Origin of the sequence: Bifidobacterium aquikefiri (genome assembly GCF_002259795.1) — a bacterium.
GTDB classification, from domain to species: Bacteria; Actinomycetota; Actinomycetes; order Actinomycetales; family Bifidobacteriaceae; genus Bombiscardovia; species Bombiscardovia aquikefiri.
This window is the reverse complement of the sequence record NZ_MWXA01000002.1, coordinates 1-57,671: the sequence shown is the minus strand read 5'-3', so window position 1 is coordinate 57,671 and position 57,671 is coordinate 1. Positions and strand designations below refer to the sequence as shown.

At 51.6% G+C, this 57,671-nt stretch carries 45 protein-coding genes, 1 tRNA gene and 1 pseudogene (1 of these 47 running past the window's edge); 32 read left to right on the top strand and 15 right to left on the bottom strand.

Annotated elements, in window-relative coordinates; all coding sequences use genetic code 11:
- The 4 genes in view from BAQU_RS01025 to BAQU_RS01010 are tightly spaced (at most 27 nt apart) and all read left to right on the top strand, a layout consistent with a single transcriptional unit that may run on beyond the window.
- Positions 1-191, top strand: the end of a protein-coding gene (locus tag BAQU_RS01025) for an ABC transporter permease (protein ID WP_094692218.1). Its footprint begins 790 nt before the window's first position; only the last 191 of its 981 coding nucleotides appear in the window; the start codon falls outside the window, past its left edge; the stop codon is at positions 189-191.
- A gap of 1 nt (position 192) precedes the next feature.
- A complete protein-coding gene (locus BAQU_RS01020; protein ID WP_094692217.1) occupies positions 193-1,233 on the top strand; it encodes an ABC transporter permease in 1,041 nt (346 codons plus the stop codon).
- Positions 1,223-2,284, top strand: coding sequence for an ABC transporter ATP-binding protein (locus BAQU_RS01015; protein ID WP_094692216.1), 1,062 nt, complete (start codon positions 1,223-1,225; stop codon positions 2,282-2,284). The genes BAQU_RS01020 and BAQU_RS01015 overlap by 11 nt, the downstream gene beginning before the upstream one ends.
- 27 nt (positions 2,285-2,311) lie before the next feature.
- On the top strand, positions 2,312-4,699 hold the full coding sequence (locus BAQU_RS01010) for a glycoside hydrolase family 3 N-terminal domain-containing protein (protein ID WP_094692215.1): 2,388 nt from the start codon (positions 2,312-2,314) through the stop codon (positions 4,697-4,699).
- Positions 4,700-4,835: 136 nt separating this feature from the next.
- Here BAQU_RS01010 and BAQU_RS01005 read toward each other — a convergent pair whose 3' ends face one another.
- The 5 genes from BAQU_RS01005 to BAQU_RS00985 all read right to left on the bottom strand — a co-directional run bounded on the left by BAQU_RS01005 (position 4,836) and on the right by BAQU_RS00985 (position 10,288).
- Positions 4,836-5,825: a glycoside hydrolase family 130 protein gene (locus BAQU_RS01005; RefSeq protein ID WP_094692214.1), complete on the bottom strand. Its 990-nt coding sequence runs from the start codon at positions 5,823-5,825 to the stop codon at positions 4,836-4,838.
- A gap of 76 nt (positions 5,826-5,901) precedes the next feature.
- Positions 5,902-6,819: a carbohydrate ABC transporter permease gene (locus BAQU_RS01000; RefSeq protein WP_211277067.1), complete on the bottom strand. Its 918-nt coding sequence runs from the start codon at positions 6,817-6,819 to the stop codon at positions 5,902-5,904.
- Positions 6,816-7,733, bottom strand: coding sequence for a carbohydrate ABC transporter permease (locus BAQU_RS00995; protein ID WP_094692213.1), 918 nt, complete (start codon positions 7,731-7,733; stop codon positions 6,816-6,818). The genes BAQU_RS01000 and BAQU_RS00995 overlap by 4 nt, the downstream gene beginning before the upstream one ends.
- A 90-nt stretch (positions 7,734-7,823) precedes the next feature.
- On the bottom strand, positions 7,824-9,158 hold the full coding sequence (locus BAQU_RS00990) for an ABC transporter substrate-binding protein (RefSeq protein ID WP_094692212.1): 1,335 nt from the start codon (positions 9,156-9,158) through the stop codon (positions 7,824-7,826).
- Between the two features lie 77 nt (positions 9,159-9,235).
- Positions 9,236-10,288: a LacI family DNA-binding transcriptional regulator gene (locus BAQU_RS00985; protein WP_094692211.1), complete on the bottom strand. Its 1,053-nt coding sequence runs from the start codon at positions 10,286-10,288 to the stop codon at positions 9,236-9,238.
- A 781-nt stretch (positions 10,289-11,069) separates the two neighbouring features.
- Between BAQU_RS00985 and BAQU_RS10250 the strand changes: the two genes are divergently transcribed.
- Positions 11,070-11,309 (top strand): hypothetical protein, encoded by a 240-nt coding sequence (locus BAQU_RS10250; RefSeq protein WP_211277066.1) that lies wholly within the window; start codon positions 11,070-11,072, stop codon positions 11,307-11,309.
- Between the two features lie 133 nt (positions 11,310-11,442).
- On the opposite strand, the gene BAQU_RS10390 is transcribed toward BAQU_RS10250, so the two are convergent.
- Positions 11,443-11,625, bottom strand: coding sequence for a hypothetical protein (locus tag BAQU_RS10390; protein ID WP_158215600.1), 183 nt, complete (start codon positions 11,623-11,625; stop codon positions 11,443-11,445).
- 351 nt (positions 11,626-11,976) lie between these two features.
- Here BAQU_RS10390 and BAQU_RS00970 point away from each other — a divergent pair, with 351 nt between their 5' ends.
- The 8 genes from BAQU_RS00970 to BAQU_RS00935 all read left to right on the top strand — a co-directional run bounded on the left by BAQU_RS00970 (position 11,977) and on the right by BAQU_RS00935 (position 23,745).
- Positions 11,977-13,821, top strand: a complete 1,845-nt coding sequence (locus tag BAQU_RS00970) for an ABC transporter ATP-binding protein (RefSeq protein ID WP_094692324.1) — start codon at positions 11,977-11,979, stop codon at positions 13,819-13,821.
- A gap of 16 nt (positions 13,822-13,837) precedes the next feature.
- Complete coding sequence (locus tag BAQU_RS00965; RefSeq protein ID WP_094692208.1) at positions 13,838-15,745, top strand: ABC transporter ATP-binding protein; 1,908 nt, start codon at positions 13,838-13,840, stop codon at positions 15,743-15,745.
- Between the two features lie 55 nt (positions 15,746-15,800).
- A complete protein-coding gene (locus tag BAQU_RS00960) occupies positions 15,801-17,081 on the top strand; it encodes an acyltransferase family protein (RefSeq protein WP_094692207.1) in 1,281 nt (426 codons plus the stop codon).
- A 70-nt stretch (positions 17,082-17,151) separates the two neighbouring features.
- Positions 17,152-17,841: an MgtC/SapB family protein gene (locus BAQU_RS00955; protein WP_094692206.1), complete on the top strand. Its 690-nt coding sequence runs from the start codon at positions 17,152-17,154 to the stop codon at positions 17,839-17,841.
- A gap of 83 nt (positions 17,842-17,924) precedes the next feature.
- Positions 17,925-19,571, top strand: a complete 1,647-nt coding sequence (locus tag BAQU_RS00950) for an ABC transporter substrate-binding protein (RefSeq protein ID WP_169713244.1) — start codon at positions 17,925-17,927, stop codon at positions 19,569-19,571.
- Positions 19,572-19,695: 124 nt separating this feature from the next.
- Complete coding sequence (locus BAQU_RS00945; protein ID WP_094692205.1) at positions 19,696-20,784, top strand: ABC transporter permease; 1,089 nt, start codon at positions 19,696-19,698, stop codon at positions 20,782-20,784.
- Positions 20,785-20,786: 2 nt separating this feature from the next.
- Positions 20,787-21,986 carry an ABC transporter permease gene (locus tag BAQU_RS00940; protein ID WP_094692204.1) on the top strand — a complete coding sequence of 400 codons (1,200 nt, stop codon included), beginning with the start codon at positions 20,787-20,789 and terminating at the stop codon, positions 21,984-21,986.
- Between the two features lie 16 nt (positions 21,987-22,002).
- A complete protein-coding gene (locus BAQU_RS00935) occupies positions 22,003-23,745 on the top strand; it encodes a dipeptide ABC transporter ATP-binding protein (RefSeq protein ID WP_094692322.1) in 1,743 nt (580 codons plus the stop codon).
- A gap of 62 nt (positions 23,746-23,807) precedes the next feature.
- Here the strand turns inward: BAQU_RS00935 and BAQU_RS00930 are convergent, their stop codons facing one another.
- Both BAQU_RS00930 and BAQU_RS00925 read right to left on the bottom strand, forming a co-directional pair.
- Entirely contained in the window at positions 23,808-24,542 is a 735-nt protein-coding gene (locus BAQU_RS00930) for a beta/alpha barrel domain-containing protein (RefSeq protein ID WP_415446451.1), read from the bottom strand.
- A 20-nt stretch (positions 24,543-24,562) separates the two neighbouring features.
- The gene (locus BAQU_RS00925; protein ID WP_158215598.1) at positions 24,563-25,303 is read right to left on the bottom strand and encodes a MarR family winged helix-turn-helix transcriptional regulator; all 741 of its coding nucleotides are present in this window, start codon (positions 25,301-25,303) and stop codon (positions 24,563-24,565) included.
- Positions 25,304-25,530: 227 nt separating this feature from the next.
- Here BAQU_RS00925 and BAQU_RS00920 point away from each other — a divergent pair.
- Both BAQU_RS00920 and BAQU_RS00915 read left to right on the top strand, forming a co-directional pair.
- Positions 25,531-25,602, top strand: a tRNA-Lys gene (locus tag BAQU_RS00920).
- A 42-nt stretch (positions 25,603-25,644) separates the two neighbouring features.
- Positions 25,645-26,127: a hypothetical protein gene (locus tag BAQU_RS00915; protein WP_094692202.1), complete on the top strand. Its 483-nt coding sequence runs from the start codon at positions 25,645-25,647 to the stop codon at positions 26,125-26,127.
- 20 nt (positions 26,128-26,147) lie between these two features.
- Here the strand turns inward: BAQU_RS00915 and BAQU_RS00910 are convergent.
- Positions 26,148-27,313 (bottom strand): annotated as a pseudogene (locus BAQU_RS00910) (IS3 family transposase).
- 142 nt (positions 27,314-27,455) lie between these two features.
- Here BAQU_RS00910 and BAQU_RS00905 point away from each other — a divergent pair.
- The 8 genes from BAQU_RS00905 (at position 27,456) to BAQU_RS00870 (ending at position 37,891) form a co-directional block, all read left to right on the top strand.
- A complete protein-coding gene (locus BAQU_RS00905; protein ID WP_094692201.1) occupies positions 27,456-27,815 on the top strand; it encodes a hypothetical protein in 360 nt (119 codons plus the stop codon).
- A 261-nt stretch (positions 27,816-28,076) separates the two neighbouring features.
- Positions 28,077-29,243 (top strand): SIR2 family protein, encoded by a 1,167-nt coding sequence (locus tag BAQU_RS00900; RefSeq protein ID WP_094692200.1) that lies wholly within the window; start codon positions 28,077-28,079, stop codon positions 29,241-29,243.
- A 135-nt stretch (positions 29,244-29,378) separates the two neighbouring features.
- Positions 29,379-30,992, top strand: coding sequence for an ATP-binding protein (locus tag BAQU_RS00895; protein WP_143241937.1), 1,614 nt, complete (start codon positions 29,379-29,381; stop codon positions 30,990-30,992).
- A 461-nt stretch (positions 30,993-31,453) separates the two neighbouring features.
- Positions 31,454-32,458 (top strand): ABC-three component system protein, encoded by a 1,005-nt coding sequence (locus tag BAQU_RS00890; protein WP_211277065.1) that lies wholly within the window; start codon positions 31,454-31,456, stop codon positions 32,456-32,458.
- Complete coding sequence (locus BAQU_RS00885) at positions 32,455-32,703, top strand: ABC-three component system middle component 6 (RefSeq protein WP_094692198.1); 249 nt, start codon at positions 32,455-32,457, stop codon at positions 32,701-32,703. Before BAQU_RS00890 ends, BAQU_RS00885 begins: the two co-directional genes overlap by 4 nt.
- Entirely contained in the window at positions 32,703-34,442 is a 1,740-nt protein-coding gene (locus BAQU_RS00880; protein WP_094692197.1) for an ABC-three component system protein, read from the top strand. Before BAQU_RS00885 ends, BAQU_RS00880 begins: the two co-directional genes overlap by 1 nt.
- 683 nt (positions 34,443-35,125) lie before the next feature.
- Positions 35,126-36,259, top strand: a complete 1,134-nt coding sequence (locus BAQU_RS00875) for a hypothetical protein (protein ID WP_094692196.1) — start codon at positions 35,126-35,128, stop codon at positions 36,257-36,259.
- 276 nt (positions 36,260-36,535) lie between these two features.
- A complete protein-coding gene (locus BAQU_RS00870; protein ID WP_143241936.1) occupies positions 36,536-37,891 on the top strand; it encodes a hypothetical protein in 1,356 nt (451 codons plus the stop codon).
- Here BAQU_RS00870 and BAQU_RS00865 read toward each other — a convergent pair.
- On the bottom strand, positions 37,883-38,737 hold the full coding sequence (locus BAQU_RS00865) for a hypothetical protein (protein ID WP_094692194.1): 855 nt from the start codon (positions 38,735-38,737) through the stop codon (positions 37,883-37,885). The two genes, BAQU_RS00870 and BAQU_RS00865, sit on opposite strands and share 9 nt — an antisense overlap.
- 154 nt (positions 38,738-38,891) lie before the next feature.
- Between BAQU_RS00865 and BAQU_RS00860 the strand changes: the two genes are divergently transcribed.
- From BAQU_RS00860 to BAQU_RS00850, 3 genes are all read left to right on the top strand, one after another.
- Entirely contained in the window at positions 38,892-39,761 is an 870-nt protein-coding gene (locus BAQU_RS00860; RefSeq protein ID WP_211277064.1) for a hypothetical protein, read from the top strand.
- Positions 39,762-40,298: 537 nt separating this feature from the next.
- Positions 40,299-41,933 carry a DUF262 domain-containing protein gene (locus tag BAQU_RS00855; protein WP_094692193.1) on the top strand — a complete coding sequence of 545 codons (1,635 nt, stop codon included), beginning with the start codon at positions 40,299-40,301 and terminating at the stop codon, positions 41,931-41,933.
- A gap of 1 nt (position 41,934) precedes the next feature.
- Complete coding sequence (locus BAQU_RS00850; RefSeq protein ID WP_094692192.1) at positions 41,935-42,834, top strand: PIN-like domain-containing protein; 900 nt, start codon at positions 41,935-41,937, stop codon at positions 42,832-42,834.
- A 403-nt stretch (positions 42,835-43,237) separates the two neighbouring features.
- Here the strand turns inward: BAQU_RS00850 and BAQU_RS10505 are convergent, their stop codons facing one another.
- Both BAQU_RS10505 and BAQU_RS00840 read right to left on the bottom strand, forming a co-directional pair.
- Positions 43,238-45,631: a hypothetical protein gene (locus tag BAQU_RS10505; RefSeq protein ID WP_211277063.1), complete on the bottom strand. Its 2,394-nt coding sequence runs from the start codon at positions 45,629-45,631 to the stop codon at positions 43,238-43,240.
- 325 nt (positions 45,632-45,956) lie between these two features.
- Positions 45,957-46,415 (bottom strand): helix-turn-helix domain-containing protein, encoded by a 459-nt coding sequence (locus tag BAQU_RS00840; RefSeq protein WP_158215597.1) that lies wholly within the window; start codon positions 46,413-46,415, stop codon positions 45,957-45,959.
- A gap of 239 nt (positions 46,416-46,654) precedes the next feature.
- Between BAQU_RS00840 and BAQU_RS00835 the strand changes: the two genes are divergently transcribed.
- Positions 46,655-46,840, top strand: a complete 186-nt coding sequence (locus BAQU_RS00835; RefSeq protein WP_211277062.1) for a helix-turn-helix domain-containing protein — start codon at positions 46,655-46,657, stop codon at positions 46,838-46,840.
- Between the two features lie 540 nt (positions 46,841-47,380).
- Here the strand turns inward: BAQU_RS00835 and BAQU_RS00825 are convergent.
- Entirely contained in the window at positions 47,381-47,959 is a 579-nt protein-coding gene (locus tag BAQU_RS00825) for a CDP-alcohol phosphatidyltransferase family protein (protein WP_158215596.1), read from the bottom strand.
- Between the two features lie 105 nt (positions 47,960-48,064).
- A complete protein-coding gene (locus tag BAQU_RS10385; protein ID WP_158215595.1) occupies positions 48,065-48,205 on the bottom strand; it encodes a hypothetical protein in 141 nt (46 codons plus the stop codon).
- A gap of 357 nt (positions 48,206-48,562) precedes the next feature.
- On the opposite strand from BAQU_RS10385, the gene BAQU_RS00820 reads away from it, so the two are divergent.
- From BAQU_RS00820 to BAQU_RS00800, 5 genes are all read left to right on the top strand, one after another.
- Positions 48,563-51,472 carry a glycoside hydrolase family 3 N-terminal domain-containing protein gene (locus BAQU_RS00820; RefSeq protein ID WP_094692187.1) on the top strand — a complete coding sequence of 970 codons (2,910 nt, stop codon included), beginning with the start codon at positions 48,563-48,565 and terminating at the stop codon, positions 51,470-51,472.
- Positions 51,473-51,624: 152 nt separating this feature from the next.
- Complete coding sequence (locus BAQU_RS00815; RefSeq protein ID WP_094692186.1) at positions 51,625-54,066, top strand: glycoside hydrolase family 3 C-terminal domain-containing protein; 2,442 nt, start codon at positions 51,625-51,627, stop codon at positions 54,064-54,066.
- The gene (locus BAQU_RS00810) at positions 54,059-54,640 is read left to right on the top strand and encodes a PTS cellobiose transporter subunit IIC (RefSeq protein ID WP_143241934.1); all 582 of its coding nucleotides are present in this window, start codon (positions 54,059-54,061) and stop codon (positions 54,638-54,640) included. Before BAQU_RS00815 ends, BAQU_RS00810 begins: the two co-directional genes overlap by 8 nt.
- A gap of 148 nt (positions 54,641-54,788) precedes the next feature.
- Positions 54,789-55,508, top strand: a complete 720-nt coding sequence (locus tag BAQU_RS00805; RefSeq protein WP_094692318.1) for a LytR/AlgR family response regulator transcription factor — start codon at positions 54,789-54,791, stop codon at positions 55,506-55,508.
- Entirely contained in the window at positions 55,505-56,827 is a 1,323-nt protein-coding gene (locus BAQU_RS00800; RefSeq protein ID WP_094692185.1) for a sensor histidine kinase, read from the top strand. Before BAQU_RS00805 ends, BAQU_RS00800 begins: the two co-directional genes overlap by 4 nt.
- Positions 56,828-57,100: 273 nt before the next feature.
- Here BAQU_RS00800 and BAQU_RS00795 read toward each other — a convergent pair.
- Positions 57,101-57,671, bottom strand: a 571-nt coding sequence (locus BAQU_RS00795) for an IS256 family transposase (RefSeq protein ID WP_211277061.1), incomplete at its 5' end; no start/stop codon positions are given.

The window sequence follows — 57,671 nt, the reverse complement described above, 5'->3', positions numbered from 1 at the left end:
GAACGCTGGTCATGGAGCAGGTCTTTTCATATCAGGGAATTGGATATCGATTGCTCCAAGCCACGAGTAACAACGATTACCCGCTCATGCAGGGCATCTTTCTGATCATCACATTTTCGGTGCTGATTGCCAACATTCTTGCTGACATTGTCTATGCACTACTCGATCCACGAACACGAAAGGAGGCGTGACATGGCTCAGGTGGCAGTACAAGCTACAGAAACGTTGAAACCGGCGGTGCGCAAGCATTTTGTGTTCCTGCGCAACACCAAGTCGATCGTTGGCCTCGCGATTTTCGGTTTCTTCCTCGTCGTTGGCCTGATTGGGCCTTGGATTGCGCCATATAGTCCCGACAAGGTTTCTACGGCGGCCTCGGAGCCTCCGAGTGCAATCCATTGGCTTGGAACCACGCAGACCGGGCAGGATATTTTCTCTCAGCTGCTGGTTGGAACGCGCGGTGTCATGGTCGTGAGCATCAGTACAGGCATCATCGCCACATTCATTGCGGCGGCCATTGGGGTGACCTCAGGGTTTCTCGGTGGTATGTGGGATGAGATGCTGTCGATGTTCACCAACATTTTTCTGGTGATTCCCGGTTTGCCCTTGATCATTATCATCATGGGCATGATGAAAGAGGCGGGAGTTGGCGCAATCGTGCTGATTATTTCGCTTACCGGATGGGCATGGGGCGCGCGCGTATTGCGATCACAGACCATGTCGCTCAGGTCGAGGGACTTCGTTGAAGCCTCGCGTGCAAACGGCGAGACTCGATTCCGAACGATTTTCTTTGAAATTCTCCCGAATCTCACTGCAATTCTTGCCTCGACCTTCATCGGAACGGTTACAGCCTCGATCATGTCTCTCGTGACCCTGTCGTATATCGGCGTGATTCCGCCATCCGACTGGAGTTGGGGAACCGTGCTCTATTGGGCACAGAATTCTGGAGCATTTACTCAGGGTCTGTGGTGGTGGTATGCACCGGCTGGATTATGTGTGGCGCTTGTCGGCATGTCGTTGGCGCTTATCAATTTTGGCATTGATGAGTTTGTAAATCCGCGCTTGCGCAACACGGGGATGAATGCGGCGGAGCTGAAGAAGCGCAAGATCTATCCGCGCATCGGGTTCACGCCCGTTGTGCAGAAGGCTGCTTCAAAGTCGCGACTGAAAACCGTGCATTCTTCAGTTTCCAATTCGCGGCTGGTGGCGAGTGAAAGGAACAACGATGGAAAATAAACCGAGCTTCGAAGCGGAACCGGCACTGACCATCAATAATCTCAGCGTTGATTATGGTTTCACCGACGATGCCGTTCATGCGCTTCGTAATGTGAATTTGACCCTGCACAAAGGTGAGGTGCTTGGTCTTGCGGGGGAATCGGGATGCGGAAAGTCAACGCTTGTCTATGCGGCCACCAGATTGCTGCCGCCACCTGGTCTCATCACCAGTGGTGAAGTGTGGGTGACCGGCGATGATGGCAAGCAATACAATCTTCTTGCGTTGAATGATAGGCAGCTTAGACGCGAGCGTTGGGTCGATACGGCCATCGTGTTCCAAGGTGCATTGAATTCCCTGAATCCGGTATACAAGGTTGGCTATCAGATCAAGGATGCCATCAAGGTACATCGGCCGAAATGGTCTGCAGCACGCAGAGAGGAACGCGCTGAGGAACTGATGGATATGGTTGGCATTGCACACGACCGTCTCAATGCTTACCCTCATCAGCTTTCCGGTGGTATGCGTCAGCGTGTGATGATTGCCATGGCGCTTGCCCTTGAGCCGAAGGTACTGATCATGGACGAGCCCACCACCGCACTCGATGTGGTGATGCAGCGCCAGATCGTTCAGCAAATTATGGAATTGCGCCAAAAGCTCGGCTTTGCAGTCATCTTCATCACGCACGATATCTCGCTCCTGATAGAGATAGCAGACAGAATTGCCATTATGTACGCTGGTGAAATCATTGAAGATGGCAAGGCCATGGAATTGTATCGCCAGGCACGCCACCCATACACAAAGGGACTTATCGGCTCCTTCCCACCGCTGCACGGTGCCCGTAAGGAGCTTGGCGGAATCCCCGGTTCTCCGCCGGATTTGGCTGATCTTCCGCAGGGATGCCCGTTCATGGCTCGCTGTGCATATGCCCGGCCGGAGTGTGCATCCTATGATGTGGCTCTTCAGCCAACTGGTCTGCCTCAGGATAGTGTTGGTCATACCGTTGCCTGCCAATTGTTCGTTGAGTTGCAGAAAGACGGAGTTCCCTTGCCGACTGGACTTGTCAATAGCTAAGCTGTGCATCTTTACAAAGGAAAAGGTATGAACAACAAAGGCAAAGCCTATCTCGACCCATCACTGCCCACAGATCGCAGAGTTGCCGACCTCTTGCATAGGCTCACACCTGAAGAGAAAATCGGGCAGCTGCTCCAAACCGATGCGCGACATGAGCTCGAGCATAATATTGTGCATCGTTTCGTCGGTTCCATATTGCATGCATCGCCCGAACAGCTGTATCAGGCTGCAGATTTCGTCGCGAAGACGCGCATGCGGATTCCTCTGCTCATTGGTGATGATCTGATTCATGGGTATTCGTTCTGGCCGGGAGCGACGATTTTTCCAACGCAGCTGGCTATGGCGGCAACCTGGAATCCAGAGCTGTTGGAGCGCATGGCGCGTGCCACTGCAGAGGAGGCCGCACCGACCGGTATCCATTGGACTTTCTCACCGGTGTTGTGCATTGCACGAGACTTGCGGTGGGGGCGAGTCGATGAGACCTTTGGCGAGGACCCATATCTGATCGGCGAGCTCGCTTCTGCGATGGTCAAGGGATATCAAGGTGGCGGCAGCGGCTCGGAGCATGGCAAGTCCTTGCGTGGTAACTCCTCGCTGCTTGCAACTGCAAAGCATTTCGCAGGGTATTCCCAGACGCAGGGCGGGCGTGATGCCTCGGAAGCCGATTTGACGCGTCGCAATCTCAAATCATGGTTTCTGCCACCCTTTGAACGTGTGGCACGAGAGGGATGTGCAACATTCATGCTCGGATATGAATCCATCGATGGTACGCCAATAACGGTGAATCGTTGGATTCTCAACGATGTTCTGCGCGGAGCATGGAAATATTCAGGGATGCTCGTCACCGATTGGGACAATGTCGGCAGATTAGTTTGGGAGCAACGGCTTCAACCCGATATCGCACATGCTGCTGCGGCGGCCATAAAGGCCGGCAACGATATGATAATGACTACTCCAAGCTTCTTCGAGGGAGCCATGCAGGCGCTTGAGCGCAAGATGATTTCCATTGAGGAGATTGATGCGGCCGCAAGTCGCGTGCTCGCCGTCAAATTCAATCTTGGACTGTTTGAAAATCCGAGATTGCCTCGGCGTGATGTGATCAAAACTTCAATCGGTACAGCTCAACATCAGGAGCTGAATCTTGAAATTGCAAGACGTTCCGTTGTGCTGCTCAACAACGATGGCACACTGCCGCTACACTGTGGTGACCATGTTGAATGTGCCGTCCATGCTGAAAAACATGATGACCGTGATTCATTTGGCGAAGCCGACACCACTGCTGTGAGAGCGGCCTCATCCAAACACCCCATCCAAAGCATTGCCGTCATCGGTCCTCTTGCAGATGATGCACAAACTCAGCTGGGCGATTGGGCAGGTGGCTCTGGCCAGGTGCCATGGCTCGTGGGTCAGCCGCGTGAGATGATCACGACGATTCTTGATGGTCTACGAGAGCAGACACCCGATGATGTCAAGGTGACATATGCCGAAGGTGCGGGCATTCTCTCCACTGTGCCAGAGCAAGTAGGGGAAGTGCTTCCGGATGGGCAGCCAGCCCCACCCATCGCTGTTCCCTGCAAGCCAGATCCCAAGATGATTGACGAAGCTCTGCACATCAGCGCCCAGGCTGATGTAAGCATCGTCGTTGTTGGAGATCGTATCGAACTGGTCGGCGAAGGTAGGTCAACGGCAACATTGAGACTGTTTGGAGCACAGAACGCACTTATCGATGCCATCGCTGATCAATCCAGGCATAACGGAAAGCCATTCATCATCGTGCTGCTTGCCTCAAAGCCACTGATTCTGCCCGAAAGCGCCCAACAGGCTGCAGCGCTCCTGTGGGTTGGCAATCCAGGCATGAAAGGAGGGCAGGCGATTGCCGAAGTCTTATTGGGTAAGATCGAACCGTCGGGTCGACTGCCGATATCCTTTGCCAAGGATGCCGGTCAGCTGCCGATCTTCTACAACCAGATACGCGGTCAGCATGGCACTCGCTATGCCGATCTTGACCAGAAACCGGAACATGCCTTCGGAGAGGGCTTGAGCTATACCACGGTTGTCTATGGTGACGCACGGATTGCAGCGCCGCAATCGAAAGCCTGCGATGTGAATGACACGCTGACCTTTGCCGTAACGGTGTCGAATACAGGCAACAGACCTTGCCTTGAGACGGTTCAGCTGTACATTCGCGATTTGGTCACTTCGGCAACCTGGGCAGATAAGGAGCTGAAAGCTTTCACACAGCTTCACCTTGAAGCAGGGGAGTCCAGACTCGTTGAAATTTCGCTTCCTGTTTCGGCCTGTTCGATAGTGAACACCTCTGGCCAGCGCGTTGTCGAACCCGGAGATTTTGAGGCATTAATCGGCCACTCCTCGAAGGATGATGATCTGACTGCCGTTCCATTCACTGTGATCTGAGTGAGGCTGCATATATACAACCTATATATATGCAGCCTCTGTGCCATGGCACAGTCTGGTCTTGGATGCCGGAAAGAGCATCAAGGGGGGCGTTTGCAACATTGTGTTGTCGCGAACGCCCCCCTCTCTGTGAAGATCAGATATTCAGAGTCTGCCCCCAGGTCGTCTTCGGATCGAATACCGCTGTGGCAAGTGTGGTGTCAGACTGGCCATAGTATGCAAACCACAGATCGTGGAAGTACACGAGACCCTCCACGAAGGTCACGTTGGGAATCAGGCCGTTGACTTCCTCGAAGGTTTGAGGATGAAGCCACGAGGTGGTCATTCGTGCAAGTACTTCACGAGGTTTGTCAGGATCGATCACAAACTGACCGCAACGGTAATCAACGTCATATGTGCCATCAGGGCGGGCCTGTCTCGTGGCTCCATTAGCCAGAAACAGCAGCAATCCGTTGGATGTCAGCACAGGGGGTGCACCAATCTCTACCAGATCTGCATCGAAAGAATATTCCATCGGTCTGTAGATTGGTTCTTTGTCTGAAGTCCCTGGAGTCCAGTGCAGCAGATCGTCGCTGGTTGCCCAGTAGACGCTTCCCTCACCGAAATACATCCACCATTTGTCTTCGATCTGGAACGGCAGTATGACACCTGCCTTGTTCCAATTGCCCCCGGTGGGCGAATCGGTGACCGCGAAGGTGTCAAAATTCTCGAACATGGGACCATGCTTGGTCCAGTGATGCAAATCGGTTGACGTTGCAAGACACAGCTGAGCCCTTGCGCGATCCCAGCCTGTATATGTCAGGTAGTACGTGCCATCAATAGCCGTGATTCTTGGATCTTCGCAGCCATATCGCTCATAATCCTCGGTTGGGGAGAGAATTGGAGATGATTCACGCTCGAAGGAATAACCGTCCTTGCTGTGCGCAATTCCAATATGTGAGACTATGTCGTCCGCATGTGCACGGTATAGCAGCACGACCTCGTTGTCTACGACCAGCGCCGCCGGATTATAGAGATTCGCAGATTCCCACGATCCCCCCAACGGTTTCAGGATTGGATTGTTCTTGTATGGAACAAAGGGTCCCAGTGGAAATGTTGCGTCTTTAAAAAAGCTGGTTCCAGCCATAATTATGTATGTCCTTTCAAAAATTCCCATCTACAAGAGCAGAAGGGCTGCTGCTTTGTAAACAGTTCTGAGTTCGTCAGCCCTTTACGGCTCCAAGAACGCCATTGACGAGATAGCGCTGAATGAAGAGGTATCCGAGCACAAGCGGTGCCGCAACGATAATCGTGGCTGCTGCAAGCAGTGGCCAATTATTCGAGTACGTCCCCTTGAAGGCGAACAGACCGGCCGAGATTGGGAATTTGTTCTGGTCCGAGAACAGTACCGTCGCCATGATGATTTCATTCCAGATCCACACTGCCTGAAGAATGAACACGGTCATCAAGGCTGGCTTGGAGAGCGGAACGATGAACTTGAACAGGTATGTCCAATATCCAGCGCCGTCGATTGCCGCTGCCTCGTCGAGATCCTTGGGAATGGACGAGACGAATCCGGTAAAGAGCAGCGGGCCGATGCCAACGCCGACAGCGACCATCAGAATGTATCCGATCTGGGTGTTGTACAGATGCAGCCGCAGCAGGAGCTGGAACTGTGTCATCAAGGCATTGGGGAGAAACAGGACGAGCGTGAACAACACGTTCCAGAATTTTGTGCCTTTGATATATCCGCGTGCTGCGGGGAATCCCATGAAGAGACTTATTGCAGTTCCCAGTCCGGCACCGCAGATGGTGTAGACCACGGTGTTGATGAAATACGATCCGAAGTTGCCCTTGGACCAGGCTTCGGCAAAGTTGCCCCATTCGAACGAGCTAACCAGTCCAACAGGATTGGTGATGAATTCGGAATTGCTTTTCAGGGCGGTATTGAGTAGATATAGCAGTGGGAAAATGAAGAGTACAAGAATGCACACCACAAAGCAGTACATCAGCCATGGTGTTTTCCCAACACGTTGGGATCGTGCCACCTTACTGCTGACCTTCTTCTCCGATCTACCGCCAGACTTCTCGGATCGCACTGATGTGAGCGTGTTTGTTTGAGTGTTGCTGGTAGTGGTCATTTCTGTTCCCTTCTACGCAAATAGGCCAAAGTTGCAAGCGTGATGACCCCGACCAATACAAACTGAACCATGGAAATTGCTGCGGCATAGCCCTGTGATTGTGACAGCGTGGTTCCTGAGCGGCCTCCAAATGCCTGCATGTAGACCTGCAGGGAAAGCACCTGCGTGCCTTTCTTGTCTGCACCGGTGAGCACATACGTGAGCTGATAGCTCTGCAGGGCGTTGACAATGCCAAGCAGGACGTTTGCCGTCACTGATGGTGAAAGCATGGGGAGTGTGACAAATCTGAACTGAGCCCAGGGGCCGGCACCGTCGATGCTGGACACTTCATACAACTCCTGCGGAATTGCCTGCAGACCCGAAAGGAATATGATCACCGAAGTCCCGCAGACCATCCATATCTGGACGAATATCACGAGGTAGAGCGCTATGTTCTGATCTCCGAAGAATGCGGAATTCTTGCCGAACAGCAGGAGCACTTGCTGGATGGGACCGCCGGATGTGTTGAACATCAATGACCAGACGAGAGCCGTGACGGTCACGCCCAGAACCGTGGGCATGAACACGACTGCTCGGTATATGTTCCTTCCTCTCAGACGTGGGTTGTTCAGCAGGATTGCAATGCCCAGTGCCAAGGTGATCTGGATGATCGTAGAAAGAGATGCGAAGATCAGGGTGTTCTTGAGGGCGTTGAGATTATCGGCGCGATGTCCAAGGCCGAAATATTGAATGTAGTTTTGTAGACCTATGAACTTCGTGGGCAGATAGGTAACCCCGCGCAAGTCAGTAAATGATACAAAGAACACGGCAATGGCAGGAACAAATGCGAAAACGATAAGAATGACGAGTGCAATTCCGAAGGTTATGCGTAATGGTGTTCTGGATGAAAACGGGAAAGTATTTTTTTCAGACATAATATCTCCAATTGGAAACGGTGCGGCAATGTGAACCATTGCCGCACCGCAGTAAAGCCGTATGGCTACGAGGTTTCGATCGGCAACCGTTTAGAAAGCTGCCGACCATGCAGATTCAGACGAAGCGGCGGCGCTCTTTGCTGTCTTTGTGCCAAGGGGCGACAATGCCGGGTAGTTGAACGGATATACGGCGTCTTCGCCAGCCTTGTTGTTAGCTACCCAGACCTGATCCCATGCAGGTTCATACTTCTGTGTGTACTGGGAGATGGACTTGAGGAATGACGAAGTGGCAACGTCTGGCTGTGAGGATGAGAATCCTGCGGTCTTGGCAAACTTCGTATACGTCGATTTCTCAGAGAAAAATTCCATCCACTTCAGTGCTGCATCCTTGTTCTTCGTGGCAGAGGCGATACCAAGCTGGAGTTCGATCTTTCCATCGAGCAGGGAGTTATCGCTGGCGTTGTCAGAGGCAGGGAATGGAATGTAGCCAAAATCGAATGCACCCTTGATTGCGGAATCGATGGTCGGTTCGTTCCACGTTCCATCTGGCATCATGGCGAAATCGCCCCGAGCAAAGGCAGCAGGCAGATCGTCATATCCAGCACCGGAGAAGTTCTGTTGGGCATTGTTGAAAATTGTCTGTGTCTTTTCGAGAATGCCTTCGGTCTTCGTGTCGGTCAGAGAGACTTTCTGAGTCCACAGGTTTTTTGCCAGCTTCTGTTTGTCTGCAAGTGTTGGATATTCCGAGGCGACGCTTCCGAGCATGACAAGGCCTGCAGGCCAGGTATCCTTGCCGCCGATTCCGAATGGTGTGATGCCCTTGCTCTTGAGTGTGCTCATAACAGATTGCAGCTCGGACCATGTGGTTGGAGCCTTGAGGCCGTTCTGCTCAAAGATTTTCTTGTTGTAATAGATGCCGGTGGAGTAGCTCAGGCCTGTGGGGACTGCATACTGCTTGCCGCCGATGGCCTGTGCCTTGAGCACGGAGGCTGAGTAATGCTTCATGAAAGATTCGTTGGTGAGATCGACGATTCCGCCCGATTGAGCCATAAGCGTGTCATCTGAGGTTGAATCCTTCGCATAGCTAGGAACCTCAACGAAGTTCTTGAGAACGAAGATATCCAGGGTTCCGGCTGACAGACGTGATGCTTTTGTCGCAGGATACGAGTCATTGGGAACGGAGGAGAACTTGACGGTTACATGTGGATATTTTGCTTCAAAAGCCTTGTTTACCTGCTTGAAAGCGGCATCGGAGGCATCTGCACTGGAAACCAGAATGTTGAGCGTGCCGGAGAGGTCTGAGCTCTTGGCGCTCGACGCTCCGGTAGAACCACAGGCGGCTGTCGTCCCCACGGCGGCAAGCATGGCCACTGCGGCTACGATGCCACGGCCAATCCTCCCATGAAAAATGCTAATAGGTTTCATCTCTAACTCCTTTGTTAAACCGAAACGTTTCGGCTTTATTAAGTATATATCAACAAGGGGAGTGAGTGATACAAAATTTAGAAATTATTCTCGGCACGCGGCGCTTTGCCTACAGAATTGCCATAAACGATGGTTGCAGGTGGAATGGTGCGATTCTGAGGCTGCCCACCATCAACGATCTGCATCAGCATTTCTGCGGCTTCGCGCGCCAGATGACGTGGATTTGTCTTAGCCGTTACCAAGGTTGGGCGAATGTATGTTGAGAGGGCAATGCCGTCGTATCCCGTCACGGAAACGTCCTGCGGAACGCGCATGCCGAGATCCTTGCATCCTTGAATGAATCCTACGGCCATCAGATCATTGCTGCATACCACCGCAGTGGGACGGTTCTTGTCGCGCATGAGTGCGAAAGCGGCCTTCTTGCCGCCTTCGTAGGTGAAGTCGCCGGTAAAAATCGGACCAATTGGTAGGCAATGCTGTTTGAGAGTCTCTTCCCACGCGTGCTCGCGTACGAAGGAATGCAGGAATTCACGGGGTCCACTGACATGCCCGATTCGTGTGTGTCCCTGTTCGATCAGCAGCTCTGTCAATTGTCTGAAAGGAACGGATGCATCCTGTCGCACATTCGGCAATTTCAGTGAATCTGCAGAATTGATGGCCACTGCAGGCAGATCAAGCTCCTTGATGAGCTCGGCACGTTCGTCGTTGATTCTCAATTCGTTGAGAAATACACCATCAACCCGCCCATCCAGCGAAAGCTTTCGATACCGTTCCAGGGTTTCCTCTTCATTCTTGCTGATCTGTAGCACCAACGCATAGTCTCGGTGCGAGATGACCTCTTCAATGCCGGTGATGAAGCTCCCAAAGAACGGATCTGATTCGAGCACGTCGATGTCTCGTTGAATGACCAGGCCGACTGAGAAGGTACGTTTCGAAGAAAGACTGCGCCCACGCAGCGACGGTGCATAGCCCAACTCCTCGGCTTTGGCTGCAATCCGCTTTCTCGTTTCGTTGGAAACACCGGGTCGATTGTTGAGCGCGGCTGAAGCTGAACTCAGTGCGACACCTGCGGCCTTGGCAACGTCGACTATCGTCACACGCTTCTTGCGTTCGTTGGTTCTATCAGGCATTTTCCGTACTCATTTCGACATTGAAAGATATTACACAGTATTTCATATTTGGGAGAGAATGTAATGTGCCAGCAGATTTTTCACCGCGTTTTCTTCTTGCGATGTATGGTCTGGACCAGACTTGGTACGGAATGTACTGGCCGCATCTTCGGGAAGTGTGCTTGGTGTGGGGCGAAGGGGCTGTGATGCATGCAGGGAAGTGAAGCATGGGCCGCAGCGGCTCCGTCGTATGAACGACAACACCATTGTCATCCCGAGCGAGCGGAGCGAGTCGGTGGTATGAACGACAACACCATCGTCATCCCGAGCGAGCGCAGCGAGTCGAGGGATCTTGGCTGTTGATGCTCGCAAGGATGAGATCTCTCGACTCGCTGCGCTCGCTCGAGATGACAAGAGAGGCGGATTCGCTCGGGGTGACAAGGCAGGTCAGGGTGACTAGGGCTGTGGATTCGCTCGGGATGATCGGGATGACAAGGGAGGTGGGGATGGCGGGCATCGACATTGGGTCGTTCCTGCTCTCGTGGCTGTGTTGCGATGCATGATGATGCCGCAATGCGGACACAGGGTAGCGTTCATGCACCCTAAGTCAAACAGGATTATCAACCAGCACAAACCCCAGTTGGGAGAACGTCTCACTGCATGTTTCACACACACGTTCATGCCGTGCCGTTATACCAGCGTAAAAAATTATAAAACAGGAGCAACACCCACTCCCACAAGGGCTAGGAAACGATTTCCCCCACACTTTTGTGCCTATAGCCGCGTTCTGTTTGCACTCTTTTTGGTGATTGCGTTGGTCGGAGTCGCAGTCATAGGCAAGAGCGCAGTCGATTATCACAGGACTCCCAAGGATATGCATGGCAATGCAGTCGCATTGGAAGGCGATGAGATGACCACGCCTCAGGAGAAGAATCGCGTGCACGCAATTTCCGGCACGGGGCTGGCTTTGTCGGTTCCTGCGGTGTCGATGAAGGTACCCGTGGGGGAGCTTTCTCTTAATCATTCAGACAAGCACGACTGATGAGATCAATTGGCACTACAAAACCATCAGTGCTTGCATTGCTGCCGCAACATTAATGACTGCTTCTGTTGTGACCTTTGGGGCAGCGCAATCTGCAAGTGCTGAATCAACAGACAAATACTGGAATACCCCTTCAAGACCTTGCTGACAGCAGCTCTACACAGCAGCGATGGATCAGCGAGCCGACTTCACGCATCGCCCTGAGTGGCGAGGTGATGTCAATGCCCGGAACATGCACGCAATACGGCAAGGTAATCAAGTAGCGGTAACGCGTTTCTCTCAGCGCTGAGTCACGCTGTGAGATGGCCCATTCCATAAATGAATGCTACGGCCTCCCGCTTGATGCGGGAGGCCGCTTTTCGTATATGAAAGGCCGCATATCACATGTTCGTCCTGCGCGTCGGCGCAGAGCCATGAATCCTTATTCTGAAAACGCCGGATATCCAAGTTGCAACTCGCGTGCAGAAGTATAGAATTAATTGGCATTGATGTCAGGGAGTTTTGCATAGGGGGAGCGGAGCAAGCATATCAGCGATGTGGCTTGCCCTGCCATATGAAGAAGCTTCCATATATGGCTCAATCACCTTGCTGGTCATTGAATCGCGGCCAACTGCAAGCCAAACAAGAGAACAATCACAGAACAAGGGTTTCGAGGGCAATCTTCCTCATGTACGTCAACACCAATACCAATACGACGGCGAACAACTATCGCTGGATCATGCCATACTGCCGACCCGACCTGCCCCGTGTGGCAGGGGCGGCAGTCCTGTTCATCGTCGACAAGATCATGGTCATGATGGTTCCCATCATCGCCGGAATGATCGTCGACCAAGTCATCGTCAACCACCATGAGGACCGTCTGGTCAGGCTATGTCTGTCCATGGTTGGCGTGACTGCAATTCGCGTATGTGCCCGTTACGGATACCAGATGCTTATGGAACGGTTCGGGCAGAATTCAATTTTCAGGCTTGTCAGCGACGAATACGAGAAACTGCATGGCTTGGATTTTCCATATTTCAACCACACCCGTACCGGCGACATCATGAGCCGCATGACCTCGGACACCGATGCAATACGTCATTTCCTCTCGTGGGTGCTCTACAACGCTACGGATTGCATCTTCCTCTTTGTCGGTTCCCTGATCATGATGTTTACCATCGATTGGCGTCTGGCGCTCGCGCTGGCATGTATCACGCCATTCCTCTATTACTTCACACGAGGACTCTCCAAGCATGCACATCCGCTGTTCTTCGATATCAGGAACTCACTGGCGCGCATGAATTCGATGGTCGAGGAGAACATTGAAGGCAATCGTGTGGTCAAGGCATTCGTGCGAGAGCCATACGAGACCAAAGTATTCGATACGCACAATGACGACTACATGCAACGCAACATGAAGCTGGCCTACAACAGCCGAAAATACATGCCATGGATGGACGGCTCGTCCTTCATTCTGCAGCTGATCACCTTGGTCTTCGGGGGTTGGCTCATCATCAAGGGTACGATGACCCTTGGCGATCTGGTCGTATTCAACAGCTATCTATGGATGATCGACGGACCGGTTCGTCAATCGGGATGGCTGGTGAATGACATTGAACGATTCAACGCCTCATGCATAAAGATCCGTTCATTGCTCACATCCGAATCCAATATCATCGAACGTGTGGATGCAGACGCTTCCGTGAATCGAGCCTTGCAGATTCGCAAACAGGTGGGCGAATCGGCATCACTCACACCCGGACGAATCAGTGGAGAGATTCGTTTCGAACACGTCAGCTTTGCCTTTGCCGACGACCCCCAGACACCGATTCTCAAGGATCTGGACTTCTTCGTCCCTGTTGGTTCCAAGCTTGGCATTCTGGGCGAGACCGGTGCCGGCAAATCCACGCTGGTCAATCTGATCGCCAGATTCTACGACCCAACGGCGGGCAGAGTGCTGCTCGACGGCATTGATGCGCGCGACTGGCCAATAGCACAGCTGCGCTCGCAGGTCAGCATCGTTGCGCAAGACACCTTCCTGTTCTCTGACACCATAGGCAGCAACATCTCATTCGGCATGGATGCCCGAGACGAGCAGCATGTGCGCAAGATGGCTTCTATTGCTGGTGCAGACAGCTTCATCCGCAATATGCCGGAAGGCTACAACACGATTGTTGGTGAGCGTGGAGTCGGACTATCCGGCGGTCAGAAGCAGCGTCTGAGCCTGGCGCGTGCACTTGCTGATGATCCGTCGATTCTGATTCTTGACGATACGACGTCCGCTGTTGATATGGAGACGGAAGCGTTGATTCAAGAGCATCTGCGCGAGCTCGACAGCAAGAAGACCATCGTGACAATCGCTCACAGAATATCTTCCATCAAGGATTGCGACCTGATTCTGGTGCTCGAACATGGGCAGATCGTCGAACGGGGCAATCACGAGCAGCTTGTCGCAGCGCATGGCAGATATTGGGAAATCTATAGCAAACAATTGGGCCTGCAGTCAGGCCAGTCCGCAGGGTACGAGGACTAGGGGAAACGAAAGAACGATGGCGAAGCACAACGATAAGCTCGATCAAGAACGCATTGAGCATCAGGAACAGCGCATCAATCAGGAGCGCAATGACAAGGAATCTCAGGGCGCTCAGCAAAGAAATACCTTCCGCGAAGACGAAGAGCTTGAAGAGCAGATCAACATTCACGACATTGCAAGAGTCGGAGCATATTTAAAGCCATATCTGGGCAAGGTCATGAAGATTCTGATCGTCGTGATCGTCATGAGCTGCATCGACGTTGCAATTCCGTATCTGACGAAAATCGTGATTGACTCGGTGATTCCCTCCAAGAGCATTCGCAATCTGCTCATACTGGGTGCAGCATTTCTCGTGGCGGTAATCGCCTATGAACTCTGCCTGAGATACCGCACGGTGTCGATTACCCTTGTCGGTCAGCTCTTGCTCAAGGATATGCGCCGACAACTGTTCACGCATATACAGACACTGCCGTTCTCTTACTTCGATTCGCGCCCGCACGGCAAGATTCTGATCCGTGTGGTGAACTATGTCAATACACTTTCGGACACCTTGAGCTCTGGTCTGATCAGCGTTATTTCTGATGTATTCACCTTCATCATTACGCTGATCGTGATGTTTGCCATCGACTGGAAGCTGGCGCTATGGTCCCTGCTGCTCTTCCCAGCACTTATGGTGTGGGTCAGAATACTGCAGCATTTCCAGCGCAGGGCCTATCAGGTGCTATCGAACAAGCAGAGCAATCTCAATGCCTACGTGCATGAGTCGATTGCCGGCGTCAAGACCACACAGACCTTTGCGCAGGAGCGTTCGCAGTTCAGAACCTTCCAGGAACAGCAGAGCGACGTTCGAGCATCCTGGATGAAGGCGGTTCACATCCAGTTCCTGATGTGGCCCGGTGTACAGGTGATTTCATCGATGACCATTGCTCTTATCTATTATTTGGGAATCATGCATGTTGCTGGTGTGAGCGTCACCACCGGTGTCTTGATCGCCTTCGTGGGGTATGCAAACAATTTCTGGAACCCAGTCATCAATATTGGCAACTTCTACAATCAGCTCATCACCTGTTCCGCATATCTTGAACGTATCTTCGAAACCCTCGATGTGAAATCCGAGATTCACAACAGTGCGCATGCCGTTGAGCTGCCACAGATCAGAGGACAGGTCGACTTCAACGATGTTGTCTTCCGCTACGAACCCGGAGGACGCAACATCTTGAACCTGGTTGATTTTCATGTCAAACCGGGCAAGACCGTCGCACTCGTTGGTCCGACCGGAGCCGGAAAGACGACCATCGTCAACTTGCTCTCGCGATTCTATGATGTGGCAGAGGGATCGGTAAAGGTTGACGGATATGACGTTCGCGACGTGACTTTGGATTCCTTGCGCCGGCAGATGGGCGTTATGCTTCAAGACACCTTTATCTTTACCGGTACCATCAAGGACAACATACGCTATGGTCGGCTTGATGCCACCGACGAAGAGATCATTGCAGCATCCAAGGCTGTGCATGCTGACGAATTCATCAAGGGCCTGCCGCATGGATACGACACCTACATTGAGGAGCGTGGATCAACGCTATCGAGTGGTCAGCGCCAGCTTGTTGCCTTCGCCAGGGTTTTGCTTGCAGATCCGCGCATCTTGATTCTTGACGAGGCCACCAGCAGCATCGATACGCAGACCGAGGAGGCACTGCAAGCAGGGCTGGCGCATCTGTTGAAGGGAAGGACCTCGTTCATCATCGCCCACAGACTCTCTACCATCGAGAGCGCGGACGAGATTTTCTACATCGATTACGGTCGTATCGTCGAGCATGGCACGCATCAGGAGCTTCTGGCCATGAAAAAGGCGTATTACAGGCTGTACGAATCACAATATGCAATGATCAAAACAGCGAACGGCATAGGAAATTCACAGCAGTGATACCGAATTCCCAGAAAACATACATCTCTATGTGATTGATATAGTCAAGACAGAGATGAATGCTGCGGACATGACGAAAACGAGGAATTCAATGCGCTCAGGAAAAGTAAGGAATGAGCGCATTGAATTCCTCCGCGTATGCGCGATCTTTGGCATTTCAATATTCCACGTGCTCCTCGTCTGGTTTCAGCAAGCATCGGGGTTAAGTGCCGTGCATCCGCAGATGACAGTCTCCCACGCAGAGGTACTTGCCGTGTCCTTTCCATCCATGTGGTTGATGAGCATTATCAGCTTGCTCGGGGCATGGGGCAATCACGTCTTCTATATGATTTCTGGGTTCTTCCTGATCGCTTCCCTCGCTGGGAAATCAAGAAGCAGAGGCTTCTGGCGATCACAATGTTCTGCCACACTCAGACGGTGCATCATCATTGTGCTAACGCTGGCCTTCTATGTGTGCATAGCGTTACTGATGAACGCATATGTGATGCCGCTGCCAGGAGTCGGCAGTTCAACATGGCTCGGCATCGATCTCGAATTCATATGGCTCTACCTCATATTCGTGGCACTGGCCCCTGCAATCGCTTGGGTGATCGAACGCATTGGAAGCTTGAGAGCCGAGATGACCGTGGTCGCGATGCTCGTCGTTGTCTATCTGCTCAACGGATATATCGCATTCTTTGCACAGGGCAGTCTGGACGGCAGAGGTTTGGGCGATTGGCGCAAGCAGATGAGTGCAGTCACCTATCTCTTCTCGTTCGTCTTCGCCGGGCTCATAGGCAAACGACTGAGAGAGGCGGATGCGGCAAACAAGGCATCCAAACTCTACAAGGCGTTGGCATATCTCAAATCTCCGAGCATATTGAAAATGCTCATGGCACTCGCGTGTGCCTGTGTCATTGCGTTGACGGGCATACTTGCATTCACAGGGCACAATGACATTCTGTACGATCTCTCGTTCAAATCCACATCGATCATCTCATTCGTGCTTGCACTGCTTGCATTGATCCTGTGCGCGACAATCCCCCAGGCCAAGACGAATGACGACGGCAGGCGGCATGCTCGAAGGTTCATCGCTTCCATCAACATGCTTGCGCCAGGGATTCTTGGATTCTATATTGCCCAATCACTGATGCACGCGCTCTGGTATAGGGCAAGCTACTATGTCATGCATGCGTTGCTCGCACAGGCCATTCAGTATGGTGGGGTTGCCAGGGTTGGGTTGCTTGCAGCATTCTTCGCCTTTGGAATCATCTTTGCCGTCGCTATTGCAGCCTTCGTGTGTCTGTTCGATTGCTTCACGCGTCAACCTGCATTACGGTTGTGGAAACTGGCGTGATGGGATCAGCGTCATGGATGCAGTGTGCTGTATTACAGAGTACGTAGGTACACCATGAGGGGAGCGATGCATGACTTTTGTAATTCCACAACTTTCCCAGTATGTTTCTCTTGCTCTCACCCTGATTCTCTGTGGTTGCATCGGTCTTGAGCGGGAATATCACGGCAAGAATGCCGGCATCCGTACGAATATTCTCGTCGGTCTCGGCAGCTGGCTCTTCTCGCTGAGTTCGGTGCTTGGAGCCAACGCGATTCATGTGACATCGCAGAGCTGGGATGGATCGAGGATTGCAGCCCAGATCGTTTCTGGAATCGGGTTCATCGGTGCAGGGGTTATCTTCTATAACAAGAGCAGGGTCAAAGGCCTGACGACGGCTGCTGGCATTTGGGTTTCTGCAGCCATTGGCATGGGAGCCGCATTCAATCTGCAGATTCTGGTGCTGCTGGTCACCTTCTGCTATTTTCTGACCGTTCTGGTCATTGCTCCAAGCGCGTACAGGTTGCTGCGTCGTTTCCACATCTGTGTGTTGCACATCACCTATGAGAATGGAAAGGGTTCCTTGAGAAACGCGCTTCTGAAACTCAGCGAGGCAGGTTTCGAAACACAGGTGCTGTCATCGCATCAAGTGAGTGGAGACTCCTGGGCTGGTGCAAGCGTTGATGTAAGGGTCGATGGAAACCTGCCATCGAATGTGTTCGATTCCATCGTGCAGATTGAAGGAATACGGGATATCACGCTCGATGAAGAGGCCGAATCGTAGTCTGCTTGTTACACAAAGTGGAAACCTCACAGCAACAAATGCTTCCTATTGTTTCCAATATCCAAATTATTTGGTTCATCTATATGGGGGAGAGACACTTGTCATTCAAGAAACGCCTAATTGCAGTGGTCACGTGTGTGACTGCAGTTGCATCTTTGGCTGCATGCGGAGGGGTCAAGTCAGATTCAAGCGCGAGCGGAAGTTCCGCAATAACAATCGGTACCACGGATCAGATCGTCAGTCTGGATCCGGCGGGTTCATACGACAATGGCTCATATGCCGTGCAGATTCAGGTATTCCCATTCCTGTACGCACAGAACTACAATTCATCATCCGTCAGTCCTGACATCGCAGCCGATGCAGGCACCTGGAGCAGCGACGGCAGCGAATTCACCGTCAAACTCAAGACTGGTCTGAAGTTTGCCAACGGCGACACCCTGAATTCAAAGGATGTCAAGTTCTCCTTCGACCGTGTCAAGAAGATCAACGATCCGAACGGTCCTTCATCCTTGCTGGCCAACATCGAATCCATCTCCACTCCCGATGACAATACGGTGGTGTTCAAGGATTCGGTTGCCAACGACGTGACCTTGAAGCAGGTGCTCTCAAGTCCTGCAGGTCCTATCGTTGATGATCAGGTCTTCTCGGCTGACAAGCTCACACCTGCCAATACGATTGTCAAGGATAATGCTTTCGCTGGTCCTTACAAGCTCACGTCATTCAAGCTGAACGAGGCCCTCTCCTATGCAAAGAACACGAGCTACAAGGGTCTGACGCCAGCCAAGAACTCGAACGTCGATGTTCAATACTTCGCCAATACATCGAACCTCAAGCTTGCGGTCCAAGAGGGGCAGGTAGATATCGCATATCGTTCGCTGACACCAACCGACATCTCCAGCCTCTCAAAGAACAGCAAGGTCAAGGTTGTCAAGGGGCCTGGTGGTGAGGAACGCTTCCTTACCTTCAACTTCAAGACCCAGCCATTCGGCTCGTCTCAGAAGGATGCCAGCACGGCAAAGGCAACGGCCGTTCGTCATGCAGTTGCCGACCTGATCGATCGCGATGACCTTGCGACATCGGTATACAAGAGCACCTACACCCCTCTGTATTCCTACATCCCTGAAGGTTTGACCGGTCATGAGGACACCTTGAAGACTGCCTATGGCGACGGCAAGGGTGCACCTGATGTCGATAAGGCAAAGAAGACTTTGCAGGATGCCGGCGTTACCACGCCAGTTACTCTGAACATCCAGTACAACTCGGATCATTACGGTGCATCATCAGCTGATGAATATGCGGCAATCAAGACTCAGCTTGAGAAGGACAACGTATTCAAGGTGAATCTGCAGCAGACGGAATGGACCCAGTACAACAAGGAGCGTGTGGTCACCGATTCTTCCGATGGCGCATATCCTGCATACCAGCTCGGATGGTTCCCTGATTATTCCGATCCAGACAATTATCTGTCTCCATTCTTCAGAGATGGCAACTTCATCAACAATGGTTATTCGAATAGTACGGTGAATGCATTGATCGTAAAGCAGGCAGGTGAGCAGAACACTTCAGAGCGAGAGAAGCTGCTGAAGCAGATCCAAACCTTGGAAACTGAGGATTTGTCCACGATTCCTCTGCTTCAGGGTTCCCAGGTTGCAGTTACAGGCAAGAATGTGAAGGGCGTGGTGCTTGATGCATCGTTCCGCTTCCGCTATGCATCGGTAACCAAATCCTGACATCGATGATCCGGCCATGCGAATGGTGAACCCGGCAGAATATCATTGGGTCCACCATTCGCATGGCCGGTATATTCGTATTTGTGATTAAGGAGTTTATGTGTCTGAAGGCAGCATTCAGGGAATGCCGATAGATGGCGATTCCCAGCCAAAAAGTCCGGTCAAGACAAAAGCAAAGAAAAATAGAATTTCCAGCGGGTTCTTCCGCTTCGTGGTCACACGCTTCCTGCTCATCATTCCCACGGTTTTCATTCTTGTCACCGTCGTATTCTTCGTCATGCGGGCCACAGGAGATCCAATCTCAGCAGCACTTGGAGGCCGCCTGGCACCTGAGGAATTGCAGCGACGCATTCATGCGGCAGGCTATGATCGACCACTTATCGTGCAATATCTCTCATATCTCTCTGATCTCCTGCATGGCAATCTTGGAACGACACTGACCGATAACCAGCCTGTAAGCTCGATTCTTACCCAATATGGTGCAGCAACGCTTGAGCTATCCATCCTCTCGCTGATCGTTGCCCTGGTCATTGGCATACCGCTTGGTCGCCTAGCTGCAAGATACCGTGATCGCGCTCAGGATGCGGCTGTTCGTGTGTTTGCAATTCTGTGCTATGCCACACCGGTATTCTTCCTCGGACTTGTGCTGAAACTCATTTTCTCCGTCTGGCTCGGAATCCTTCCAAGCTCTGGCAGATCTTCGTTGAGTTCCACCATCCAATTCGATCGGCTCGTCTCGCCTACGGGGCTGTACATCATTGATGCGTTCCAGCTTGGCAACATGCAGGTGCTGGGCGACGTGCTGCTGCATGCGATTCTGCCTGCACTCTCACTTGGTTTGCTGACTGCAGGCGTATTCATTCGACTGGTTCGAACCAATGTGATATCCACCTATACTTCAGGTTATGTCGATGCGGCTCGTTCACGAGGTGTCTCCGAACGTCGCCTTCTTTCCAAGCATGCATGGAAGCCGGCGCTCATCCCCATCATCACGGTCATGGGCATGCAGATAGCCCTCATGCTCGCAGGTGCCGTGCTTACAGAAACCACATTTGAGTGGAAGGGGCTTGGCTTCATGCTTGCCCAGTACTTGAAGGCGCGTGACTTCGTTGCGGTGCAGGGCATCGTGATTCTGATAGCAATAATTGTCTCCGTGGTCAACTTCATCGTTGATATCGTGAGTGCCATGATCGACCCGAGAGTGAGGTACTGAAGATGGCATCAGATCCTCAAATAGTTACCGTGCCAGGTGACACAAGACTCCAGAATCTTAGAGCCAAGCCAACTTCGCGGCTTGCCAAGCTGCCCATCATCCGCGAGCTGCGCATAGCTGTGGGCTGGCAACGAGGCATGCTGATCACCGGTCTGACGATCACCGCAGTGTTTATCCTTCTTGCACTCTTTGCTCCAATCATTGCTCCCTACGGCTTTGCTCAGAGTACCGATGCCAGCGGCCATGCCTTCCCGACACAGGCAGCTCCGAGCTCCTCTCATATCTGGGGAACAACGGTTGGTGGCTTCGACGTGTTCAGCCGTACCATTTGGGGTGCGAGAACAGCAATCATCGCCATCATCGTCGCCGTTATTCTCTCGCTGTTCATTGGTGTGCTGCTGGGACTCGTCTCTGGGTATTTCGGTGGCTGGATAGATCGTGTGATGGTAGTCATTGCCGATGCAATCTACTCATTCCCATCATTGCTGCTCGCCATTCTGATGGCAATCATGATCTCCGGCGGCCAGTCCAGTCTGGCAGGAGGCATACTCGCTTCCGGCATTTCCATTACGGTTGTGTACATTCCCCAATACTTCCGCACAATTCGTGCAGAGGTGATTCGCATCAAGGAAGCGGCATATGTTGAATCGGCAAAGGTTGTCGGTGCATCAACATGGCGCATCATGACCAAACATCTGCTGAAGAACTCGACACGAACGCTACCTGTCATTCTTACACTGAACTCGTCGGAAGCCATCCTGACGCTTGCGGGACTTGGATTCCTCGGTTTCGGCATTGAGCCCACGTCCGCTGCAGAATGGGGGTATGACTTGAACCGTGCCGTTGCCGATGTCACGGCAGGAATCTGGTGGACATCCATATTCCCCGGAGTGGCGATAGTGCTCATTGTGCTCGGCATCACCCTCGTCGGAGAGTCATTGAACGATCTGGCCGATCCCCGTCTGCGTGCCCGCAAATCAGCCGGTGAAGTCATTGGATCGATTGAAGATACCTCTGTTGATCCGAGTGAAAAGGCCGGACCTTCCAATGAGGCGACCGAAGAGGTCTTTGCCCTGCATCGCAGCATTCCAATACCAGATGAGTCAGATGCGACTGAAGCTCGCGGGGTAAACGAATCTGCCGGAGCGGTCGGGAGCGATAAACCGGGAGTGGACAATACAGCGGAGGCCGAAAATGAGTGAAACCAACGCACACGAGATGAATCAGAATTCAGATGACGGCAGACATCCGTTGTTGAATAGCACCGGCAAGAATCTGGCGCAAATCAAGAACCTGAGCGTTTCATTCATGACGGATGCCGGCTCGATCAGGGCAATCGACAACATCAGCTTCTCCATTCCGAAGAAAACGGTGGTCGGCGTGGTTGGCGAATCCGGTTCCGGAAAATCTGTCACCGCACGCTCCATCATCAAGCTGCTTCCTGAAACGGCAACGACTGCTGGTGCGATCTATCTGGCGCGCAGGGATGGTAGCGAGGAATTCGACGTGCTTTCGCTGAAACCCGAAGATTTGCAGCATGTGCGCGGTGAAGAGGCTGCAATGGTGTTTCAAGAGCCCAACTCCGTCCTCAACCCGGTATACACGATCGGGTGGCAGATTGAAGAGGGTTTGCGCGCTCACGGAATGAGTGGGCGGCAAGAGCTCCGCGCCAAGACCATCGACATCCTTGAAAAGGTTGGCATTCCCTATGCCAAGACACGTGTTGATTATTACCCGCATCAGTTCTCCGGTGGTCAGAAGCAGCGCATTGTCATAGCCATGGCGCTGGTATTGAATCCTGGTCTGATTCTTGCTGACGAACCGACCACTGCGCTCGATGTGACAGTACAGGCAGAAATCCTTGACCTCTTGCGGCTCGCGCGAGACGAATTCGATGCCAGCGTGCTGATCATCACTCACAACATGGGCGTGATTGCGGATATTGCAGATCAGGTCGTGGTGATGTATCGCGGTCATGTGGTTGAGCAGGGCGATGTCGAACAGATTTTTTACCGTCCGCAAGAGGACTACACGAAGCGACTTTTGGCTGCGGTTCCCCGGATTGGGCAGAAACTGGTGGTGCGTGATGATGACGGCATCGCCATCGAGCGTAAGGCAGACTGGCACAAGCAGCCAATCGCCGTCGAAGCCAAGGGTCTCACCATCACCTATCCAGGGCACCTTCTGCAGCCGGATTTCGTGGCAGTCAAGGATGTGGACTTCACGATTCACCGCTCAGAGGTGCTGGGGCTCGTAGGTGAATCCGGTTCGGGAAAATCAACGACCGGTCGTGCCATAGCGGGTTTGCAGAGGATTTCCGGCGGTTCGCTCAAGGTTCTTGGATCTGAGATGAACGGTTTCAAGGAACGTGAATTCAAGCCGAAACGTGCCGATATTGGATTTGTGTTCCAGGATCCCGGCAGTTCATTCAATCCACTGATGACTATTGCCGAGAACGTTGCAGAGCCGTTGCTGGTTCATAAGAAGTATTCATCGGTGGCCGATGCAAGTGATTATGTTGGAGACCTTTTGGAGATGGTGCAGCTCCCCAGAACCTATATGAACCGTTTCCCGCATGAGCTCTCCGGCGGACAGCGTCAGCGTGCTTCGCTGGCGCGGGCCTTGGCGTTGAAACCTTCGTTGATTATTGCCGACGAACCCACTTCCGCGTTGGATGTATCGGTTCAGGCGAAGGTCTTGCAACTCTTCAAGCGATTGCAGGTCGAGATTGGGTTTGCATGCCTGTTCATCACCCACGATTTGGCTGTTGTCGATATGTTGGCAGACCGGATCATGGTGATGCACAAGGGCAGTATCGTCGAGCATGGCGAAGCCAGCCAGATCATGCAGAATCCCCAGAATCCCTATACGCGCAAGCTGCTGGCATCCTTGCCCGTTCCTGATCCACGCGAGCAGAGGGAACACCGCGGCCAGTTGCGCGAGCTTCTGAAACAGGAGTAAGACTCTGCTCGAGACTGGATGCTCATGAGCAGGGCATGATGGATGGCTGAATAATTCGAAGATTATTCAGCCATTTCTCCTCGATAGCGCGCCATCATCTGCGATTGAAGCTGTTGAGCGCTTGGCGGAGTCCAGGTAAGTGCATCGGCACCGGCTTGCAGTGTATTGAAAATGTTGTCTTCCGTGCTTCCGCATGATGCGAGAATCGGAATCTCAGGGTGATGGGCACGAATGTTCGTCACTACGGCTGTGGTATTCGCTCCTGCTGCAACGTTGATTATCGCGGCTCCTGCAAGAATCTTCTCTTCCGTGACTTCGTCGTCGGCCGTGACCGTTGCGATGACTGGTATGTCAACGGAATTCATTGCTGCCTCAATGGTTTCCGCAGGTGCAGGCGAATTAATGACCACGCCTGCCGCACCTTGCATCTCTGCGACCATGGCAAGTTCAACGACACGCGTTCCAGTGGTCGTTCCACCTCCAACGCCTACGAAGAGTGGTTGCTGTGCGACGATGAGCAGGGCTTGCGTAATCACCGGCTCCCCGGTGAATGGGTAGACGGCCAGAATGGCATCGGCATTGGTGTTTCGGATCACTGCTGCATCCGTCGTGTAAGCGAAGGTGCGGATGGTGTGGCCTTTGATCGTGATGCCACCAGCCTGAGCAGTTGATTCGGGGACTCGCGCAACCGGGGACGTAAGACGCCCTTCGACAGTTGCTGTGCCTGTTGAGGTACGGCTTACCGATGGTGTTGCACTGTGCTGCTCAATCGCTATGGATTCACTCGATGAGAACATGTGCATCGTTGGTTTTGCGCTCATTCTTCCCCTTCTTGGAAGTTCGCCTCGCGAAATTCACGCATCGCTTCCTTCATCATCCTACGACGCTCCACGAATTCATCTTCAGGATATTTTTCCTCGATGTTGTCGATGATTCGCTGCAAATATCCGCTAAATTGTACCAATTCCTCTGAATTCAGGCAGTCGAAGGCATCGGCCGCATGCTGCATGGTTTCATGCAATTGGTGCGCCGCCTTGACACCTTTCTCAGTGATTTCCACCATCGCGACCCGCTTGTCTCCATCTGAGGGCTTTCGTGAAATATAGCCTTTCGCCTCGAGTTTTCCGAGTAACTGGCCTAAGGCCTGGCGACTGAGACCCAGGATTGTCGCGAGATCCCTTTGACTGACGGTGGACTGCAGGGTAAGGGTGAGCAGCACTCGTCCCTGTCCTCGCAAGGCGTAATCACCTCCGCCGAATGCATCCATGGGATTGGTCGCGCCAAACATGCCCATGCGCTCGCGTCCGTGTTCTGCCATGCGTGCCTGACGAAGAGCCATGCGACGTTCAGCCATATGTCGATATGTTCGTTCGTGAAGGTTATTGTCATCGATTCGAGAGACCTGCGTACGAATGCGAATCATCATCATGCTCAGTTCGCGCAGTTGATTGAGGATTTTCGGCTTGACTTCTGATTTCTCGCCGTTCTTTTGATTGGTGGAGCTTCCTGGGCTGGAGGTATTCCCGTTATCGGTATGAGATTCGGGATGATAATTCATCTTGGTTCCTTTGTTCGTCGGGTTTGGTTGAATCTGAGTGGTTTTTGGGGGTTTTGACTGCGACATAGATACAATTGTCAAGTACCTGACAGTTAAAACAATATAACTTCCTGTGAGTTTGTCAAGTACTTTACAGTATTGAATAATCGTTGTGAATCCAAGCATATTGACATGCTTCTCAAACGAGTGGCGACTTTTCTCATTACGTTGTATGATGATTAGCTGTTGCCCCTCTAGCTCAATGGCAGAGCAGCGTCCTTTTAAGTCGTGGGTTCTCGGTTCGAGTCCGAGGGGGGGCACCGTCTGTAGGGATATGTCGACAAGACATATGGAGAGCCCCTATGACAATGAATGATCTATCAATTCGCGATGAGCCCGAACGGGCCATCGTTTCCGACGCTTCCCACTTGCGATCCATGCAGGCAGACGATGCTCTCTGCGGGCGACATTTGTGGCTTGCAGCATTGACCACCTCAACCGATCCTGAGACCGGCGAACTGCTTGGTCTGACAATACGGGACGCGACCACCTGGCAGCCTCTGATGGTTGATGCCATATTCCGGCCGGCTTGCCTGACCAATTCCTTGCGCCCCGACGGTACCCTGCGATACTCCTGGGATCCTGTAACAAGCGGTGGCATCACGCCGGACATCGCCTCATGCCGTCTTCCCTTCTCGGTCTATGCCGACCGAGTCCAGGAACTGCTCAACGCCGCGCAGTCGGTGATCGGGCCGCATATAGACCGAGATATCCGTTTCCTAGAACGACAGGGAATAACAGTCAACTCGTCAAAGATCATTCGGGTTTGCTGCAATGTTGGTTGACTGTTTTCCTTGTGTTGTTGTCATGTTGTTGGCTGGTTGCCGTTGGCGAAGATTGTTTGGTATTCCACTGGGGTGAGCTTGCCCAGGGAGCGTTGTCGTCGGCGACGGTTGTACGTGCCCTCGATCCAACGGATGATAGCGAGCCTTAAGCGTGGTAATGTCCGGCCAGTGGGAACGCTGGTTGAGGACGTTCTTCTGCAGCAGGGAGAAGAATGATTCCATCGCCGCGTTGTCCGCGCACGTGTATGCCTGGCCCATCGAGCGATGGATTCCTGTAGCTCGACAGGCTTCAATGTACTGGCGTGAGCCGAACTGTGAACCCCTGTCCGAATGCATGATCACGTCCCGGGGCTTGCCGCGCCGCTGCCAGGCATCCTCGAGCGCGTCGACAGCCAGCGAGGCACGCATCCTGGAGTTCACGGGCCATCCTACGATCCGGTTGCTCCACACGTCCTTGACCGCGCACAGATACAGCTTGCCCTGGCTCGTCCAGTGCTCGTCTGATGTCGGTCAGCCACACGACGTTGGCAGCATTGGCATGGAACTGGCGGCGCACGAGGTCATCCGACGCGGGCTGGCTGGCAGGCTTGCCCGTGCGGTAGCGACGCTGGATCGTGGAGCATATCCGATACTTCGAACAGATGCGCCACACGCGACGCTCCGACACGCACACGTCCCGGGCATGCAGTTCGTCACTGATCAATCGATACCCAATACTCACGGGTCATCCGCGTGAATCACACGAATCATCGCGAGCAGCTCCTCTTCCTCGCGCTCCAGCATGGATACGGGATTGGCCCGCCTGAAATACGCCTGCTTCGAGAAGCCCAGCACCCGCCCAGCCAGCACGACCGGTATGGCAGGTCTCCCAGCTTCGGGACGCTCTGCCAGCCGTCTGACGAGCGGGTAGATCATTTTGGGCGGTCGAGGTTCGCTTTCGACAGGTACGCCGCCGCCTTGCGGGAGGATCTCGTTCTTCATCTCCAACTCGCGGATGCGTTTCAACGCCCGACGTTCCTCAGGCGTGCCCGACAGGCCACGCTCGGCAAGCTCGGCATCCTGCACCCACTTGCTCAACGCCGACTTCGAGATGCCCAGATCCTGCCTGACCTGCCGCCCACGTCATGCCGTTCCTGACCAACGCCTCCGCATCAGCCTTGAACTCGTCACTATACGTCGTTGCCATCATTGGCTCCTTCCCGGTCAGACCATCATATCCAACCAGACCCAAAGTCAACCAACATTGCAGCAAACCCGGTCGCACCCGCAAACCACCACGCCTGATCGCCGGACTCATCCCCACTGCCAGCGGGCCAATGAGCCCCGACATGCGCCAGGCACTCACCGAATGTCAAAACCTGATCGAACGACGCGCCGCCACACTGCTCGACAAGGCCATCACAGCACGTGAACCGTGGACGGCACGGCTCGGCCCCAAACCCGACGAACCCAGAAAGCAGGCCGCATGGCTCAAAGCCGCGCGCACCATCGCCGCCTACCGCGACCGCTACCAGATTAGCGACAACTATCCGCTCGGGCCAAAGTTTAGAGACACCAACGTCAGGCAGAAGATCGACTCCGCCCGAGGCAGAGCAGCCCTCACACAAACGCTTCGCCTAGGCAACCTACAGTCCCCGACCGAAGCGACCCGCCCGACCGTCGTTGTACATCAGGAGCGTGGATTCTAGCGAAAAGCAGAGTTGAAGCCTGCCTTCCAAGACACGCAAGGACGTACCCGTTACACAGTGTCATCGACCGCGTCGGTGCGACAGGCCGCGTTGCCCTGAGCCAAGCAACGTTCTCACAAGAGTACTGTGTGCTATGAGCAGGGAAAAATGACAGATTGATAACCAACAATCCCATTGAATTAAGCCTTTAATGTGTTAATAGGTAGATGATCTCCTAATTTGCGCAGTGAAGACCGCCAATCGTAGAGGAGATAGAAGACCGTGAGTAAATTAGCACTTTTGGGTGGTTACACCAAAGGATGGCAGGAAATCGAAAATGACACTCCTGCGGATGAGAATGAACGTTCCATTCAAGAAGCAGTGCTTTCTGCCCTTAGTGGTGAGCTGACAGCTATCTGCAACTCTGAAACTTTGGTGGTGCTTGCGGGCTCCGGAACCTCACTCGGAATCAAAGACAGTTCCGGAAAGTGTCCCGCGCCGAGCATGGGGGGTCTCTGGGAAGAGGTCAAGAATCTACCTTCTTTCAATAAAGTGAGGGGACAACTCAGTTCAACTCCGATCAGTAATCAGAACCTAGAGCATGTCCTTTCTGACGCACAATCCAGACATTCCCTTGAGCCGAGCAACTCTGATTTAGAGGCATTCATTTCAGAGGCAGAAAGTATTGTCTGGAATAAGTGCAATTTCATCAACGAGACATCCGACCTGGTGACTCACGAACTCTTTTTGAGAAAAGTGGCTCGACGTTCGACAAGGCTGCAACGAACCCAAATATATACAACGAATTATGATCTGGCATTTGAAACGGCTGCACAGCGGTCTCGGTTCAATGCAATCGACGGGTTTGGCTATGGAGGACAGACTTTCAATGGGGCCTCCTTCGATTTGGATTACGTTAGACGACGCCCGCACGAACCGCTCACTTTAGAGCCGAACGTATTTCACTTGCTAAAACTCCATGGATCTGTGGACTGGAATTCAGTAGGGACTGAAATACACAAGCTTTACGATTCTTCAAAACCTGCAAATCCTGCTCTAATTTACCCATCGGCGACAAAATATCAGTTGTCCTACCAGCAGCCCTACCTAGAGTTTATGTCTCGTTTCCAAATCGCTCTACGTCAACCCGATGTCGGACTCATCGTTGTGGGTTTCGGTTTCAACGATGATCACCTCACCGCTCCCATAGAAGCTGCTCTCAGAAGCAATATCGGGCTACGGGCAGTGTTCGTATCTCCGGGAATTCGTGGTACAAAACGTTCAACTACATTCAGCTGGATACAACAGCTCATTGAAAGGGGCGACCGGCGTCTCACACTTTTAGAAACCACATTTGACCGTCTGGTAGAGGTCCTCCCAGATGTTCCTTCGCGAGAAGAACGCGATGCATATGCCGAACGTCTAGCCGATGGGGGCGCGAAGTTCTAATGGATACCCATCCCTTTAGCCCAGAACGACACATCGGCCACATCTATCAGATCGAGGGTTCCTTTGCTGACATTACGTTCTCCGCAGCGAACAAACTCCCGCGCGCTCTATGGAGAGTATCTCGGTCGAGGAGAGGTGGGCGAGTTTGTGGTCATCGACGTTGAAGGAATCGCCATATTTGGACGTATACTTCGAGTCGGCACCCCAGCCAATCGAGCGGAAGAACTACTCTCGGAGTCAGGTCCAAAAGTTCCCGTCGAGGGACGAATTCAATTGCTTTCCACCCTTGAACTCAGCGGGAAAGCCACACGGGGTATTGCCAAATATCCAAAAGTTGGCGACGCTGTATTCGCTGCAAGCTCTGAGGCCATATTGGCTGTGATTGGAACGAGCCCAAGCGCGGGGGCTCCCACACTCCGCCTGGGTTCCCTTTCAGTTGACGAATCAGTACCGGTTGACGTCCCTCTGTCTCGTCTGTTTGGACGCCATGTCGCCGTAGTAGGCGCAACTGGATCAGGCAAAAGCTGGACACTGGGCCATTTAGCTGAAAGTGTAGCCGTGCTCAGAGGCAAGATGATCCTCATTGATGCCACTGGCGAGTTCCGGACACTTGGAGACCGAGCCCGGCATTTGGCGTTCGGGTCAACAGCTGGTGAACCAGCAGGAGTTCAGTGTGTCGGAATACCTCACTACATGATGCGCGAATCAGATCGAAATGCTTTCCTGAATCCATCGGCCGGCTCTCAACTTCCGAAATTACGTGAAGCAGTGCGCACTCTGAGACTTGTCCAAGCGGTCGCAGATGACACCTCCCCTGATCCCGCGCATCGCGTGTTTGCTAGTGCACAGGGGGCTGCTTTGTCCAAGACGGGCAACTCTGTCCAGGCGTTCCAGACCGCAATGCAGAAGTACATTGGAAATGTCGAAGATCCCCACTATCCCTTCAACTTCAGGGCGTTGGCAGATCAAGTCCAATGCGAGTGCATCTGGCCGACAGGTCCAGGCCAGAAAACCGGTGTATTCGGAGGGCCAAACAATAATGAGTTGAGCTACGTTTCATCGCTAGTAAGTCGTATCAACGATCTATTACAAATTCCCGAAATCATGAATGTCATTGACCCACCAAATGGTGTTTTAAACGCCATAGACGAGATGGAATCATGGTTGACGGATACAAGCAGTCATCTACTAAGAATTTCGCTCAGAAACCTGACTTTCGCCAATCATCTAAGAGAGATTATTGTCAACATTTTGGGCCAGACTCTCCTCGGCTGGGCACGTCTAGACAGGTTTCAGAAGTCCCCATTGGTTGTAGCAGTGGATGAAGCGCACCAGTTCTTTGACGTCACGGTAGGCGATGAATTCGCGAGTACCCATTTGAACGCATTCGACGGTATAGCCAAAGAGGGACGAAAATATGGACTCACGGTTTGCGTGGCTACGCAGCGTCCCGGTGACCTCCCCTCCGGGGTACTAAGCCAAGTTGGAATGACGATTGTACATAGACTCGCGGATGGTCGAGATCGGCAGCGGATCGAACAGGCTGCAGCGGAAATCGACCAATCGGCTACGAAGCTTTTGCCGGGACTCGTTCCCGGCGAAGCAATCCTCGTAGGCGTGGACTTCCCTGTTCCTGTCAGCGTCCACATACAGAAACCAGTATCACCCCCGGCATCAGACGGGCCGGACTACGGTGCGTGGAAAGCTCCATCAACGACACCAAGTAGCGGGGTGAGAAAGGCAACATGATTGTTTTTGTCTAGCGGACCAGCAATGACTGGTGTAACTCAGAGACTGATCAGTGGCTTATGTCTGCGAGTTATTGAGTTGGTAATGTCTTGAGCCACGGTTGTGCGAAATCCAGTCGATATAGTAGTGGCGTTTGCCCGATGAGGGGCGGTAGATTCCGTCTGGGAACTCCACGCCTTTCTTCAGATGCGGCTCAGATGAGTTACAGAGCTAAGGTCGTCTTAGCCCCAGCGTGGCCCTTTCGGACCCACATGTCGGGTTTATTAGCCAGACATGTACACGCATCAGTTTCCTAAATTACGAGATTGCATAAACTAATGGCGGGTTACGGCGAATTCCAATTCCACATCGAGACGTCTGCTGTCATCAGAGTAACCAACACTGTGAAGGTGTGATGAGTGCCAACAGGAGCCGATTGCGAGTTAAAAAGATTGTTAGCGGGATGAACGAGTTCTGCGAGTATGAACCCGGCAACTGAACTCATGCTGTATAATTACCGCAGTCGTATGGAACCAGTGAAGGGGGCTCAGGTGGACTTTTATGAGCGCCTTTCGATGCGAGGAGTACTCTGGGCGTGCCTGCATGATCTCCATGGCAATGCTTTCCAGGATTTTTTTCAGGATATGATGACACTCTGCGTACCGGGCTTCGTGGATGTCCGGACGCACGGAAATCTCGGGGATCGTGCTAGTGACGGGCTTGATTTGCATGACGCTCGACTCTATGCGTGCTACGCACCGGAGACCGTCGATCCCGTGGCGACTATCCGCAAGTTCCGTTCAGACCTTGCTGGCGCGGTAAAGAAGCGATCAGGCCAATTCACGACGTTCGTTTTCGTCCACAATGATGTGCGGGGCCTACACCCAGAACTCTCTGTAGAACTTGCGAAGGCACGGTCTGCATACCCCAGCATCTCTTTCGAAGTTATGGGATTCCGTCATTTCCGTGACATGCTCGGCCAGCAGAACAGTCAGGACGTCGAAGCAGTACTGAAGACTCAGCTTCCCATGCAGCACACCATCGCTGTCGGGTTGCAAGAAATGGAGGAGCTCCTCGCCGATTTGGCGACGAAGCGCATATCCGATGCTGCACAAGTACCAATCGAGACTGTGTCTGCCCATAAACTGCTCTATAGTGACCTGACACGTGACACCCAAGCCGAGCTACGCAATGGTATGCGATACTCTGCAATGATCTCCGACTATTACCAACGTCGTATCGACATCACAGAGCGGGACGAAGTTGCGGCCCGGTTCCATACGGAGTACCTCGATGCGGTCGGCAACGGCCTCGATCCAGAAGATGTACTGCTGCGGATGAGAGAATTCCTAGCAGGTAATCGCGCCTCTACAGCGCCGCGGTATCGCGCGCAGACCGCGGTCCTCGCGTATTTTTTCGAAAGCTGTGACATCTTCGAAAACGCGCCTATTGGATGGGTGCCTGAAACCAAGGAGACGGTGTTGTGATTACTCCCACCAAGGGGATCTCACCACAGCGAGCGCTCTTAACTATTGGCGCGCAGATATCGATGATTCTGACCGAACCGATGACCGTCAGCCAGGCGTGGGGTTCACTCAAGGCGTGGAGGTTCCAACACTCCAATGATGAGGTGCTCCCTTACTCCTGGTTCGTCCTCGCTCTGGACCTGTTGTATGCACTAGACACCATCCACTATTACGATGGCCTGCTCTATCGAAAGCGAGGGAACTGATGTTCCGTCAGGTCCGATCAAGCGACGAACGTTTCAAGACACTCACGTTCAAACCTGGCCGCAATATCCTCATCGCAGACAAGACCCCTCAATCCAGCGCAACCGCCAGCCGCAATGGGGCCGGCAAATCGTCACTCATTGAGATTCTACATTTCGTTCTCGGCATGCGCCGGCTAACCAATTCGGTCTTGCAGAACGCGGCGCTTAAGGCCGACACCTTCTCACTACAATTGGATTGGCCGAAGGTGCCGGACGTCCTTAGTGTCAGTCGCTCGTTGAACAAGCGAAGCCGGATCAATCTTGATCCCGATATAACAGAAAATGGAACACTAGTGCCAGTAGCCGGAAGTGTGACCGTCCCCAAGTGGACCGCCGCCATCGGCCAAAGCTTATTCGGGTTCCCAGACGAGCACGTGGGGATCAATGCGAGATCGCTGCTTTCGCTTTACATCCGCCGGGTAAGCCAGCATGGGATGGATGACCCGGTCAAGACCTTTCCTAATCAGTCGATGGCTGACGCGACAACGAACGTTGCGTATCTCCTCGGTCTGGACTGGCATCTTGCGGCTGGCTACCAAGAACTTGCCAGCCGGGAGTCATTACGTCAGAAACTGAAGAAGGCGGCGAAAGACCCGGTGTTCGGTCTAGTCGTCGGCACCGTCTCGGAGTTACGCGGCCAAGTGGCCGCTGCCACTGTCCGTGTACGGGAACTCGAAGAACAGGTTGCGGCATTTCGCGTTGTCCCCGAGTACGAAGCCTTGCAAGCTCGGGCGGATGAAATCGACGCCCAAATCCGACGGACCCGCGCTGAGGATGCTGCTGATCGTCGTAATTTACAAGATCTCAATGATGCATTACGCGACGAACACGAACCCGCCGCCGACTACCTCCGACGGGTCTACCAAGAGCTTGGCGTTGAACTTCCCGAGGCAGTCCTGCAACAGTACGATGACGTCCAGTCATTCCACCAGTCAGTTCTCGCCAATCGTCGCTCCTACTTGGAAGAAGAGATCAGCGCCACCTCAGATCGTCTTGACGCTCGCCAAGCCGATCGCGAACACCTTGGGGAGGAACAGGCAACGCTTCTTCGCAGACTCCGTGACGGTGGGGCGCTCGATGCCTTCACCGCGCTGCAAGAACAACTGTCTTTAGCCCACTCTCGACTTCAAACTCTGACCACCCGATTTGAAACTGCCAAGCAACTTGAAGCCACTCAGGCAGAAATCAAGTTCGAGCGTAGCCGAATCCAACAAGAAGTCAATCGCGACCTAGTTGAAAGAGAGCAGCGCATCGCAGAGATAAACATTCTCTTTCAACGATTCGCCACCTCCCTCTACGGGCCCGGCAGAGATGCATATATAGACATCTCTGCCCTTGATAGCAGCCTGCGTATCTCGCCTCATATCGGGGGCAAGAACAGCCAAGGAATCAGCAAGATGATTACCTTCTGTTTTGATCTCACCTATGCTGTCCTGGCCCATCGGAACGGCCGTGGGCCGGACTTCCTCGTTCACGATAGTCATCTCTTAGACGGTGTTGATGAGCGCCAGATCGCCGAAGCCCTCAAACTCGCCTCGATCGTGTGCGCAGAAGAGGGTCTACAATATCTCGTTACGCTGAACAGCGATGATCTAGCGAAAATCGAACACTATGATGCCAGCCTGTCGCAAGATATCATCGAACCACGTCTAACCGATGCCTTCTCCGATGGTGGACTGTTCGGTTTCCATTTTGAATAACACTGATTGCGTCATCTGCTGCCAGGAGAAGGAAATAGAGAGATGGATCGCAGCGACCTTCGCGGGAGGGAGACTGCACAGCGACGGGGTGAAAAGATATCGAGAGGCCTCCAACTAGGTGTGTCTTTCAATTCGTACTATCAGTTCTGTCGAGACCGGTGTCCCTATGGGCGCAGTCCCGCGCTGTAGCCGATGGTCCCCGCGCACGCCCACTGGTAGCTGTTCCCTAGTGTTTATCATCATTTTGATTGGGGCGCGCAACTTGACACGGTGGTACACACCCTAGGCGATTCGCGACGGCACGGATCCCGAGGCTTGGGCGGCCTCCTGCGCACCAGCTCAGGCGGCCGTACCGTTTCGTGGGAGTATCAGCTCTACGCGGTATCTCCGTCACAGTGACCCGGTGGATGCCATGTCGTGCGGAAATTTCCTTCATCGGGTCACTCTTCCTATAGTCGAAGACCACCTCGGCTCAATTCGGGAAGCTCAATCGGATTTGAGACTGAGACGAATTCTTAGACAAAGGTCCACGACGCCCGACCGAACCGTAGGCCTGCGGCGAGCCTGTGAGCGGCTGTTTCTGCGCAAAGCTCGGTAAGGCACAAGGCTTCCAGCGCTTTAGCATGGTTTGAGAAGCTTCTACGGAGGTCCAAGCGCGTGTGGCCGGAACATAGAATGTGAGTATGTCGCAGCAAAAGGTTGATTCGTCTGTTAAAAAGAGTCTTGAGCGCAAGCGTTTTCAACAGGCACTGGATGTTCTCCGCAGTGAGAGTAAGTACGGGCGCATGATGGCGGACCAAGTCTTCGGTGAGGTTGTCGAGGCCGAGGAGAGCCCCGATTTCATCATGAAGACGCCTTCCCGATCCGACACCATCATTGGTGTCGAGCATCTCCATACTGACCCGAGCGGACGTGAGTACAGCAACCAGGGCAGGCGCAGTAAACCGCCGACCCATCAGTCCGAGCTTAAAAGGGTCAAGAGAGCCCAGGATGCGCTCCAGGAGGATGGCAGGCAGATCGACTGGGATGATCACGAGCAGATCTCCGGAATCGCGGAAAGGCTCAACAAAATCATCTCGAATGATGCGCGAATCCTTTCTGAATCGGATGTACCCCGCCAAATAGAGGATCTCAACTTTTCTCTCCAACATCATCTGAGGAAAACGGAATCGTATCGAAACAATGTTCTGGATTGTGGCAGTCGCATGTCACCACGGCATGAGTATGGGGGTCTCGTCTTTTACGTCGATATGCAATGCGACTATTCCTATTTCACCATCAACCAGCCAGGCCGGGCGCCTCGCGAATGTCGTCAGGGCGAGCTGCCTTTATTCCCCGAAATCATTCAGTTGATACGTGAAGCGGCCAAGAATGATGTGAGATGGATGCTCATCAGTACGTCGACGATGATCACCGACGAAATGACCGGCTCTTTTCTATTCGACACCTCGGATATAGAAACGAGTATACGTCAGCAGGGATTGAACCCATGCCTGCGCTTCATCTGTCAGATGCACAAACCATTCGATAACGAGCGACCATTCGTGTACAAGGGAGAAGTGAACGACGACAATGGGATTGATCTCATCCTCAATAGGAAGCAGCGTGCTGGCACAAGACGACAGCTACAACGACTTGTCAAAGTGGAGGTATGCAAGGCCATCGACGCAATGGAGCACGACCAGGCATTCATTGCCTCGCCGGCCGTGCAGCTCATGATTAACGAGTATGGAGCCTATCTACTGAAGTGCAAACAACCAGGAGTATCTCTCAAACCTGGTGTCATGGACAGACTGCTCGGACTCATAAGGCACTGAGTGCAGTAACCGTAACCAGAGATCGATGAAGCCTCTTTCCAAAGCAGAGAAATCTTGGAAAGTCCGGGAAGAGCACGAATAAGAACTCAACCTGAGCCACCTAGAACGACACCACGGACGATAAAATATATTGAAAACATGAGCTCTGAACATGAGGATGGGTAGGATTCCATCCTTCCTAGGTTAAAGGGAAAATGGAACAGATTTAGTTCGCATAACTATTGGTGTTAGCAATAGCGTGGATAGGAGCAAGGTCCTATTCGATTGGAGATCATTGTGCCCAAACAAAACCTGTTGAATAAGAAGCAGCTGGCTGTTTTGCGTTGGGTCGGTGAAGGGCGGCCGAAAGGCGTGTATGAGAATGGGTTCGATCATCGGGTGACGGCGCGCGCATTGGAACGACGTGGGTTGCTATCCGTACAGGGGCATGGCAGATCCTGGCGTGCAAGCCTTACAGATGAAGGACGCTACTACTTGGGGCATGGATCATATCCGCCATCTGAAGATCCTGATACTACCGAAGTGAAACTCGCTACTACATCCCCTCCTGCCTCCGAGCCAACGTACAAGCCCGTTGATGATCTTCTTGATCGTCTTGAGTCTGAGGGCGGCGTGCTTCGTTTCGACGCACCGAGTGATGCTGAGCGAATCGGTTATGTTCGTGCTGTCAGACAGCTGCGTTTTTCAGGAGGTTTGGGGTCTCAACGCCGATTGAAAGTGACCGGGACCAGGCGGGGACCGTTGACCATTGAACTCATCCAATTCTCAACGCAGGCAGAGATGCCGCCCCAGATTCCCATGTCTGCTGAAGCTGATCGCAATCGACCCGAGATACAAGCGCTCATTGAGCATGCTTCGCTTCTCGCGGTCGACGAGGCAACTCGTCCGCGAGCATGGGCACTCGTACAGGGCATTAGTGAAGAATGTGTTCGGCGTGGATGGACGCTGAGTGTGGACAAGGACCCGAGCTTTCTTATCACGGTCGGCGAGGATAGCTATCGGTGTGTGCTCAGCGAAGAGCGGGTGAAACGCGACGTCTACACGGACAAGGATCTGACCGAACGCAAATACGAGTGGCAGCGGGTCAGCCCGACGCGCATGGAGGTGTGGTCTGGTCGCCTTAAATTGGAACTCGATCCTGGTTATAACTCGCGCTGGTGGGCGGATCGCCAACGATGGACTCTCGTCTCGAAGCTGCCGGAATTCTTCGACATCATCGAAGAATGGAGCCACGCCGCACAAGATAGACGAGAGAAACTTGAAGCCTATCATGCCAAGCAGGTGAAGGAATGGGAGGAAGCCATTCCTAAGGCACGCGAAGCTTATTTACTCAAGCTCAATGCTGATCGTGCGAGGCAACAAGCTGAGCAATGGGACAGGGCGGCGCAGCTGCGCTCCTATAGTCAAGCGATTCGGCATCAGGCTGAGGAATTCGATGAGCAGGCTCAAAGACACGTGCTGGAGTGGGCGACATGGATTGACGAGCATGCAGATCGTATCGATCCGCTCAACGACAAATCCCAACTGACCATGAGCGAATCCAGCACATTAGGAGCCAAAGAACTGGATCCGTACATGCCTCATGGATGGAGTGTCGAAAACCCTCCCGAACCAAGCACCTGGCTACCGTGATTTGCGAGCTTGCATGATTGGAACACCGAACCGACGTTGAATATCATCAGCCTGTGTTGTGAGTTTCGCGGTACGTAGGACACGGATCGCATGGGTCACTAACTCATCCAGCCGCACTACCTCTTGCCGTAACGCTTTGAGCTCGTCCTGACGTGCGACAGCCTCGACGCCACACCATTGGCGCAACAAGTCACGGCATCGTTTACCATAAGGCTCTTCGAAGTCGCTGGATGCGACTTCTTCCGGTGTCACGAAAATATCTTCGTCTTTGTGAAAGTAACTCTTATACCATCGCCCATGTGTTGATTCCAGTTGGACTTCTGATTCCTGCTTTTCGACCTCGTGCAGTATCTTGTCAGAGTAGAGAGTGCAGACAGTTCTGACTATCAACTCAGTGGTCGCCCATGGCACAATCCACCCATCTTCGTCATCAAACGATTCAGGAGCATCCCTCAGCAAGGACTCATCAATTTGCAGATATCCAGCGAGACCAGCAATATCCTTTATAACAGTTACTCCTGTATAGCGATACGCGGGACTGGCCAACTCATCGTCAATTAGCGTTCTGAAGACTTCGTCGATCGCAAATTCTACTGGCCCGTCTTCCAAACCGGGATGAGTATCGACTCTATCCCAGCGAGCCTCTCGCTCCTCGAACTCCACAGCATCTTTCCAGATCACCTTCAAACGAGTAGGTGGAATCCACTCCTGTCTACCCTCAAATCGTTCATCAACAAACCGGACAAGCGTCCGTGGTGGTTTCTGCGTCCCGATCTTGAGAACTTCGACCTCAACCAACGAGTCAACGCTATGCGCCCGATAACCCCAACGCTCACCAATCTCCATACACAGCATTGTCCCAGACCAGAGTGACCTGCTGTTTTCATTTTTTGATGGGAAACGCCTGAAGCACCACATTCCGTGCAGCCAAGAGATCACATTCCCGACAGAAACACTAGAGGAGTTTGCCCCAAATCCGCAGATGAGGGCATATATTTGTATGCTTGGGAATATGAGTTTTACCGCCTCAGTCCTCCGCGTAGTGATCGCCTCTCCCTCGGATATCCCCGAAGCCCGAGATGCCGTTGAAGGAGCGCTCCACAATTGGAATGATGCCAACTCTATCTCGAAACATATTGTTCTTCTTCCCTGGCGTTGGGAGACAGCGTCCGTGCCACTTCTCGGAGGACACCCCCAGGCGCAAATCAACGAACAGGGCGTTGATAGCGCTGACATTGTCATCGCCCTGTTCGGTAGCCGTCTCGGCTCGCCGACGCCAGAAGCGGTTTCAGGAACGGTCGAAGAGATCGAACGTTCTGTCGCCACAGGCAAACTCGTCCACCTGTACTTCTCGACGGCACCACTTCCCCGTGACATTGACACGGCACAGCTCGATGGTCTGAGGGAATTCCGCCATCAGATCAGTCAGCGAGGGCTGCTGGGAGAATTTGTCAACGTTGCACAGCTTGAACATGAAGTGTGGAAGGCGATCGAATTTGACGTCGCCAAACTCGACCTCAACGTTTCCGCCCTCGCAACAGTCTCGCGCGGAGTGAAGTTCTCTGCCCAGCCACATGAAGAACGCGAGCTCAAGGAATATGACAAGAGAGGCAAGGCGAGATACACGACTCGACATTGGATCGAGATCACGAACTCCGGCGACAAGGATGCCACCGACGTCACATTCGAAGTAGTCGGTGAGCATTCGAGCATGATGCTTACCTGTGACGATGAGCCGACCATAATTCACGCCGGGCAAACCCGGCGGCTCAGCGTGGTCCACTATCTTCAAGGTAGTGACCCGGACGTCATCCGCATCCACTGGGCTGAGAACGGGGAAAAGAAGCACAAAGACTTCCATGTCGGATGACCGAGGTTATCATCTGATATATTGCTGAGAAGTGATAAGGAAGGCTAGTTCTCATTGGAAGATGTGGTGTCGCGTTGCCCGCGAAGCACGGGTATTCGCTTGTCCGACGACAAGGATTGCTCGTGTAACAATTCACGTATTACTACTAAACTTCATGTGCAGCAGCACAGATATATACGGTTTTTTCTTTTTGGGATCTAGCAGGCAGCCTATCGTAACGCTGAATCATTGTGACCGCATACTACCCCGACAAACAATGCAATAGGATTTGGTTGGCTCTTATCAAGCCTTGAACGGTCGTTGATGTCCCTTACGAACATACGCGCAGATCCCCAATTTACAGTAGAAAATTCTAGACAGAAGGTCGTAGAACTTCTCGTGCGTCGAGGAGCAACTCTTGCTTGATTTCACGAACACACCTGACCGAAGGTATCCATCAACTCATCGCAGGAAAGTCATCACCCCAACAAAAAGAATCATCTCGATATCGGAAACCAAGCACATTGAAATAGGCATCATAAGACATACAATGTTCGTATGGAAAAACCACTAACAGCCTCTTCCAATACTTTGAGCTCATTGATCAGTGGGAATCGTTTTACCATTCCGATATATCAAAGAAACTACAGCTGGGGCGATGATGAGATAAGCGATTTTTTTTCAGATCTCTCCGATTCAGTTGATCAGGATTACTACTTTCTGGGCCTTTTTATTTTGACGGGAGAGAATCAGCCAAAAGAAGTTGTAGATGGCCAACAGCGATTACTAACAGTAACGTTACTTGCCGCTGCTCTGTATCATGATGCGGTGAAGTTTGGTAGAGATGCGCTGGCGGAACGTGTCAAATCGACGTTCTTAACAGGTATTAATTACGATACTGATGAAGAAAGTGCAAGGATCTCTCTCTCTGACAGAGCTGATGACAGAACTCTACAAGAAATTCTGAGAAAATCAGCCAAAGACATTGTGCTTCCTGTAGAGAACGAGGACGGAGAAGATTCTATATCGAGAAATCTCGTAAAAGCTTATAAGAAATTAAGCTCGTTGTTGGATGAGAACTTGAAGGATGATCCTTTTAAAAGACTTGGTATCTGGGCGAATTTTCTTACTGATCACCTCTATATTGCGCAATTCACACATCCAGATAGTGCATCGGCATTTCGTGTTTTCGAAATTGTCAACAACAGAGGTAAAGACTTAACAACGGCCGATCTGTTGAAGAGTTATGTGCTGAGTCAATCCAGACCGAGTGAGATGCACGAAAGATATGAGCAATGGCAAAAAATTGCGAAATCTTTCAGAGATCCTTCAACTTTCGTTCAATTTATAAGACATGTAGTTACAGCTCGTGGAGGTTATGTGCTACCACGAGACCTTTTTGACGCGTTGACAGGTCATCTTACGAAGTTTGAATCCATATCTCCTACGCAGCTGATGGCGATCATGAGTCATGATTTACCGTATTATTTACAGATGGAAGATCCTTCAACAGCTGGACCTGCAAATGACTACCAAGCATCAATATATACAGTTCTGAACAAGTTGAACGTCATCTCGATACGGCCGATACTGCTCGCCCTTACAAATACGGAAAATCCCGATGAAGGAGCATCGACTTTATTGCGGCTCGTTGTAAGAAGAATCAGTGTTGGCAGTTTAGGAACAGGTAATGTAGAACGGCGTTTCAGCGAAGCTGCAAAGAGAATTTATTCAGAACGCACTTGGGAAGCCGCCTTTGCAGATCTGAGCGATCTTGTGCCTTCAAGAGAGCAGTTCAGTGAACAAGTACTCTCACGTGCCCTTGGGAAAAATACTTTGCATGTTCTTCAAGCTTCTGCTATGCAGAAAAAGATCAACCCGGATCTTACTGACAGTTTTATCCAATATGTCATTACAAAAGACGGCAACTGGGGAACAACTATTCCTAGTGAGGTCAATTATTGGAGCGCCACAATTGGGAACGCAGTTTTATCAAAAATCCCACGAAGACCGGGTAACAGTGACAGTTGGACCGGATTTCAACAAGAAATACTGAAAACTGTCATCAGCAAAGAAGACCAGACGTACTTTGCAGATTTAGATAACTGGAACATTGAAAAACTTGAGGCACGAGGACGGGCACTTACAAAGACGATAGCTTCTGTTTGGTATAGTCAAGAAACTGGCGAGTGAGATGGCAGAAGATAAAATAAATGCTGAGGTGGATCTTCCGCAGCCATCTGCTGATAACGGCTCATCTGATCAGATTAGAAGAGTTTTTGAAGTGCTCGATCGAAAAGTAAAACTCAATCCCTTAGTCAAAATGAAGGAAGCACTAGTCTCTCTTAAGGATGGGAGAGAGGGTGAAATAAATGTTCGAAACGAATCAACAGTTTTCGGTTTTGACACCAATGCCCTGGTAAATATTGGTAATCAAGAGAAAGGTGACGATATTATTGACTTCTTGAAGCGACAAAAAAATGTTGTAATTCCAGGGCAGGTTATTCAAGAAACATGGAATTTCATAAGAAAAAGTACGCAAAATCAAAATCAAAATCAAAATCTAATTAATATCAGGAGAATGCAGAAAGAGGATGTAGAAAGCATCAGAAATCTGCTAGGTGATGATAAGAGCAGACATGCATCTGAGTTACTACAAGAATTGCGGAATCTATTTGAAGAATATCAACCTCAAACCGATACAAAATATTTAAATTCCTTAATATCAACTATTTCCAGTCTTGAAGCTACAGCAATTTGTCCGTTTGTACCCAGAGATTCTTTTTTGCAATTGGCAGAGGCTAGAAATAAGACAAATACCCCTCCCGGATTTCGCGACTCTGATAAGAATCATGGCGACTATTTTGTTTGGGCTGATTTTTTATTAGGAGTCTATATTTTAGATAATCTGAGTATCGAGAACATAGTTTTAGTCACAAATGATACAAAAAATGATTGGAGCACGAAAGGTGTCGCACATCCCATATTAGGTGCAGAAGTTGAGGCTTTATGCAAAAAAAGATTCCAACTGTGGGATTTAAAACAATTTTCAGACTATGTAAAATTAAACATTGATAGCAACCATCTTCAGTGAAAAATTGTCAGGTTACCTAAAGGTCATCGTGTCGATCCTTTTCCTTTGCTCTTTCTTTGCTGCTATCGCTGAGACAGTGGTTTCCTGATGTGCAAAGCTCCAAGCTACAGGGAAACCAACGATTCCCTATCCACGCTCCGCGTAACTTATTCCAAAGCGCAATCCGCTATTGGTTATTGTCCAACCAGCAGTCACCATGGTCACAGCATGCGTTTGGAGTTCAGACTTCCGTCCGTTCCCATCTACAGCTTCTTATCCGTTAGGTCATGTGAACAAGCTGATTGTCAAATTGGAACACTGCAGAGCTGTCTCCGTTCGCTTGCGGAAATAATCCTTGATACAGCGGCAACTTATGGCATCACGAGGCCAAGACCTCACAACTCCGCTTGAACCGAGTTAGCTATCACGAGCCTGAACCATTCTGATTATTAGATTGCGGTCTTGAATGGCGGTGCAACATTAAGTATGCTTGCCAATCCGTATCGGGTTCTTCTGCCCGTCTTTTGAGAGATGTTACAAATTCTTTTTCTCGTTCAGAGATCTCTTTATCTGTCAGTTTCCTTATGGCAAATGGGTCGCCGCCCAACGCCCATATTGGATGGGGATCTAGCAGCTGGTCATAAGTCAGAACTATCCGCTGGTAAGTACCGTCACGGTTCCTAGTGACCAATGAGGTGAGTGATGTTTCATCGACATCACGGACATACTGACAGACGACGACTCCGTTCCATGGCGATTTCAAAGCCCCACTAAGAATTTCCAGTTTCCGAATTTCATTCTCATTTAAACCTTTAGCTGTTCGTTTCACTTCTATTGGTATGAATTCCCCCATCCTAGTTAGCATCATTAGGTCAGCCTCACCAATTTCGTTACCACCGTCTGTTTTGGAAACACTCATTCCAGGGTGCATTCCTATAAGCTGACCTTTCGACCCAGCTTCAAATATCCAGTGGAAGAACCGAGCAGCTAGAAGGTGCCCTATAGCATCCACCTCGTAGACGCGTCTGGACTGTTCACTCAGCCTGTACTGGAACTTAGCTACGGACTCATCTCCGAATGGGAAGTCAATAGTTTTCGAGCAGCCGCGGCAGATAATCGGCGGAGCGAAACTTTTAATTGGAATCCACTGTCTCGCACCGCACTCAGGGCATTGGATCCGGAATCCCTTTAGGATGATGCTTGCCTTTTCCGCCCAAGCCAGCCAATATTTCGTAGCCTTGTCGCTGTTACCGAGCACTATTTTAAAGTCTTGGAACGTCTTCTCTGGTAGTTCATCGATTGAACGGCCAACCGATTCAACAAGATCGGGTTCATGCCCTTCTCTCCGGGCACGATCTTTGTACCAGTTGAAACCCTGACGTGCGGCCATTGATTCCAATAATTGGAGTAATGGGGCATGGCATAACATGCCTAAATCATTAAGATCACCGACCTTTTCAACCAAAATCCTTGCAGCTATTCCAGGAGCTGATTCGCGAAACCTCAGCCCTCGCGCCGAGGCAAGGCTTTGAGCTATAAGACTATGGGACGGCCATTGAACAGAACGTATTCTTTCACCTTCTACCGGCGAAAACCACGAGTTATAGGAGCCGTTATAGAAGATTCCGTTTGTCGATTCCACCCGATAATCACCACTTACCGGGAGGGGCGAATCCTCGACAGCGATATCGGACCGCATAATCAGCAGGCGGTTGAGGTTTCTCTGGAACAGGGCTTCCCTATGCAGAGCGGGATCAAACGGTTTGAAGGACGCATGCACATCCTTCCATACGAGCACGTCTTCCCTGCTCCATCCCAGAACAGTCCCAAAAGAAAGCATTTCGTCCGGCGAACAGATGGATACTCCAGATAAATTTCCAAGGCATTCAGATATGTCGTGAGTTGAGACACTGCAACTCGTGATATACAGACTGTTGGGCGATATCCCATTGCGAGCAAGTCCTGGATCTGACTTTATTTTCTGTACCGCTTCTGTCGAAAACTTTGCATAGGGAATACCTATTGGAACAGCGTAAAAGTCACCATGAGCCGAACGCAAATTCCATAGCAAAGCGAGATCGTCCAATGAACCCGGAGAACAGACCACGAGGATATTTGGACCTGCATCGTACCGGTTATACCATCTTTCCGGGAGCACAGGATGACCAGACCTGATGGCAGTACTTGCGGTAGCGGCGTATGAGAGCTGCACCATGGAGAGTCGTCTTGGGGTATTGGTGCGTGTCATAGGATTCATTCGTGAAAGTAGATCTTCAAGAGATCCAGTCAGAGGCATATTCCGAATTTCCACAAAATCGGAAAAACTGATATCCTGTCGCCAGCTGCCTGCCCTAACAATGTCAGAATCTATCCGCTCTGGCAATTTTCCAAGGCAAACAAGATAAATTTCGTACCATGGGTCATTTTTCGACAAATTGGCCACTTCTACGAGTGGCTGCTTCTGCGTTGGTTTGTATGGAAGCAAACCAACCGCCAACTGATCCCGATCTGTTTCTCTACTGTAATTCAAATCGACCGCATCGGACATTGACATTTCAGGGTCGTATCCAAGACCTTTCACGGCATCGATTTGTGATCCGGGGAGAATCGCTCGATACATTTCTGGAATTGATCCATCTTCTGTCACGGGAAGGATCACATTTGCTGCTCCACCCCAGATTTGACATTCTAACTGTATGATATCCTCAAAACTCTTTGGACCGTTCGCACTGATTGGAAGAGCAACGCGTTGCGGTCTAGCACTGAGTCGGGCTACATGCGGACCATTGAGACGTTCATCGTCGAGAAATACCGTCATACCCCCATAATCCTACACCACTGCGGATAACAGAGTTATTCGTCTTCTAAGATCGTCACTCTCTTTGGGCACGTCTGTACAAGCTTCCTAATGACTGCCCTCCCTCCGGCGATGCCTCTGAACGGCAAACTCCCTCTTCCCATGGAATGGAAACACCTCAGCTGCTTCTTCACTGCCGAGTCCAAGAGGTGATCTAGCCACAACCATGTCAAATCAGATGAAAGCCACACAGACCAAGTGAGCCAATAAGACAATATTCCAGCGGAACACTTCAATCAGAGCGCTCCTCTTCCACTCACAATCTCGCAAATTGGGCACAGGATAGTTACTTGTGTCTACGTCCTCGAGATCTCATCGTGCCTCCCTCGCTGATGATGATGGCGCGCGCGTTCACCCTGCCCACACCAAGTTTCTTGGTGATCTCAGCGAGAGTCAGACCGCTCTCGTAAAGCCGTCGAACCTCTTCCTGAACAGCAGGAGAAAGCTCATGGCTGCGCGTCGGCTGCCCGGCACTGGTGACGATCTTCCAAACGGTGCCGCGGCAGATGCCGAACCTGCTCGCAATCTCCTCGACAGGAGTCCCGGCGGCATGCGCGGCGACGACTTTTTGACGAGACGAGTAGCTCAAACGAGTTTGAGTTTTGAGCGCCTTATTCACGACGCGTCCGCAAACCTCGCTTCGCACAGCCTTAGAAGGATGCGACAGACGGGCCCGTTTCCCTTGCAACGCCCTGGTAATCAGCGACTTGAGCGCCACCGACTGGTTTGAAATACTCCTATGCAAGCGCACGATTTTACGAATGCGACGGTTCCCCGGCAACGGAGATCATATGCCATTCGAGATCATTTCTTCACAGCGGCACGCTCGAATGCATCATTCTCTCATGGAACTCCATCCAGATGTCTCGCACAGGCGCAAGATGCGTTTGTGTTTTTTCGTACACAATACCTATTGTGTACGAACGTATATAAACCCCTGATGGGCGAGGATGTGAGAACATACTGATAGAAACCATGTATGACATGGGACTGGCGATACGCCAGCGGCGAGAGAAGCTGAATCTTACGCAGGAGCAGCTCGCCTTGAAGGCAGGCGTATCGAGGAGCTGGCTGGCAAAGGTGGAAACAGGCAAGATGTCCTTCGACTTACGCAAAGTACTCATGGTGCTCGACGTGATGGGGCTGCGTCTGGAGGTCGAGGATGTCTGAACGCACGATGTTGTTTGCCCCGCACTCGCGGGGATGATCCGGCTGCTGATTACCTTAAGCAAGGCATTGATAAGTTTGTCTCCGTTATCTCATTACAAGTGCAACATCTTCTAGAGTTTGAGATTGTCAAGATTTCCATGACTGAACATGAAGTTATATGCGTGGGTCAAGTGTATTCGCATATCAGCGAGGAGGAAAGGCAGACCATCCAATATTGGGGTAGGCAACGGCACCCCGGTCAGGCAGTGCATGTTGCAGAGGCGAACACGAATTCCTGCTGTCCATGACGGTCGAGCAGGCTGGCCAACGTGTTTATTAGAGTTAGCCGGAGCGTTCAGTAAGGAGCGGATCCCTAAGACATTTCTTCCGCTGGCACTGCTCACCTCATGAAAGTATACGAGACGCATATTTGCCAAAGGCACTCTGAATAATTGTCTCGTGGTGGTTCCTTACATTCGAGTGCTCGAGCAACGATGCACGATCATCGTGACTGAGAACGACTATCCGGCATCCGAGATGAGATTTGTCGAATCATGGATGTCATTTTCGGCGACTGGATTCGTAGCATGACGCCTTCGCATGATTAACTTGAAGATCCATCAATGAGCGAATGTCCGGGTGAAAAGTGCCAGAAATACAGGTGATGATCAGCTCTTCAAGTGAGGCAAGTGAAGCCAGTGTGCAAGGGATGATGCCTATCAGCGCAACTCCCGTTTTCAATATGAATAGGGGCGCTACAAAAATCATGATTCCTGAGAGTTTGTTCAGCGTCGTATGCAGAAAGGCAAAACGGCGGAAGAGTACCCATCCAACGATGAGTGTCAGAACTTTGACCACGCAAAGGGCGCCTATCCACAGGGTGAGCCAGACTGCCCATTGCAGAAAAGTCATGAACACATAGAGAAATGTCAGCGTAAACAGCATGTCTGCCACGCTATCGAAAGTTGCTCCGACTGGCGTTACTGCCTGCCATCGTCGTGCCAAAAAGCCATCTAGGATATCGGTCATGCCTGCTGCAATGTATGCCAGAAGGAATGCAGCGGACTCGATGTCAAGAAAGGGTAGCGAGATCGTGCAGATGCATCGAAGCAACGTCAGCGTATTGGGAATCCATCTCATGCCCGAATTCCTTTCCTGGTTGCAGTGCGATCGGTTGCAGAAGACTGATGAGGGTTTAGAATATCGCAGCGTCTTTGACATCGTGATGTCTTCAAGCCGAATATATCAGGCATTGGAGTGGTCTACGACGATGAAAACGATGTCTGAAGGGACGATCTGACTACTCATATGCAATTCTTGCGCAATGCCCTTGGGATCGTCGAATGCATGGAAAACAATCGGCTGCTGGACGTCTTGCCGAGTCATACCATGCCTTTCATGACGGTTGTTGATCCATGTTTCTAGCCAAGAACACGGATTGGGCGTGGATGCCAGCCGTGTATTGTCTAATACCGTTCCCGCTGTATGCACCTTTCACACAAATTATGTCATTGAAATGACAGATTGCGTCAATCATACAGATAGCCGCTGTTTTTCTTGTTCAATGGAGATATCGGCACATGGGTGTGCCGAACGAGATCCGAATCACGGTAAAGAATGGATTTGTCTGGATCACGGTTCAAAAACCTGCTGTGCTGCAGGAATGATGACGTGGCCCGGGAGTGAAGTCCCCTCTGCCACCATGACGCTGTTCGGATCGAGAACAAGGAGGAGGTAGAAATTATGCTTCAAATCAACATGGCCGATGTTGTCGCCGTATTGAGCTCACTGATGCCGTACCTTGTCACTGCGGCTGCGCTTGTCATACTGGCACTGATCGTGACTTTCGTTGTCAATAAAAGAACAGTACGGGATCAGGGCATTCGAAAACTCATTCATTCACAATCATGGATAGTGGCTCTTGTGGGCATCGTCGTTGCGATGTCAATGATGGTGACCGGTCCAATGGCAACATTGCTGAACAATGCAACGATTACCAAATATACGCTTGCAAACAGCACGGTGAAAAACGCTAATACGCTTGCCAAGAATGTGCAGTCCGAGGCGATCACCATGCTCAAGAATAATGACAGCAACCTGCCGCTGCAAGGTAAGAAAGTCAATGTGTTCGGTTGGGGCTCGACCAATCCTGTGTATGGTGGGACGGGTTCAGGATCCATGTCTGATCAGTATCCAACGGTTTCATTACTCGATGGACTCAAGGAAAGCGGGCTGCAGACAAATGCCCGACTCACCAAGCTCTATACCGATTATCGCAAGGATAGACCGGAGGTGGGGATGTTCGCCCAAGATTGGACATTGCCGGAAGTTCCTGCCGCACAATACAGCACAGGTCTCATTCAACAAGCGAAGAATTTTTCTGATCAGGCGGTTGTCGTGATCACCAGGGTTGGTGGAGAAGGCGCAGACCTACCAACGGACATGAAGGCCGATGGCATCACTTATACGAACAATTCCAAGGACTATCAGGATTTTCAGAAGGGTGAGCATTTCCTTCAGCTCAGCAAAACAGAAAAGGACATGATAGATCTTGTAACAAAGAACTTTGACAATGTCACCTTGGTATATAACGGGGCAAACACGTTCCAATTCGATTTTCTCAGTTCATATCCACAGATCAAATCAGTGCTTTGGTGCCCTCCGGCGGGGCAGACTGGATTCAGTGCACTAGGAGGTGTGCTCACAGGTGATATCAATCCTTCTGGAAAGACCTCCGACACATTTCTGAAGAATCTGAAGACCGCAAACACTCAAAATAATTCCGGTTCTTTCTCATATGACAATGTCGATGAGTTCGCTCAAAAAGTCACCGGTTTCACCGGCAAGACCAGCGATGTGACTCCAACCTTCGTGAACTATAGCGAGGGAATATATGTAGGATACAAGTTCTATGAAACAGCGGCTGCAGAAGGTCTGATCGATTATAACCAACAGGTGCTCTATCCCTTCGGATATGGATTAAGCTATACGTCATTCAAACAGGAGATGGGCAGTATCAGTGTCAAGAACGGTAAAGTCTCCTTTATGGTCAAGGTGACCAATACCGGTGACACCGCAGGCAAGGATGTAGTCGAAGTCTATTATGATCCGCCATATGTCAACGGCGGAATCGAGAAGGCCTCCACGAATCTCATAACATTCGAGAAAACCAAGAAGCTTGATCCAGGAGCTTCGGAATCTGTGAGCGTGGAATTCAACGAATCTGATATGGCTTCCTATGATTCAAAAGACGCCAAGGCCTATGTGTTGGAGCGCGGTGACTATGGCATTTCCATTCAATCGGATTCTCATAGTGTCATTGCAAAGAAAACGCTCTCCTTGCCAGATACCATTACGTACGACTCCAAGAACAATACGCATGATGGAGACAAGGAAGTGGCGACCAATGAATTCGATGATGCCGCCGGCGACGTGGAATATCTGTCTCGTGCGAACCATTTCGCGAATTACAAGACAGCCACAGCAGCGCCTACGAACTACTCGATGAGCGACAAAGTCAAGGCAGAGTTTGTGAACAACGGAAACTACAATCCCAAGGATCACGACAAGTCATCCGACAAGATGCCGACCACTGGGGCGAAGAATGGCGTCCGACTGATTGACTTGCGTGGAAAAAGCTATACGGATAGCAAATGGGACAAGCTGCTCGATCAGCTGACCTTCAATGAGATGGATAACCTTACGGCAATGGGTGGCTACGGTACGCAGGCCATTTCCTCAATCGGGAAGATCCAGTTGACCGATGCGGATGGACCTGCTTCCTTGAACAACAATTTTACAGGCATAGGATCCATAGGTTTTCCCGCCTCGACTGCCTTCGCCTGCACATGGAACAAGGATCTGGCTAAGCAATATGGCGAGATGATCGGCACCATGGCCCACGACATGCATGTTGCCGGATGGTATGCGCCAGCTATGAACATTCATCGCAATGCGTTTTCTGGCCGTAACTTCGAGTACTTCTCAGAGGATTCATTGCTCTCTGGTGTGATGGCCTCCAACCAGATTGCTGGAGCCAAGGAGAAGGGCGTGTATTCCTTCATGAAGCACTTCGCTCTCAATGATCAGGAAACAAATCGTCTGAACATGCTGTGCACGTGGGCGAACGAGCAATCGATTCGTGAAATCTATCTCAAGCCATTCGAAATGAGTGTCAAGAAAGGTGGCGCTCAGGCCGTAATGAGCTCATTCAATTACATCGGTCCGACGTATGCAGGAGCGAATTCTGCGTTGCTTCAGAAGGTGCTTCGTGATGAGTGGGGATTCAGGGGATTTGTGTTGACGGATTACTTTGGCGGGTATGGTTATCAGAACGCCGATCAGGAGATTCGAAACGGCAATGATGCCATGCTGGCGACAACAAGCATCACCAACCATGTCACCGACAAGTCGGCAACTTCAGTGAAGGCGCTGCGACAGGCGACCAAGAACATTCTCTATACCACTGTCAATGGCTGGCAATATGCGAATGGTGAGCCAAAGGTCTCCACACCAATATGGCGTACCGCCATGTATGTGATTTGGGGTGCAACGGGATTGCTCGTGATTGGTCTGGAGTTCCTCGCAATCAGACGTTACCTTGAGCGCGGCAAGGCTGCCAAGCTTGCAGTGGTCAACGCGGCGGGACAGTAGATAGGGAATAAGAAAGAATCGGAGCATCTTTCCGATTGACCCGTTCTACCCATACATCATTCGATCGGAGTGGGCGGTAGTCGACATCCGTTTGCACTACCGCCCTCCGTCCCGTCAAGGTTACAGCTTGATCAAGGTCGTAAGGAATAATAATGAAACTCAGGGATCTATCTATTCTCGAACAGGCTTCTCTCCTTTCCGGAGCATCGGAGTGGGATTCTCGTGGAATCAAACACGCGGGAATACCTTCATTCGTCATGAGTGACGGCCCGCATGGCGTGCGACGTCAACTTGGATCGGGGGACCATCTCGGCATTGGACAGTCCAAGCCTGCGACATGTTTCCCGACGGCGAGTGCATTGGCAAATTCTTGGGATCCCAGGCTTGCTGAGGAGATGGGCAAAGCGCTCGGCGAGGAAGCCAAGGATCTCGGCGTGAATGTACTGCTGGGACCAGGACTCAACATAAAACGGAATCCACTGTGCGGAAGGAACTTCGAATATTATTCCGAAGACCCCATAGTATCGGGGAAAATGGCTTCCGGATTAATTGCTGGAATACAGACAAACGGAATATCTGCATGCCCGAAGCACTTTGCGATCAACAGTCAAGAGTTGAGAAGGCAGGCATCAAACTCTGTGGTCGATGAGAGGACCATGCGCGAAATATATCTGACAGCGTTTGAAATCGCGGTCAGACAGGCCCATCCTTGGAGCATCATGACCTCATATAACAAGGTCAACGGAGTCTATGCGCATGAGAACCGTCATCTCTTGCAAGAGATTCTCAGGGATGAGTGGGGCTTCGATGGTCTTGTCATATCGGATTGGGGAGGGTCGAATTCAGCAGTGGAAGCGGTGAAGGCTGGAGGATCGTTGGAGATGCCTTCACCTGGCTATACCTCGACGAAGGAGATCATGGATGCCGTTGCGGATGATGATCTTTCTCCATCGGATGTGGCTCGAAGGGCGGCAGAGGTGGCGGAAGTCGCCGTTCGTACTCACATTTCGGGAGTTCCACGCGACGCCTTGCTGAAACAGAAAACCATTGATGAGCACCATGGACTTGCCCGACGAATTGCACAATCCTGTATGGTTCTGCTCAAGAATCGTATGTGGGATGATCATCCCACTCTTCCTTTGCAGTCCAAATGCAGAGTCGCCCTCATTGGTGACATGGCAAGCAATCCTCGATTCCAAGGAGCAGGTTCCTCCAAGGTCAACGCCACCAGGAAGGAAAACCTGGTGGAAGAGTTTACTTATGCGAGTGACATATCAGTTTCGGGATACGAACAGGGATACGAACGCAACGGAAAAGTCAACAAGGATCTTGCAGATGATGCGATGGCATTGGCTGCGAGTGATGAGACCGACGTCATTGTCGTGGCGTTGGGACTCGACGAGCGCAGCGAGTCGGAAGGTCTCGATCGGGATCATATGAGGCTTGCGAAAGTTCAGAATGATCTTGTGAGGAACTTGAGACGAGTGAGGAAACCGCTTGTGATAGTCCTGATCGCAGGTTCGCCTGTTGAACTCCCATGGATTGATGATGTGGATGCGCTGCTCTATATTGGCCTTGCAGGTCAGGCCGGAGCATCAGCGGCTGTGAAAGTGATGACTGGAGATGTGAATCCTTCTGGTCACTTGGCCGAGAGTTGGCCGATCTCGTATGCGGACTGCCCAAGTTCACAATGGTATCCTTCCGCAGGAAGCGATGCCGTTTATCGCGAAGGTCCGTTCGTTGGGTATCGGTATTACTCAACTGCGAACGTACCGGTTCGCTTCCCCTTTGGATTTGGACTCACCTATGCTCAATTCAGCTATTCGGATTTGCGCACTGATGATAGTGGAATTTCATTCACCATCAGGAACGATTCGGATATTGCCGGGCAGACGGTCGCGCAATTTTACGTAAGAGGACCAGCGGGAGGGGTTCTCAGACCTGATCGTGAGTTAAAGGCGTTTTCGAAAGTATCGATCGGAGCTCATGAAAGCGCAGATATCCGTATTGATTTCGATGCCTATACATTCCGACACTTCGATGTCGAAACTGGATCCTGGAGGATTGAGTCTGGGCAGTGGACATTGATGGTTGGGCAGGATTGTGAGCATATCGAGTTGCGAGCTGAATACTCGGTTGCCGGTGACATGCAGAAGAAACCCGCTGATCCTGAGCTTGGATCATATCTGCATGGCGATGTCAAGAAGGCCAACGATGCTCAGCTGGATGCCTTATTTGGATTTCCAGTGTCGCGACCCAAGAAAACTGGAGTGTTTACTGCAAACGATCCGATCATTTCGTGGCAGTTCTCTCAGGGGCTCATCGCCAGGGCGGTTGCTCGATTGCTGCTCAGAAATGAGCGAAGGAGCCGTGAAAAGACAGGCTCCGCGGATCTGAATGCTCTGTTCGTGTTGAATATGCCACCTCGTGCGATGTGCAAGATGACCAACGGCCTCATCAATGCTGCCATGGTCGACTCCGTTGTGGAGATTGCAAACGGCCACTTGTGGCATGGAATCGGTTCATTCCTATCCGAATATCTGAAGAATAGAAGGATCGGCAGGCGCATAGCGAAGGAGCTCCATCATGAATGACGACAATCGGAAAAAAGTTACTCCCAATCAGGGTTCCAGCCAAAGGCACGATGGGTTATTTGGACCGGTATCCCACTGGATTGCAGACCATCCCAACCTGTGGGAATTCATATTGTTCAATGTGTTATCGAACGTTTCAACCATCACTAGATTCATCGTTGCATGGGTCGGCACAGCGGTGTTCGTTTCCGCGCTTGGTCTGACAACTCCATTCAGTTTCCTCCTGTTCAATTACACGACCCCAGGTTCGAATGGAATTGGCGGGTTTCTGACGTTTCTTGCCGCCGAAGTACTGGCGCAGGCTGTTAATTTTGTGGTACAAATGAAATGGGTATTCAAATCGGATTCTGCTTTCGCTGATGCGGCTTGGAAATATGCGGTTCTCGCTGTTCTCATCGTTGTGGTGAATCTTGTACTTCCTGGATATGTAACGGCGTTGTGCATGAGGTGGGGGATGAATTCGGCAATCGCTGCAACGGTTGCGTCGGTGGTGAACACCTTGCTTGCAGTGGTTGTCAGCTATCCGTTGCTCAAGTTCTGGATAATGCCGAAAAGACACAATGCACAGCCATAGAATCTTGAAAGCATTCAGATCAAGAGCCATCGAATACGACCGTGAGTGTTGACTGCTTCGTTCGTTACCTGATGTGCTGATAAAATCATGGCCCCGTAGCGAAAGAACTGATGTAACTCGAGCAGTGCGAATGGAAGTAGGCGTTGGAATGAAGAACATTCGTATCGGGGTTGTCGAGGATGATCCACAGGCTCGTAAGATCGTTCTCACATTTCTGAAGCGATTCTCTGAAGAGAGTGATGATACGTTCACCATCGCTGTCTTTGACGATGCTCTGAGTCTCATAGATCGTTACAGACCTGTATACGACATACTCCTCATGGACATTGAAATGTCTGGAATGAACGGCATGGATGCCGCGCGTTGGATAAGGAAGTGCGACCAAAGTGTCATAATCGTATTCATCACAGCTGCACCACAATATGCGATAAGCGGTTATGAAGTGCAGGCTCTTTCTTATCTTCTCAAGCCAGTGCCATGGTTTGCCTTCAAGCAGGAACTCGAGCGCTCCATTGGAATGGTTCGCCACAAGATCGGAAGCTCGATGTTGGTTGAGACCCGCTCGCAGGGGTTGCGTCTTGAACTGTCCCATGTCATATACTTTGAATCGATTCGCCACACGATCGTCATTCATACGCTCAGTGATCGGCTTTCGATATCCAGTACTCTCAAGGAGTTGGAGAGCGAGTTGCGGGAGCAGAGCTTCTTTCGTTCAAATGCATGCTATCTCGTGAACCTCGGTCATGTCATGGCAGTTGAGGATCAGGATTGTGTGATGACGAACGGGGAGCGGCTGCGAATCAGCAGACCCAGGAAAAAGGCGTTTCTTGCCGTCTTGGCGGAATATCTTGGAGCCATGCCAAGATGAGTGCCACCATTACCAATGCTCTGCCGGACATACCAAGACTATATACCGCACTATGCGAGTGGCTTGCCTGCATCGTGTATCTGTCCGTCATCTATCGACGTGTGGGAAGGAAAAAGTCGGCGATGGTCGTTGCGGCCGGATTACCGGTGATGATTGCCCTGCAATACTGGGGCGGCATGATGTCAAAGCAGTTCTGGATACTGGGAATGCTGCTCGCATTCACAGGAATGTGCGCAATAATCCTCACAGCAGCTGGAATCGGCAAAAGAGAGGCCTTGTATCTTACTGCAAGGGCTTTTGTGCTCGCAGAGCTGATTGCTTCCCTTCACTGGCAGCTTGTCACATTCTTGCATATCGGTTGGCGCGGTGAAAATGCCAGATGGCAGTCCGTCGCTATGCTTGTCGTGGTGTATTCAGCTTGCTTTGCTTTCGCATGGTTTGTGGAACGCAACAATTTCAGTAGGATCACGCCAACTGTTCCCAGCAGATCGATGACCATTGGCACAGTAAGCATTACAACGGTTACCTTTGCAATGAGCAATCTCAGCTTCGTGTCAACGAACACTCCATTTTCAGGGACCGTCGGGCAGGAAGTCTTCTACATACGGACCCTTGTTGATTTCTGCGGCTTCGTTATCCTCTACGCTCAGCAGGAGCAATCTCGCCGCTTGGCAACGAATGCAGAGCTCTCATCAATCGATGCACAGCTGAGAAGCCAGCATCAGGAATATCTGCAATCCAAGACCAATCTGGAATCATTGGGCAGACTTGCACACGATCTCAAACATCAGATTGCCGCCTTAAAAGTCGAGGCTGATCCCAATCATCTGGCTCAAGGATTCGAACAGCTCGAAGCTTCTGTGCAGCGCTACAGCGCACAGAAATATTCCGGTAATCCAGTGCTTGACGTCATTCTTACCAGCAAAACCCGGCAGTGCGACGAACACGGAATCACGCTTACAGCCGTTGCGGATGGCAAGCTGCTCAACTCGATGTCTTCCATGGACATCGCCACATTGTTCGGCAATGCTTTGGACAATGCGATTGAAGCAACCTTGGGGCTTGGCGATTCCGAATCGAGACTGATCCGATTGGCACTGTTTTCTCGCAATCGTTTCATTGTAATTCGAATCGAAAACTTCTTCGATTCTCATTTACGCACCGATTCCGTGGGAAATCTGCAGACCACGAAACACGACAAGGACAAGCATGGCTACGGCATGAAGTCCATTCGACATATCGCAGAAAAATATGGTGGAGAAATATCCGTCCATGCACAGGATCATTGGTTTGTGCTCAGCATTGTGATTCCGGAATAATCGTGTTGAGCCGCAATGGTTTGTCGTGCCCAGATATTGAATTCACTCCCGCGACTGGCTAATTGAAACCAATCGCGGCTTCGGCAATGCGGTATCCGCAACGAATCATCAGACGTCCAGGCTGACCTGGAATGTTGATGAGTTTGCACAATGTAGAGGAGCGGACATCGTCGGCTATGACGGGCGAACGGTTCTCAAGCTGCTGCCATAGATGCTGCTTGAGGTAGTGCCCGGGTTCTTGCGCACTTTGGTTTTTGTTTCCTGTGTGCGTTGTCAGTTCGCTTCCTGTATGGTGTCGTGGAGTCGGGACATGTCCAGGTAGCGGCGGGTCGACCACTGGTTGCCGGTGACGTAGCGGATTCTCGCAGTGATGAGCATCAATGCCGATCTACCATCCGGGAAAGCGCCCACCACGCGGGTTCTCCTGCGGATCTCCCGGTTCAACCGTTCGATCATGTTGTTCGTTCGGATGCGCCGGCGATGCTCGACCGGGTAATCCTTGAGCAGGTACGTGGTGGTCTCGTCGATGCCCTCGCGCAGGCACTTGGCGGCCTCCCTGAGTTTCCGCTCCTCCATCTCGGTGGCGACCTGCTCGGCCTTGGCCAACGCCGATTCGCGTGATTCCATCGCGAACACGGCCTTGAGCGCGTCCCCGGCCCATCGGGTGTGACGAGGGGAGACTTTCGAGAGCACGTTGCGCATGAAGTGCACCATGCACCGCTGGTAGCGGGCCTGTGGCAGGAGTTCACTGACGGTGTTCACCAGTCCGGCGCACCGGTCGCCGGTCACCAGGCGCACGCCGGTAAGCCCACGCGAGATGAGCGAGGAGACGAAGCTGTTCCAG

What these genes read in the sequence shown, in the direction of transcription:
- BAQU_RS00965 (WP_094692208.1), top strand. Translation starts at nt 13,838, where the DNA reads ATGGCGAAGCACAACGATAAGCTCGATCAAGAACGCATTGAGCATCAG.
- BAQU_RS00880 (WP_094692197.1), top strand. Translation starts at nt 32,703, where the DNA reads ATGTTCCGTCAGGTCCGATCAAGCGACGAACGTTTCAAGACACTCACG.
- BAQU_RS00825 (WP_158215596.1), bottom strand. Translation starts at nt 47,959, where the DNA reads ATGAGATGGATTCCCAATACGCTGACGTTGCTTCGATGCATCTGCACG.
- BAQU_RS00875 (WP_094692196.1), top strand. Translation starts at nt 35,126, where the DNA reads ATGTCGCAGCAAAAGGTTGATTCGTCTGTTAAAAAGAGTCTTGAGCGC.
- BAQU_RS00945 (WP_094692205.1), top strand. Translation starts at nt 19,696, where the DNA reads ATGCCGATAGATGGCGATTCCCAGCCAAAAAGTCCGGTCAAGACAAAA.
- BAQU_RS00940 (WP_094692204.1), top strand. Translation starts at nt 20,787, where the DNA reads ATGGCATCAGATCCTCAAATAGTTACCGTGCCAGGTGACACAAGACTC.
- BAQU_RS00990 (WP_094692212.1), bottom strand. Translation starts at nt 9,158, where the DNA reads ATGAAACCTATTAGCATTTTTCATGGGAGGATTGGCCGTGGCATCGTA.
- BAQU_RS01015 (WP_094692216.1), top strand. Translation starts at nt 1,223, where the DNA reads ATGGAAAATAAACCGAGCTTCGAAGCGGAACCGGCACTGACCATCAAT.
- BAQU_RS00890 (WP_211277065.1), top strand. Translation starts at nt 31,454, where the DNA reads ATGAACCCGGCAACTGAACTCATGCTGTATAATTACCGCAGTCGTATG.
- BAQU_RS00925 (WP_158215598.1), bottom strand. Translation starts at nt 25,303, where the DNA reads ATGAATTATCATCCCGAATCTCATACCGATAACGGGAATACCTCCAGC.
- BAQU_RS00815 (WP_094692186.1), top strand. Translation starts at nt 51,625, where the DNA reads ATGAAACTCAGGGATCTATCTATTCTCGAACAGGCTTCTCTCCTTTCC.
- BAQU_RS00860 (WP_211277064.1), top strand. Translation starts at nt 38,892, where the DNA reads ATGCTTGGGAATATGAGTTTTACCGCCTCAGTCCTCCGCGTAGTGATC.
- BAQU_RS00865 (WP_094692194.1), bottom strand. Translation starts at nt 38,737, where the DNA reads ATGGAGATTGGTGAGCGTTGGGGTTATCGGGCGCATAGCGTTGACTCG.
- BAQU_RS00995 (WP_094692213.1), bottom strand. Translation starts at nt 7,733, where the DNA reads ATGTCTGAAAAAAATACTTTCCCGTTTTCATCCAGAACACCATTACGC.
- BAQU_RS00800 (WP_094692185.1), top strand. Translation starts at nt 55,505, where the DNA reads ATGAGTGCCACCATTACCAATGCTCTGCCGGACATACCAAGACTATAT.
- BAQU_RS01000 (WP_211277067.1), bottom strand. Translation starts at nt 6,819, where the DNA reads ATGACCACTACCAGCAACACTCAAACAAACACGCTCACATCAGTGCGA.
- BAQU_RS01020 (WP_094692217.1), top strand. Translation starts at nt 193, where the DNA reads ATGGCTCAGGTGGCAGTACAAGCTACAGAAACGTTGAAACCGGCGGTG.
- BAQU_RS01010 (WP_094692215.1), top strand. Translation starts at nt 2,312, where the DNA reads ATGAACAACAAAGGCAAAGCCTATCTCGACCCATCACTGCCCACAGAT.
- BAQU_RS00985 (WP_094692211.1), bottom strand. Translation starts at nt 10,288, where the DNA reads ATGCCTGATAGAACCAACGAACGCAAGAAGCGTGTGACGATAGTCGAC.
- BAQU_RS00835 (WP_211277062.1), top strand. Translation starts at nt 46,655, where the DNA reads ATGGGACTGGCGATACGCCAGCGGCGAGAGAAGCTGAATCTTACGCAG.
- BAQU_RS10390 (WP_158215600.1), bottom strand. Translation starts at nt 11,625, where the DNA reads ATGGAATGGGCCATCTCACAGCGTGACTCAGCGCTGAGAGAAACGCGT.
- BAQU_RS00805 (WP_094692318.1), top strand. Translation starts at nt 54,789, where the DNA reads ATGAAGAACATTCGTATCGGGGTTGTCGAGGATGATCCACAGGCTCGT.
- BAQU_RS00960 (WP_094692207.1), top strand. Translation starts at nt 15,801, where the DNA reads ATGAATGCTGCGGACATGACGAAAACGAGGAATTCAATGCGCTCAGGA.
- BAQU_RS10505 (WP_211277063.1), bottom strand. Translation starts at nt 45,631, where the DNA reads ATGACGGTATTTCTCGACGATGAACGTCTCAATGGTCCGCATGTAGCC.
- BAQU_RS00810 (WP_143241934.1), top strand. Translation starts at nt 54,059, where the DNA reads ATGAATGACGACAATCGGAAAAAAGTTACTCCCAATCAGGGTTCCAGC.
- BAQU_RS10385 (WP_158215595.1), bottom strand. Translation starts at nt 48,205, where the DNA reads ATGACTCGGCAAGACGTCCAGCAGCCGATTGTTTTCCATGCATTCGAC.
- BAQU_RS00850 (WP_094692192.1), top strand. Translation starts at nt 41,935, where the DNA reads ATGGCAGAAGATAAAATAAATGCTGAGGTGGATCTTCCGCAGCCATCT.
- BAQU_RS00855 (WP_094692193.1), top strand. Translation starts at nt 40,299, where the DNA reads ATGGAAAAACCACTAACAGCCTCTTCCAATACTTTGAGCTCATTGATC.
- BAQU_RS00915 (WP_094692202.1), top strand. Translation starts at nt 25,645, where the DNA reads ATGACAATGAATGATCTATCAATTCGCGATGAGCCCGAACGGGCCATC.
- BAQU_RS01005 (WP_094692214.1), bottom strand. Translation starts at nt 5,825, where the DNA reads ATGGCTGGAACCAGCTTTTTTAAAGACGCAACATTTCCACTGGGACCC.
- BAQU_RS00935 (WP_094692322.1), top strand. Translation starts at nt 22,003, where the DNA reads ATGAATCAGAATTCAGATGACGGCAGACATCCGTTGTTGAATAGCACC.
- BAQU_RS00955 (WP_094692206.1), top strand. Translation starts at nt 17,152, where the DNA reads ATGACTTTTGTAATTCCACAACTTTCCCAGTATGTTTCTCTTGCTCTC.
- BAQU_RS00930 (WP_415446451.1), bottom strand. Translation starts at nt 24,542, where the DNA reads ATGTTCTCATCGAGTGAATCCATAGCGATTGAGCAGCACAGTGCAACA.
- BAQU_RS00970 (WP_094692324.1), top strand. Translation starts at nt 11,977, where the DNA reads ATGTACGTCAACACCAATACCAATACGACGGCGAACAACTATCGCTGG.
- BAQU_RS00820 (WP_094692187.1), top strand. Translation starts at nt 48,563, where the DNA reads ATGCTTCAAATCAACATGGCCGATGTTGTCGCCGTATTGAGCTCACTG.
- BAQU_RS00905 (WP_094692201.1), top strand. Translation starts at nt 27,456, where the DNA reads ATGCGCCAGGCACTCACCGAATGTCAAAACCTGATCGAACGACGCGCC.
- BAQU_RS00950 (WP_169713244.1), top strand. Translation starts at nt 17,925, where the DNA reads ATGGGGGAGAGACACTTGTCATTCAAGAAACGCCTAATTGCAGTGGTC.